Annotated in this window: 53 protein-coding genes (2 of these 53 cut by a window edge); 28 read left to right on the top strand and 25 right to left on the bottom strand. The window is 62.2% G+C overall.

Annotation, left to right across the window (positions count from 1 at the left end):
- Together pip and dtd are read left to right on the top strand one after the other, a co-directional pair.
- Window positions 1–565 carry the 3' portion of a prolyl aminopeptidase gene (gene pip, locus INS93_RS03385; protein WP_160019077.1) on the top strand. Its footprint begins 407 nt before the window's first position, so only the last 565 of its 972 coding nucleotides appear in the window; the start codon falls outside the window, past its left edge; the stop codon is at window positions 563–565.
- The gene (dtd, locus tag INS93_RS03380) at window positions 562–999 is read left to right on the top strand and encodes a D-aminoacyl-tRNA deacylase (protein WP_192980297.1); all 438 of its coding nucleotides are present in this window, start codon (window positions 562–564) and stop codon (window positions 997–999) included. Before pip ends, dtd begins: the two co-directional genes overlap by 4 nt.
- A 159-nt stretch (window positions 1,000–1,158) precedes the next feature.
- Here dtd and INS93_RS03375 read toward each other — a convergent pair whose 3' ends face one another.
- The 9 genes from INS93_RS03375 to ubiE all read right to left on the bottom strand — a co-directional run bounded on the left by INS93_RS03375 (window position 1,159) and on the right by ubiE (window position 7,029).
- Complete coding sequence (locus INS93_RS03375; protein WP_192980296.1) at window positions 1,159–1,869, bottom strand: 16S rRNA (uracil(1498)-N(3))-methyltransferase; 711 nt, start codon at window positions 1,867–1,869, stop codon at window positions 1,159–1,161.
- Entirely contained in the window at window positions 1,866–2,660 is a 795-nt protein-coding gene (tatC, locus tag INS93_RS03370; RefSeq protein ID WP_192980295.1) for a twin-arginine translocase subunit TatC, read from the bottom strand. The genes INS93_RS03375 and tatC overlap by 4 nt, the downstream gene beginning before the upstream one ends.
- Window positions 2,657–3,001: a Sec-independent protein translocase protein TatB gene (tatB, locus tag INS93_RS03365; RefSeq protein ID WP_192980294.1), complete on the bottom strand. Its 345-nt coding sequence runs from the start codon at window positions 2,999–3,001 to the stop codon at window positions 2,657–2,659. Before tatB ends, tatC begins: the two co-directional genes overlap by 4 nt.
- Before the next feature lie 3 nt (window positions 3,002–3,004).
- Window positions 3,005–3,238, bottom strand: coding sequence for a twin-arginine translocase TatA/TatE family subunit (gene tatA, locus INS93_RS03360; protein WP_011920744.1), 234 nt, complete (start codon window positions 3,236–3,238; stop codon window positions 3,005–3,007).
- A gap of 23 nt (window positions 3,239–3,261) precedes the next feature.
- Entirely contained in the window at window positions 3,262–3,597 is a 336-nt protein-coding gene (locus INS93_RS03355) for a phosphoribosyl-ATP diphosphatase (protein WP_003458971.1), read from the bottom strand.
- Window positions 3,590–3,988 (bottom strand): phosphoribosyl-AMP cyclohydrolase, encoded by a 399-nt coding sequence (hisI, locus tag INS93_RS03350; protein ID WP_192980293.1) that lies wholly within the window; start codon window positions 3,986–3,988, stop codon window positions 3,590–3,592. The genes INS93_RS03355 and hisI overlap by 8 nt, the downstream gene beginning before the upstream one ends.
- Window positions 3,989–4,061: 73 nt before the next feature.
- Complete coding sequence (gene ubiB, locus INS93_RS03345; protein WP_192980292.1) at window positions 4,062–5,645, bottom strand: ubiquinone biosynthesis regulatory protein kinase UbiB; 1,584 nt, start codon at window positions 5,643–5,645, stop codon at window positions 4,062–4,064.
- Window positions 5,642–6,259, bottom strand: coding sequence for a ubiquinone biosynthesis accessory factor UbiJ (locus tag INS93_RS03340; RefSeq protein ID WP_192980291.1), 618 nt, complete (start codon window positions 6,257–6,259; stop codon window positions 5,642–5,644). Before INS93_RS03340 ends, ubiB begins: the two co-directional genes overlap by 4 nt.
- Window positions 6,259–7,029: a bifunctional demethylmenaquinone methyltransferase/2-methoxy-6-polyprenyl-1,4-benzoquinol methylase UbiE gene (gene ubiE / locus INS93_RS03335; RefSeq protein WP_192980290.1), complete on the bottom strand. Its 771-nt coding sequence runs from the start codon at window positions 7,027–7,029 to the stop codon at window positions 6,259–6,261. Before ubiE ends, INS93_RS03340 begins: the two co-directional genes overlap by 1 nt.
- A gap of 146 nt (window positions 7,030–7,175) precedes the next feature.
- Here ubiE and INS93_RS03330 point away from each other — a divergent pair, with 146 nt between their 5' ends.
- The 3 genes from INS93_RS03330 to INS93_RS03320 all read left to right on the top strand — a co-directional run bounded on the left by INS93_RS03330 (window position 7,176) and on the right by INS93_RS03320 (window position 8,958).
- Window positions 7,176–7,451, top strand: a complete 276-nt coding sequence (locus INS93_RS03330; protein ID WP_192980289.1) for a polyhydroxyalkanoic acid system family protein — start codon at window positions 7,176–7,178, stop codon at window positions 7,449–7,451.
- A gap of 183 nt (window positions 7,452–7,634) precedes the next feature.
- Window positions 7,635–8,081, top strand: coding sequence for a phasin family protein (locus INS93_RS03325; RefSeq protein ID WP_074676438.1), 447 nt, complete (start codon window positions 7,635–7,637; stop codon window positions 8,079–8,081).
- Window positions 8,082–8,091: 10 nt separating this feature from the next.
- Complete coding sequence (locus INS93_RS03320) at window positions 8,092–8,958, top strand: phasin family protein (protein ID WP_160019086.1); 867 nt, start codon at window positions 8,092–8,094, stop codon at window positions 8,956–8,958.
- A 188-nt stretch (window positions 8,959–9,146) separates the two neighbouring features.
- On the opposite strand, the gene INS93_RS03315 is transcribed toward INS93_RS03320, so the two are convergent.
- The 10 genes from INS93_RS03315 to INS93_RS03270 all read right to left on the bottom strand — a co-directional run bounded on the left by INS93_RS03315 (window position 9,147) and on the right by INS93_RS03270 (window position 22,217).
- The gene (locus tag INS93_RS03315; RefSeq protein ID WP_192980288.1) at window positions 9,147–9,761 is read right to left on the bottom strand and encodes a TetR/AcrR family transcriptional regulator; all 615 of its coding nucleotides are present in this window, start codon (window positions 9,759–9,761) and stop codon (window positions 9,147–9,149) included.
- Window positions 9,762–9,945: 184 nt separating this feature from the next.
- Window positions 9,946–11,628 (bottom strand): class II poly(R)-hydroxyalkanoic acid synthase, encoded by a 1,683-nt coding sequence (gene phaC, locus INS93_RS03310; RefSeq protein ID WP_192980287.1) that lies wholly within the window; start codon window positions 11,626–11,628, stop codon window positions 9,946–9,948.
- A gap of 203 nt (window positions 11,629–11,831) precedes the next feature.
- A complete protein-coding gene (gene phaZ / locus INS93_RS03305) occupies window positions 11,832–12,689 on the bottom strand; it encodes a poly(3-hydroxyalkanoate) depolymerase (RefSeq protein WP_160019091.1) in 858 nt (285 codons plus the stop codon).
- A 141-nt stretch (window positions 12,690–12,830) separates the two neighbouring features.
- Window positions 12,831–14,510, bottom strand: a complete 1,680-nt coding sequence (gene phaC / locus INS93_RS03300) for a class II poly(R)-hydroxyalkanoic acid synthase (protein ID WP_192980286.1) — start codon at window positions 14,508–14,510, stop codon at window positions 12,831–12,833.
- Window positions 14,511–14,806: 296 nt separating this feature from the next.
- Window positions 14,807–15,178, bottom strand: a complete 372-nt coding sequence (locus INS93_RS03295) for a gamma-butyrobetaine hydroxylase-like domain-containing protein (RefSeq protein WP_192980285.1) — start codon at window positions 15,176–15,178, stop codon at window positions 14,807–14,809.
- 82 nt (window positions 15,179–15,260) lie between these two features.
- Window positions 15,261–16,601: an HslU--HslV peptidase ATPase subunit gene (gene hslU / locus INS93_RS03290; RefSeq protein ID WP_017678530.1), complete on the bottom strand. Its 1,341-nt coding sequence runs from the start codon at window positions 16,599–16,601 to the stop codon at window positions 15,261–15,263.
- A 40-nt stretch (window positions 16,602–16,641) separates the two neighbouring features.
- Window positions 16,642–17,172 carry an ATP-dependent protease subunit HslV gene (gene hslV, locus INS93_RS03285; RefSeq protein ID WP_017678531.1) on the bottom strand — a complete coding sequence of 177 codons (531 nt, stop codon included), beginning with the start codon at window positions 17,170–17,172 and terminating at the stop codon, window positions 16,642–16,644.
- A 238-nt stretch (window positions 17,173–17,410) separates the two neighbouring features.
- The gene (locus INS93_RS03280) at window positions 17,411–18,085 is read right to left on the bottom strand and encodes an SPOR domain-containing protein (protein WP_192980284.1); all 675 of its coding nucleotides are present in this window, start codon (window positions 18,083–18,085) and stop codon (window positions 17,411–17,413) included.
- A complete protein-coding gene (gene argS, locus INS93_RS03275) occupies window positions 18,086–19,825 on the bottom strand; it encodes an arginine--tRNA ligase (protein ID WP_192980283.1) in 1,740 nt (579 codons plus the stop codon).
- Between the two features lie 172 nt (window positions 19,826–19,997).
- Window positions 19,998–22,217 carry a primosomal protein N' gene (locus INS93_RS03270; RefSeq protein ID WP_192980282.1) on the bottom strand — a complete coding sequence of 740 codons (2,220 nt, stop codon included), beginning with the start codon at window positions 22,215–22,217 and terminating at the stop codon, window positions 19,998–20,000.
- 158 nt (window positions 22,218–22,375) lie between these two features.
- On the opposite strand from INS93_RS03270, the gene rpmE reads away from it, so the two are divergent.
- The 4 genes from rpmE to INS93_RS03250 all read left to right on the top strand — a co-directional run bounded on the left by rpmE (window position 22,376) and on the right by INS93_RS03250 (window position 26,221).
- Window positions 22,376–22,588, top strand: coding sequence for a 50S ribosomal protein L31 (rpmE, locus tag INS93_RS03265; RefSeq protein ID WP_003459015.1), 213 nt, complete (start codon window positions 22,376–22,378; stop codon window positions 22,586–22,588).
- Window positions 22,589–22,614: 26 nt separating this feature from the next.
- Window positions 22,615–23,415, top strand: coding sequence for a thermonuclease family protein (locus INS93_RS03260; protein WP_192980281.1), 801 nt, complete (start codon window positions 22,615–22,617; stop codon window positions 23,413–23,415).
- Entirely contained in the window at window positions 23,412–24,848 is a 1,437-nt protein-coding gene (locus INS93_RS03255) for a M48 family metalloprotease (protein ID WP_192980280.1), read from the top strand. Before INS93_RS03260 ends, INS93_RS03255 begins: the two co-directional genes overlap by 4 nt.
- 104 nt (window positions 24,849–24,952) lie before the next feature.
- Window positions 24,953–26,221 carry a malic enzyme-like NAD(P)-binding protein gene (locus INS93_RS03250; RefSeq protein WP_160019100.1) on the top strand — a complete coding sequence of 423 codons (1,269 nt, stop codon included), beginning with the start codon at window positions 24,953–24,955 and terminating at the stop codon, window positions 26,219–26,221.
- Between the two features lie 90 nt (window positions 26,222–26,311).
- On the opposite strand, the gene INS93_RS03245 is transcribed toward INS93_RS03250, so the two are convergent.
- Window positions 26,312–28,720 (bottom strand): penicillin-binding protein 1A, encoded by a 2,409-nt coding sequence (locus INS93_RS03245; protein WP_420707272.1) that lies wholly within the window; start codon window positions 28,718–28,720, stop codon window positions 26,312–26,314.
- A 184-nt stretch (window positions 28,721–28,904) separates the two neighbouring features.
- Here INS93_RS03245 and INS93_RS03240 point away from each other — a divergent pair, with 184 nt between their 5' ends.
- From INS93_RS03240 to INS93_RS03195, 10 genes are all read left to right on the top strand, one after another.
- Window positions 28,905–29,969: a pilus assembly protein PilM gene (locus tag INS93_RS03240; RefSeq protein WP_160019102.1), complete on the top strand. Its 1,065-nt coding sequence runs from the start codon at window positions 28,905–28,907 to the stop codon at window positions 29,967–29,969.
- Entirely contained in the window at window positions 29,969–30,544 is a 576-nt protein-coding gene (locus INS93_RS03235; RefSeq protein WP_192980278.1) for a PilN domain-containing protein, read from the top strand. The genes INS93_RS03240 and INS93_RS03235 overlap by 1 nt, the downstream gene beginning before the upstream one ends.
- Window positions 30,541–31,167 carry a type 4a pilus biogenesis protein PilO gene (gene pilO / locus INS93_RS03230; RefSeq protein ID WP_160019104.1) on the top strand — a complete coding sequence of 209 codons (627 nt, stop codon included), beginning with the start codon at window positions 30,541–30,543 and terminating at the stop codon, window positions 31,165–31,167. The genes INS93_RS03235 and pilO overlap by 4 nt, the downstream gene beginning before the upstream one ends.
- Window positions 31,164–31,688, top strand: a complete 525-nt coding sequence (gene pilP / locus INS93_RS03225) for a type 4a pilus biogenesis lipoprotein PilP (RefSeq protein WP_160019105.1) — start codon at window positions 31,164–31,166, stop codon at window positions 31,686–31,688. Before pilO ends, pilP begins: the two co-directional genes overlap by 4 nt.
- A gap of 54 nt (window positions 31,689–31,742) precedes the next feature.
- Complete coding sequence (gene pilQ, locus INS93_RS03220) at window positions 31,743–33,842, top strand: type IV pilus secretin PilQ (protein ID WP_192980277.1); 2,100 nt, start codon at window positions 31,743–31,745, stop codon at window positions 33,840–33,842.
- A gap of 5 nt (window positions 33,843–33,847) precedes the next feature.
- Entirely contained in the window at window positions 33,848–34,366 is a 519-nt protein-coding gene (gene aroK, locus INS93_RS03215; protein ID WP_192980276.1) for a shikimate kinase AroK, read from the top strand.
- A 51-nt stretch (window positions 34,367–34,417) separates the two neighbouring features.
- Window positions 34,418–35,521, top strand: coding sequence for a 3-dehydroquinate synthase (aroB, locus tag INS93_RS03210; RefSeq protein WP_192980275.1), 1,104 nt, complete (start codon window positions 34,418–34,420; stop codon window positions 35,519–35,521).
- 10 nt (window positions 35,522–35,531) lie between these two features.
- Window positions 35,532–37,103 carry an SPOR domain-containing protein gene (locus INS93_RS03205; protein ID WP_192980274.1) on the top strand — a complete coding sequence of 524 codons (1,572 nt, stop codon included), beginning with the start codon at window positions 35,532–35,534 and terminating at the stop codon, window positions 37,101–37,103.
- A gap of 238 nt (window positions 37,104–37,341) precedes the next feature.
- The gene (gltB, locus tag INS93_RS03200; RefSeq protein WP_192980273.1) at window positions 37,342–41,790 is read left to right on the top strand and encodes a glutamate synthase large subunit; all 4,449 of its coding nucleotides are present in this window, start codon (window positions 37,342–37,344) and stop codon (window positions 41,788–41,790) included.
- Window positions 41,791–41,824: 34 nt separating this feature from the next.
- Entirely contained in the window at window positions 41,825–43,243 is a 1,419-nt protein-coding gene (locus INS93_RS03195) for an FAD-dependent oxidoreductase (RefSeq protein ID WP_017678548.1), read from the top strand.
- Here the strand turns inward: INS93_RS03195 and INS93_RS03190 are convergent.
- On the bottom strand, window positions 43,228–45,159 hold the full coding sequence (locus INS93_RS03190) for a sigma 54-interacting transcriptional regulator (protein WP_192980272.1): 1,932 nt from the start codon (window positions 45,157–45,159) through the stop codon (window positions 43,228–43,230). The two genes, INS93_RS03195 and INS93_RS03190, sit on opposite strands and share 16 nt — an antisense overlap.
- A 269-nt stretch (window positions 45,160–45,428) precedes the next feature.
- Between INS93_RS03190 and INS93_RS03185 the strand changes: the two genes are divergently transcribed.
- The 5 genes from INS93_RS03185 to hemE all read left to right on the top strand — a co-directional run bounded on the left by INS93_RS03185 (window position 45,429) and on the right by hemE (window position 50,150).
- Entirely contained in the window at window positions 45,429–46,796 is a 1,368-nt protein-coding gene (locus INS93_RS03185; RefSeq protein WP_192980425.1) for a CmpA/NrtA family ABC transporter substrate-binding protein, read from the top strand.
- Complete coding sequence (gene ntrB / locus INS93_RS03180; RefSeq protein WP_192980271.1) at window positions 46,796–47,632, top strand: nitrate ABC transporter permease; 837 nt, start codon at window positions 46,796–46,798, stop codon at window positions 47,630–47,632. Before INS93_RS03185 ends, ntrB begins: the two co-directional genes overlap by 1 nt.
- Before the next feature lie 4 nt (window positions 47,633–47,636).
- A complete protein-coding gene (locus INS93_RS03175) occupies window positions 47,637–48,545 on the top strand; it encodes an ABC transporter ATP-binding protein (protein WP_192980270.1) in 909 nt (302 codons plus the stop codon).
- The gene (gene cynS / locus INS93_RS03170) at window positions 48,538–48,978 is read left to right on the top strand and encodes a cyanase (protein ID WP_192980269.1); all 441 of its coding nucleotides are present in this window, start codon (window positions 48,538–48,540) and stop codon (window positions 48,976–48,978) included. Before INS93_RS03175 ends, cynS begins: the two co-directional genes overlap by 8 nt.
- A 104-nt stretch (window positions 48,979–49,082) precedes the next feature.
- Entirely contained in the window at window positions 49,083–50,150 is a 1,068-nt protein-coding gene (gene hemE / locus INS93_RS03165; RefSeq protein ID WP_192980268.1) for a uroporphyrinogen decarboxylase, read from the top strand.
- A 100-nt stretch (window positions 50,151–50,250) separates the two neighbouring features.
- Here the strand turns inward: hemE and INS93_RS03160 are convergent, their stop codons facing one another.
- Complete coding sequence (locus INS93_RS03160; RefSeq protein ID WP_319017533.1) at window positions 50,251–50,631, bottom strand: DUF2141 domain-containing protein; 381 nt, start codon at window positions 50,629–50,631, stop codon at window positions 50,251–50,253.
- 137 nt (window positions 50,632–50,768) lie between these two features.
- Here INS93_RS03160 and INS93_RS03155 point away from each other — a divergent pair, with 137 nt between their 5' ends.
- The 4 genes from INS93_RS03155 to INS93_RS03140 are packed head-to-tail and all read left to right on the top strand — an operon-like array spanning window position 50,769 to window position 54,258.
- Window positions 50,769–51,686, top strand: a complete 918-nt coding sequence (locus tag INS93_RS03155) for a dialkylrecorsinol condensing enzyme (RefSeq protein ID WP_192980267.1) — start codon at window positions 50,769–50,771, stop codon at window positions 51,684–51,686.
- A 19-nt stretch (window positions 51,687–51,705) separates the two neighbouring features.
- Window positions 51,706–52,863, top strand: a complete 1,158-nt coding sequence (locus INS93_RS03150; RefSeq protein WP_192980266.1) for a beta-ketoacyl-ACP synthase III — start codon at window positions 51,706–51,708, stop codon at window positions 52,861–52,863.
- Entirely contained in the window at window positions 52,853–53,260 is a 408-nt protein-coding gene (locus INS93_RS03145) for a hypothetical protein (protein WP_160019119.1), read from the top strand. The genes INS93_RS03150 and INS93_RS03145 overlap by 11 nt, the downstream gene beginning before the upstream one ends.
- Window positions 53,257–54,258 (top strand): BtrH N-terminal domain-containing protein, encoded by a 1,002-nt coding sequence (locus tag INS93_RS03140; RefSeq protein ID WP_192980265.1) that lies wholly within the window; start codon window positions 53,257–53,259, stop codon window positions 54,256–54,258. Before INS93_RS03145 ends, INS93_RS03140 begins: the two co-directional genes overlap by 4 nt.
- Window positions 54,259–54,309: 51 nt before the next feature.
- Here INS93_RS03140 and INS93_RS03135 read toward each other — a convergent pair whose 3' ends face one another.
- The 3 genes in view from INS93_RS03135 to INS93_RS03125 are tightly spaced (each overlapping or abutting the next) and all read right to left on the bottom strand, a layout consistent with a single transcriptional unit that may run on beyond the window.
- Window positions 54,310–54,864: a hypothetical protein gene (locus tag INS93_RS03135; protein WP_192980264.1), complete on the bottom strand. Its 555-nt coding sequence runs from the start codon at window positions 54,862–54,864 to the stop codon at window positions 54,310–54,312.
- The gene (locus INS93_RS03130; protein WP_192980263.1) at window positions 54,861–55,970 is read right to left on the bottom strand and encodes a beta-ketoacyl synthase N-terminal-like domain-containing protein; all 1,110 of its coding nucleotides are present in this window, start codon (window positions 55,968–55,970) and stop codon (window positions 54,861–54,863) included. The genes INS93_RS03135 and INS93_RS03130 overlap by 4 nt, the downstream gene beginning before the upstream one ends.
- Window positions 55,967–56,175: the 3' portion of an acyl carrier protein gene (locus tag INS93_RS03125; protein ID WP_074676408.1), read on the bottom strand. The gene runs 58 nt beyond the window's last position; only the last 209 of its 267 coding nucleotides appear in the window; its start codon lies beyond the right edge, outside the window; its stop codon occupies window positions 55,967–55,969. The genes INS93_RS03130 and INS93_RS03125 overlap by 4 nt, the downstream gene beginning before the upstream one ends.

Below are 56,175 nucleotides of genomic sequence, written 5' to 3'. Positions count from 1 at the left end.
CCTGTGTCGGCCGCAGGAGTTCAGCTGGTTCTATCAGGAGGGTGCCAGTCGTCTGTTCCCCGATTACTGGGAGGATTACGTGGCGCCCATCCCGGTCGAGGAGCGTGGCGATCTGATGCGGGCCTTCTACAAACGCCTGACGGGTGCCGACCAGATTGCCCAGATGCATGCAGCCAAGGCCTGGTCGACCTGGGAAGGCCGCACCGCCACCCTGCGTCCCAATACTCAGGTAGTCGATCGTTTCAGCGAGGCACATCGGGCACTGTCCATTGCCCGTATCGAGTGCCACTACTTCGTCAATGACGCTTTCCTCGAACCCAACCAGCTGCTCCGTGACATACCGAAGATCGCTCACTTGCCGGGTATCATCGTACATGGGCGCTACGATGCCATCTGCCCGCTGGATAACGCCTGGGCGCTGCATCAGGCCTGGCCCAACAGCGAGCTGCAGATCATCCGTGACGCCGGCCACTCGGCGGCGGAACCCGGTATTACCGACGCGCTGATCCGCGCAGCCGAACAGATGGCCCGGCGCCTGCTCGACCTGCCGCCGGAGGATGCATGAAGCTGCTGATCCAGCGCGTCAGCGCAGCAAGGGTCGAGGTCGAAGGCGAGGTGGTGGGCAGCATCGATCAGGGCCTGCTGGCACTGGTTGGCATCGAGCCGCAGGATGATCAGACCAGCCTGTCCCGTGCTTTGCACAAGTTGTTGAACTATCGGGTGTTCAGTGACGAAGCGGGCAAGATGAACCGCTCGCTGACGGACGTGCAAGGCGGGCTATTGTTGGTGTCGCAGTTCACCCTGGCAGCCGACACCAAAAGTGGTATGCGCCCCAGCTTCTCCAGCGCCGCGCCACCTGTCCAAGGCGCTGCATTGTTCGATGCTCTGGTCGAAATGGCCAAGGCCCAGCATCCGCAGGTCGCCACCGGACGCTTCGGCGCCAATATGCAGGTGCACCTGGTCAACGATGGGCCGGTTACCTTCCTGTTGGAGGTGTGAGTCATCTGTATGGCGTGCTTGGCGGACTGTTCGCTGGCGCTCCTGAGTCCGCCCTACAGCGCTGAAGCCCCTCCCACGTTGTTGTGGGAGAGGCTTTAGCCGCAACTACCAGTCAGTGCGTAGGGTGGGCAACGCGAAGCTTGTCCACCGCCCAAGGCCTCAGAACAGCCTGGCCAGCAACGCCGGCACTGCCGTCTCCACCCGCAGAATGCGCTCGCCAAGCTGCACCGGTTGCAGGCCTGCGGCTTCGCGCAGCAGCTCGACTTCGTAGGGAATCCAGCCGCCTTCCGGGCCGATGGCCAGGGTCACGGGCTGCCCGACGGCACGCGGGCAGGCCGGGTAATCACCGGGGTGGCCGGTCAGGCCAAGCGTTCCCGCTGCCAGGGCCGGTAGGCGATCCTCGACGAAGGGCTTGAAGCGTTTCTCGATGCTCACCTCGGGCAGCACCGTGTCGCGTGCCTGCTCCAGGCCAAGGATCAGCTGTTCGCGAATGGCCTCGGCCTCGAGAAACGGCGTCTGCCAGAAACTCTTCTCCACGCGATAGCTGTTGACCAGTACCAGGCGCGCCACGCCCATGGCGCTGACCGTCTGCAGCACGCGCTTGAGCATCTTCGGGCGGGGCAGGGCGAGGATCAGGGTCAGCGCGAGCTTGGCCGGTGGCGGTTGCTCGAGACTGACTTGCAGCTCGGCATATTCGGCATCCAGGGCGATCAGTCGGCCGTCGCCCATCAACCCGCCAAGGCGACCGACGCGCAGGCGGTCACCGGTTTCGGCGCGATGCACGTCATGCAGATGTTTCAGGCGCCTGCCACTGAGGTGTACCCGATCGCCGTCGATGAAGTCGGCGTCTTCCAGCAGCAGCAGATTCACGGCAGGGGTGCGGGAGGTTGGTCTTCGGGCTTGGCTTCTTCTTCGCTCTGTTCCTGGTCGCGCTTGCGCTTGACCAGCGCGCCAGCCAGCACGCCGGCTTCGAACAGTAGCCACATCGGCACGGCCAACAGGGTCTGCGAGAACACGTCCGGCGGCGTCAGCACCATGCCGACCACGAAGCAGCCAACTATCACGTAGGGTCGGCTCTTGCGCAGCGTCGCTACGTCGACCAGACCTACCCAGATAACCAGGAAGGTAGCGATAGGGATTTCGAAGGCCACGCCAAAGGCGAAGAACAGCGTCAGGACGAAATCAAGGTACTGGCCGATGTCGGTCATCATCGCCACGCCTTCCGGGGTCACGCTGGCGAAGAAGCCGAACATGATCGGGAACACCACGAAGTAGGCGAAGGCCATACCGGCATAGAACAGGAAAATACTCGAAATCAGCAGCGGCACCGCGATACGCCGCTCATGGGTGTACAGCCCCGGTGCGATGAAGCCCCAGATCTGGTGCAGGATCACCGGCATGCCGAGAAACAACGCACACATCAGGGTCAGCTTGAAGGGCGTCAGGAACGGCGAGGCGACCCCTGTGGCGATCATCGTCGCGCCTTCTGGCAGATAGGCGCGTAACGGCGCAGCGACCAGGGCGTAGATATCCTGAGCGAAGTAGAACAGGCCGGCGAAGATCAGCAGGATGATCACTACACAGCGCAACAGGCGAGTACGCAGCTCGGCCAGGTGCGAGACCAGAGGCATTTCCTGGTCGGCTTGTGGATTATTGCTCATGGCTGGGGATTCTTGTCCTGAACGCTCGGGGCCGTGTCGGCAGTCGATTTGGCGCTGTTCTCAACTGGCGGATCGTCGCTTTTGCCGGTGCCGAGAATGTCCTGCTTCATCGCCTGCATTTCCCGCTCGAGTTCGAGAATCCGCTCGTTATGCAACTGACGGCGAATCTCGTCGGCGCCGATCTCGCGCTCTACCTCGGCCTTGATCGAGTTGAAGCTGCGCTTGATCCGGCCGATCCACAGGCTGGCCGTACGCACGGCACCTGGCAGGCGCTCAGGGCCGAGCACCACCAGGGCCACCAGACCGACCAGCAGCAGTTCGGTAAAACCGATGTCGAACATGGCTTAGTCTTTCTTCGCTGGCTCTTCGACCTTGCGTGCCTGGGCGTCGATGGTCTGGCCCTTGGGCTCTTCGACTGCCGGTTTCTCGGCTTCGCCATTGTCCATCGATTTACGGAAGCCCTTGATCGCGTCGCCCAGGTCCGAGCCCAGGCTCTTCAGGCGCTTGGTGCCGAACAACATGACCACGATGAGCAGGATGATCAGGAGTTGCCAGATGCTGATACCGCCAAAACCCATGATATGTACTCCGTAATGAAGGTTTATTCGGATTGCGGTCGCGCGGCTTTTTCCGCGTGGCCGGAGAGGCCGAAACGGCGATCCAGTTCATCCAGTACAGCCTGGGGATGCTGGCCGAGGGCGGCGAGCATGACCAGGCTATGGAACCACAGGTCGGCGGTTTCGTAGATCAGGTCCTTGCAGTCACCGCTGGCGGCGGCGTCCTTGGCGGCGAGGATGGTTTCCACCGATTCCTCGCCGACCTTTTCCAGAATCTTGTTCAGACCCTTGTGATACAGGCTGGCGACGTAGGAGCTGTCGGCTGCTGCGCCCTTGCGCGATTCCAGCACCTCGGCCAGGCGGCTCAGGGTGTCACTCATGGCTGTGTCCTGCATAGATGGCGTGCGGATCTTTCAGCACCGCGTCGACGGTTTTCCAGCCGCCATTCTCGTATACCCGATAGAAGCAGCTTTCGCGACCGGTGTGGCAAGCGATGCCGCCCAGCTGTTCGACCATCAGCACGATGACATCGGCGTCGCAATCCAGCCGCAGCTCGTGCAGTTTTTGCACATGGCCGGATTCCTCACCCTTGCGCCACAGCTTGCCACGCGAGCGCGACCAGTAGATGGCGCGTTGTTCGAGGGCGGTGAGGGCGAGGGATTCGCGGTTCATCCAGGCCATCATCAGGATGCGGCCGCTCTGGTGGTCCTGGGCGATGGCCGGCACCAGGCCGTCTTCGTTCCAGTGGATTTCATCGAGCCAATCGTTCATCGGTATTCCGTGTCTGTTTCGCCGGGTCGCGGCCCGTGAATTAACCAAGTGTGCCAGTGCCGCAGCCAACTGGCTATCGGCGCAGCACCAGATAGAGTCCGCCGCCGACCATCAGCCAGGCTGGCCAGGTGGCCAGCAGGGGGGCCAGGCCTTGCATGGCCCCGGCGCCGATCAGTGCCGCACCAAGCAGGCGCAGCGTCCAGTGGTCGCGCGGTGCGCTGGTCCGGACCTGTACCGGTTGCTGCAGACGCTCCAGAGTGTCGCGGGCGATCTGTGACAGGTGCGGCACCTGCTCGGCTTGTTGCTGCAGGTTGCGCAGCAGATGTAGCGGACTGATGCGTTCACGCATCCAGCGTTCGAGGAAGGGCTGCGCGGTGCTCCACAGATCCAGATCGGGGTAGAGCTGACGGCCCAGACCTTCGATGTTGAGCAGGGTCTTCTGCAGCAGCACCAGTTGCGGTTGCACTTCCATATTGAAACGTCGGGCGGTCTGGAACAGGCGCAGCAGCAACTGGCCGAAGGAAATGTCCTTCAGCGGCTTCTCGAAGATCGGCTCGCACACGGTGCGGATCGCCGCCTCGAATTCGTTGACCTTGGTGTCGGCCGGGACCCAGCCCGAGTCGATATGCAGCTGCGCGACCTTGCGGTAGTCGCGCTTGAAGAAGGCGATCAGGTTGCGCGCCAGGTAGTCCTGATCCTCATCGGTGAGGCTGCCGATGATGCCGCAGTCGATGGCGATGTACTGCGGGCTCCAGGGCGTGCGAGTGCTGACGAAGATGTTGCCGGGGTGCATGTCGGCGTGGAAGAAGCTGTCGCGGAACACCTGGGTGAAGAAGATCTCCACGCCGCGTTCGGCCAAAAGTTTCATGTCAGTACGCTGGTCGGCCAGGGTCGCCAGGTCGGTCACCGGGATGCCGTAGATGCGCTCCATCACCAGCACCTGGTGGCGGCACAGGTCCCAATACACTTGCGGCACGTAGAGCAGTGGCGAGCCTTCGAAGTTACGCCGCAACTGACTGGCGTTCGCTGCTTCGCGCAGCAGATCGAGTTCATCAAAGATGGTTTTTTCGTAGTCGCTGACCACTTCCACCGGGCGCAGGCGGCGTGCATCGGCCGAGGCTTTCTCGGCGATACGGGCGATCAGGAACAGCCAGGCCAGATCCTGGCGGATGATCGGTTTGAGACCGGGACGCACCACCTTGACCACCACCTGCTCGCCGCTTTTCAGCTGCGCAGCATGCACCTGAGCTACCGAGGCCGAGGCCAGCGGCTGGCTGTCGAAACGGGCGAACAGCTCGCTCACCGGGGCGCCCAGCTGGCGCTCGATCAGGGCGATGGCCTGATCTTCCGGAAAGGGCGGCACCTGATCCTGCAGGCGCGCCAGCTCATCGGCGATATCCGGTGGCAGCAGGTCGCGGCGGGTGGACAGCAGTTGGCCGAACTTGATGAAGATCGGCCCCAGGTCTTCCAGCGCCAGACGCAGACGTGCGCCGCGTGACAGCTCCAGCGGCTTGCGTGGCAGCCAGCGCCAGGGCAGCAGGCAGGACAGCGCGCGCAGCCAGAACGGCAGCGGTAGCTCGAGGAGCATCTCGTCCAGTTGATAGCGGATGACTACGCGCTGGATGCGCAACAGGCGGCGAACGGCAAGCAGCTTCATGCGTCGGACTTATTGGCAGAAGTGAGGCGCTCGATGCGTGCTTCCAGGCGGTCGAGGGCGATTTTGAGTTGATCCAGCTCGGCGAAACGCGCATCGGCTTCGCGCTGGCCCACCAGGGTGCGTGATTCTTCGGCCAGGTAGTCGGCCAGATTCTGCTTGAGGCTGGCGGCGCCGTGACTGGCGAGATTGACCCGGCTGCGCAGGTGACCGGCGAGCAGGGTAGTGGCCACCGGACCGAGCCAGCGGGAGATTTCGTATTCCCAGTCCAGCTCCAGATCCTGCAGGATACCGGCCAGTTGCAGCAGCACCGCGCTGTCACCATCGAGCGACACTTCCGGGCGATGCAGGATGGCGGTTTTCTCGCGGCTCAGGGCCAGGCGCACCAGGCTGGCGGCAGGTGCGGTGAGGGTGCAGTCGGCGGGTGCATGCCACTGTGCGGCGAGTTGCAGACCATCACCACTGGGCAGAATGAACAGCTCCAGTGCCGGGCTCTGGCACTGCACGGCGATGACCTTCCCGGCCAGCGCCTGCAGACGCGGCAACGCCGTGCCGTCGAGGCGCAGGGCGCGGTTGAGGCCCGCCTCGACGCCTGCCAGCAAGCCCGTGATGAGCATTAAGGCTTTATGCCGCGATGCAGGGCGACGATGCCGCCAGTCATGTTGTGGTAGGTGACGCGCTCGAAGCCGGCGTCGACCATCATCGCCTTGAGGGTTTCCTGATCCGGGTGCATGCGGATCGACTCGGCCAGGTAGCGGTAGCTTTCCGAGTCATTGGTGATCAACTTGCCGGCCAGCGGCATGAAGCTGAACGAGTAGGTGTCGTAGACCTTGGCCAGCAGCGGGTTGCCAGGCTTGGAGAACTCCAGCACCAGCAGGCGCCCGCCGGGTTTGAGCACGCGCAGCATCGAGCGCAGGGCGTCTTCCTTGTGGGTGACGTTGCGCAGGCCGAAGGCGATGGTGACCACGTCGAAGTGGTTGTCGGGGAACGGCAGCTTCTCGGCGTCGGCCTGGACGAACTGCACGTTGCCGGCCACGCCCTTGTCCAACAGACGATCACGACCGACCTTGAGCATGGAGTCGTTGATATCGGCCAGCACCACCTGGCCGGTCGGGCCGACGATGCTGGCGAACTTGCGGGTCAGGTCTCCGGTGCCGCCAGCGATGTCCAGCACGCGGTTGCCGGTGCGCACGCCGGACAGCTCGATGGTGAAGCGCTTCCACAGGCGATGCAGGCCACCGGACAGCACGTCGTTCATCAGGTCGTACTTGGCTGCCACCGAGTGGAAGACCTCGGCTACCTTCTCCGCCTTCTGGCTTTCCGGCACATCCTGGAAACCGAAGTGGGTGGTGGGTTCCTGCTCGTGGGCCTTGCGTGGATCGCTCATGTCGCTCTCACCAGGTAAAAAACCTGTCCATTCTAAAGCCGCCTGCTGCCTTTGTCTTGCCTGGGTGCCAGGTGGGTTGGCGGGCTGTTAGAGTGCTGTGACTTCATGCCGCAGTGCTGCGGCGCCTGCCTGATCGAGGAGCTGTCATGTCCCGCATTCGTGTCGAACGATCCCATTCCCTTGGCCGCGAGGCCGCGCGGGAGAAAGCCGAGCGCCTGGCCGAACGCCTGGCCAGCGAGTACGACGTGCGCTATCGCTGGAACGGCGACACCCTGGAGTTCAAGCGCAGCGGTGCTGACGGCAGCATCGCGGTGGGTGAAAACACCGTGCGTGTCGAGCTCAAGCTCGGGCTGCTGCTGTCGCCCATGGGCGGCATGATCCAGCGCGAAATCGAGCAGGTATTGGACAAGTCGCTGGCCTGATCCTGCAGGCGGTGGATGTCGCTTTTTACATCCACCAGGTTGGTGGATCGATGAGGCGTGATCCACCGCGCTGAAGCTTGCAGCCGCTCTTAGTATGCGATTTCTAATTTTTCTCCTTAGGGTGTACCCAAGCCTGCATTCCGTGGGCGTTTCCGCTAACTGTAAAAGCGCGTGAGGTGCACCATGTCGAAAGTTGCCGTGAAGAAAAAAGTAGAAGCTGTTGTCGAAGACAAAGCCGGTCTGTTCGACGACGTGAAGGGCTATGCCCGCAAGATCTACCTCGCTGGCCTGGGCGCTTACGCCAAGGCGGGTAGCGAAGGGGCCGAATACTTCAAGGAGCTGGTCAAGACCGGTGAAGGCGTCGAAAGCAAAGGCAAGAAGCTGGTCGACGAGCAGGTAGAAGCCGCCAACAGCCAGATCGAATCGGTCAAGCAGTCGGTCAACAGCAATGTCACCAGCGTTAAAGGCAAGGTCGAAGTTCAACTCGACAAGATCGAGAAGGCTTTCGATACTCGTGTGGCTTCCGCTCTGAACCGTATCGGCATTCCGTCCAAGCAGGATGTTGAAGCACTCTCTGCTAAGCTGGATGAGCTGAGCGCGTTGCTCGAGCATGTCGCGCGTACCAAATAAGGAGATCAGGATGGCTGTTAAGAAGAAAACCGAGAAACAGACCAGCTCCTGGATCGGCGAGGTCGAGAAATACTCGCGTCAGATCTGGTTGGCAGGCTTGGGCGCTTATTCCAAGGTCAGCAAGGACGGCACCAAGCTGTTCGACACGCTGGTCAAGGACGGCGAGAAGGCTGAAAAGCAGGCCAAGAGCGAAGTCGACAAGCAGGTCGATGCAGTGAAAGCCGGTGTCGGCTCCAAGGTTGGCTCTGCCAGGTCCAAGGTCGATGAGGTCAAGGACAGGGCAATCGGCAAGTGGGGTGAGCTGGAAGAGGCTTTTGACAAGCGTCTGAACAATGCCATCTCGCGTCTGGGGGTACCCAGCCGCAATGAGGTCAAGGCGTTGAATGACAAGGTCGACAGCCTGACCAAGCAGCTGGAGAAAATCACTGGCGTATCGGCCAAGTCGGTCGCCAAGCCTGCTGCCAAAGCTGCGCCCAAACCTGCCGCGAAGGCTGCCGCCAAGCCGGCTGCGAAAGCAGCTGCCAAACCTGCTGCGAAGCCGGCCGCCAAGCCTGCTGCCAAAGCTGCAGCCAAGCCCGCTGCCAAACCGGCTGCCGCGAAACCTGCAGCCGCCAAGCCGGCAGCTAAACCTGCGGCGAAACCGGCAGCCAAGGCCGCAGCGAAACCCACTGCCAAGCCAGCGGCCGCCGCCAAGCCTGCAGCCAAGCCAGCAGCCAAGCCTGCTGCAGCGAAGAAGCCGGCTGCGAAGAAACCGGCAGCACCCAAGGCAGCTGCGCCGAAACCGGCTGCACCGGCTCCGGCTCCGGCCGCCGCTGCAACGCCGGCAGCTGCACCGGCTCCGGCTGCCACCCCGGCAACTCCAGCCACGCCGTCCTGAGTGTCTCAGGATCAAAAACGCCCGGCCTAGTGCCGGGCGTTTGCGTTTCTGCTCACAGGGCGGGCCATGCGCATCAACCGTGGATGCGTCTCGGCTTTGTAGGGCGGGTGTAACCCGCCATTTGCGCTCTGGCGGGTTGCACCCGCCCTACATTCCCAGCGTGTCATTGGCGTGCGCACGGCTGCGCTTCAGGCTTCCAGATAGCGCTGCGCCAAGTGCTCGACGGTGCTGCGTGAGGGCTGGTTCAGGTGTGGCGCCACCAGCATCATGATCTGGTACACCACCAGGCGCACTTCACCTTCCTGGTCGAGGATGCGTTGGTAGTCGAGGGAGAACAGCAGCGTCAGGGTGATCTGCTCGACCAGTTGGCCGAGCGCCTGGGTGCCGCTGTTCACTTGACCGTCGGCCATCAGGCGGGCAAGCAGGGAGGCCAGCGTGCGTTTCAGCGCGTTCAGCCAGTGGCGAATGCCGCGCGCCAGTTTTGGCAGGCGCCCGGCCAGATTGGACAGATCCTGAAAGAGAAAACGGTACTGCGACAGTCGCTCGACGATCAGGTGCAGGAACAGCCAGTAGTCCTCGACATCCAGTCGGGCTTCTGCGGGCGGGTCGAGCAAAGGCGCCATCTCGCTCTGGAAGCGTTCGAACAGCTCCAGTACCAGCGGCTCCTTGCCATGGAAGTGGTAGTAGAGATTGCCCGGGCTGATGTCCAGCTCGTTGGCAATCTCCAGGGTAGAAACATTGGGCTCGCCCTGTTCGTTGAACAACTGCAGGGCGGCTTGCAGAATGCGCTCGCGGGTTTTCATCCTTGGCTTCTTGTTCGATTAGGCGCGAATGGCTGACGATAACCGGCCGGCGTGAAGCCGGCCATCCCTTTAGTAAAAGTTGCGTAGCGACACCTCCTATGCCCTTCTCCCTTGGGAGAAGGTGGCGCGAAGCGCCGGATGAGGGGCGCGCATGCCCACGGGCTTTCTTCGTAGCATGCCCGCTTCAGCGGATATGCACGTAGGTGCCGGGCGCGGCCTCCATCGGCGGATGGTTCTGGTTGCCCAGCGCCATCAGCGTTTCCCGTTGCTCGCCGGAGCGCGCCTGCATCCACTCCAGCCACTGTGGCCACCAACTGCCCTGCTGGTGTGTGGCGTCGTGATACCAGGCGCGTGGGTCGGAGGTAAGCTTGGTGTTCTCGTAATAGTTGGCCTTGGGGTTGCCTGGCGGGTTGAGAATGCTCTGGATATGCCCGCTGTTGGACAGGATGAAACGGCGGTTGCCACCAAGCAGCAGGGTCGAGCGATAGACCGCATCCCAGGGCGTGATGTGATCGTTGATGCCGGCCACGCTGAAGCTGTCGACGTTGACCTTGGCCAGATCCACCGGCGTACCGCAGACCTCCAGCGCACCTGGACGGCTGAGCGGGTTGTGCTTGAAGAAATCGATCAGGTCGCCATGCAGCGCCGCAGGCAGACGGGTGTTGTCGTTGTTCCAGTAGAGGATGTCGAAGGCCGGCGGCTGCTTGCCGAGCAGGTAGTTGTTGACCCAGTAGTTCCAGATCAGGTCGTTGGGGCGCATCCAGGCGAATACCCTGGCCATGTCGCGACCGTCCAGCACGCCTTGCTGGTAGGAACGGCGCTTGGCCGACTCGAGGGTTTCCTCGTCGGCAAAGAGCATCGCCGGGCTGTCGATCTGACTATCGAGCAGGCTGACCATGTAAGTAGCGCTGAAAATCTTGCGTAGTTGGCGGCGTGCCTGCAGGTGGCCTTGCATGGCGGCGATGGTCAGGCCGCCGGCGCAGGCACCGAGCAGATTGACGTCCTTGCTGCCGGTGATGGCGCAGCAGGCATCGACGGCCTCCTCGACGGCTTGCACATAGCTCGACAGGCCCCATTCGCGGTGGCGCGGGTCGGGGTTGCGCCAGCTGATCATGAAGGTCTGCAGGCCGTTCTTCAGCGCGTACTGGACGAAGCTCTTGTCGTTGGACAGGTCGAATATGTAGTACTTGTTGATCTGTGGCGGCACGATCAGCAGTGGGCGCAGGTACTGCTTCTCGCTCATCGGCCTGTACTGGATCAGTTCCAGCAGCTCGTTGCGAAACACCACGGCGCCTGGCGTGCAGGCCAGATTACGACCGACCTCGAAGGCATGTTTGCTGACCTGGCTAGGCAGACCGTCGTTGTTCAGCAGGTCGTCGAGCAGGTGGCGCAACCCCTTGAATGCACTGCTACCTCCGGTGTTGAACAGCTCCTTGAGCGCCTGTGGGTTGAGCGGGCTGTTGGAGGGCGACAGGGCGTCGCTCATCAGCGATGCGAGAAAGCGCGCACGGGCTCGGTCATCGGCCGACAGGTCGCTGTCGTCGATCCACGCAGCCAGTTGTTTCTGCCATGCCAGATAGGCCTGCAGGCTGCGCCGGTAGAAAGGGTTGAGGTGCCAGGTCGGATCAGCGAAACGCGCGTCCTGCGGATTGACCTTGTGCAGGGTGTCGCCGAGCAGCACGCGGCCAAGCTGGCCGCCGAAGGCCAGCAGATGACGTCCGCTGCGCACCGGATTCTTCAGGCCCTGGGCTGCCAGCAGGCGCATGGTGGACAACAGATCGCGACCGCGCACGCCCACCACCGCGCTCTGGGCGTTCATGAAACTGGCAGGTGCCGGCAGTGAAGCCGGGTTCGACTTGTCTCGCATGGGGCAACACTCCATCGTCAAACCGTCTAGAGACTTTCATGGCGCGGACTGCCTGACGCGCACCTTGTACTTGTGCACAGTGTGCAGCAAGCCCTGTACCAGACACGCGGGAACTGCATTCCAGAGCGCCGCGCCGAAAAACATGAGACCTTGAACGGCCCCTTTGTCGAGCACACAGAGCATTGCGCACCATGCTGGTGCGATCAGTGCTGGCGCACGGGCGCGGGTTGCGGGTGCATCACCGCGCGGTGCCGTTCCTCCTCGAGAAACTTCATGATGATCGGCGCCACCGCTTCGGCGCGGGTCACCAGGAACAGGTGGCCGTCGTCGATCACGTGCAATTCGGCGTTGGGAATGCGCCAGGCCAGCAGACGCATGTTGATCAGCGGAATCAGCGGGTCGTCGTCGCCGGCCATCACCAGGGTCGGTTGGCGGATCTTGTGCAGCCAGTGGATGCTGGTCCAGCCGAGGCCGGCGAACAACTGCCAGTAGTAGCCCATCTTGCCGCCCGAGCGCACCTTGCTGGCATGAGCCATGGCAAGCTTGGGATCACGGCGGAAGGCACCGCCGTAGATGTCCGGGGCGATGCGCACGCCATAGGACGGCTGCACATAACGTCGCGGGCTGGCCATGCGCCAGAGCACCTTGGGCTTGCCCGGCACCATCACCGCGCCGGCCGAGGTGGCGGCGAGGATCAGCTTCTTGCAGCGCTCGGGATAATCATGCGCGAACTGTTGCGCCAGGGCGCCGCCCCAGGACACGCCGATGGCATTGACCTGACCGTAGTCGAGGTAATCGAGCATGCGCGCCGCCAGCTTGGCCAGGCCAGGGAAGCGGTAGGGCGTAGCCGGCGTGGAGGAGCCGCCGACACCGGGTACGTCGAAGGCGATGATCTCCAGCTCTGGATCCAGGGCGGCGACGAAGGGCATCACCAGCTCCAGGTTGGCGCCAATGCCGTTGAAGATCAGCAGCGGCACCAACTGGCTGTTGCCTGGCCGCACCGCAGTGCGGATGGTCTGCCCATCGAGATCGATGGTGCGGAATACGAATGGTTGCGGCATAGGCGCAGCCCCTGTGGAGTTGAGCGCTGGAGAGGGCCGTCCGGGCCGCCTCCAGGGTTACCAGGGGTTACCTGGTTCCACGCCGGTCAGACCGTCGTGGCGTGCGGCACTTCCCGGTGCCGCTGCGGTTGAAACTGAAAATCAGCGTTCGTGTACATAGGTGCCCGGAGCGGCTTCGCCGGCCGGGAATTTCTTGTTGCCCAGCGCCCGTGGAGCATTCTTGGTTTCGCCCGAACGCTCGGCCAGCCAGGTTTGCCAGTGCAGCCACCAGGAGTCGGCGTGCTTAGTCGAGCTTTCCTGCCAGGCCTTCGGGTCCAGCGGCATCTCGCTGTTGGTCATGTAGCGCGCCTTGGGGTTGCCCGGCGGGTTGAGAATGCTCTGGATATGGCCGCTGTTGGACAGCACGAACTCGCACTTGCCGCCGAACAGGTGCGCCGACTTGTAGCAGGAATCCCACGGCGTGATGTGGTCGGTGGTGCCGGCGACGACGAAGAAATCACAGGTGACCTGCTTCAGGTCAATCGGTGTGCCGCAGACTTCCAGCGCGCCCGGGCGGGTCAGCGGGTTGGTCTGGAACATGTCGATGAATTCGCCGTGCAGCGCGGCCGGCAGGCGCGTGGTGTCGTTGTTCCAGTAGAGGATGTCAAACACCGGCGGCTCGTTGCCGAGCAGGTAGTTGTTGACCCAGTAGTTCCAGATCAGGTCGTTGGGACGCATCCAGGCGAATACCTTGGCCATGTCGCTGCCTTCCAGCACGCCAGCCTGGTAGGAGCGGCGCTTGGCGGCCTCCAGGGTCTTCTCGTCGGCGAACAGGGCCACCTGGGTATCTAGCTGGGTGTCTAGCACGCTGACCAGCAGGGTCAGGGCGCTGACCTTCTGCTGGCCAAGCGCAGCGTAGTGGCCGAGCAGGGAAGCGGTGGTCAAGCCGCCGGAACAGGCGCCAAGCATGTTGACGTCCTTGCTGCCGGTGATGGCGCAGATCACGTCGATGGCTTCCTTGAGCGCCTCGATGTAGGTGGACAGGCCCCACTCGCGCTGCGCCTTGGTCGGGTTGCGCCAACTGACCACGAAGGTCTGTACCTGGCTGCGCAGGAGGAAGCGCGCCAAGCTCTTGTCTGGCGACAGGTCGAATATGTAGAACTTGTTGATCTGCGGTGGCACCACCAGCAGCGGACGTTCGTGCACGCTCTCGGTGATCGGCTTGTACTGGATCAGCTCCAGCACATCGTTGCGGAACACCACGGCGCCGTCGGTGGTGGCCAGGTTCTTGCCGACCTCGAAGGCCTCCATGTTCACCTGGCTGGGCATGCCGCCGTTGTGCACCATGTCCTTGGCCAGATGCGATAGACCGTCGAGCAGGCTCTTACCGCCGGTTTCGAAAAAGCGTTTGACTGCGGCCGGGTTGGCCATGCTGTTGGATGGGGCCATGGCTTCGGTCATCAGGTTGATGACGAAGTGTCCGCGACTGGCATCCTGCTCGGACAGCGAGCTGTGCTCGATCCAGTCGTGCAGTTCCTTGCGCCAGGCCAGGTAGGTCTGCAGGTAGCGGCGATACAGCGGGTTCTGGCTCCAGGCCGGATCGGTGAAGCGGCGGTCACCGTCTTCGGGCGTGAGCGCGGACTGGCCGAGCATGACGTTCTTCAGTTCAAGGCCGAAATGGGCGACGTGCTTGGCGCTGTGGAAGGGTTGCTTGAGCGCCTGAGAGAGAACCATGCGGGCAGAGGTCAGGAGATCCTTGCCGCGGATACCAATCACCGGGTTGAGTCCCAGGGTGTTTTCCGAGGCCTGGCGTTTCAGGTCTTCGTTATTCTTATCACTCATCTACGACGCTCCATTGTCCTGAGACGAATACCGGCCTGCGAGGGCGCACGGCGACACAGGGCCAGGTACTGCTCGGGTTACCGGGGGCGGATCGAGTCCGCGTATTTCGTTGCACCTGGCACAGCCAAATGCAGGGAACCTGCCAGTTCCTTGGTTACCCGAGTTTGTGAAGTTAAGCAAGCTGCTCGATGGCGCAGGAGTATGCCGCGATAGATTAGAAAACTCGCCCTAACTGTCGTTAACGTGGTCGGTGGGGGATGCGCCGAGCGCTCTGCGGCAAGGGTTTTCCTGTTACCTCAGAGCATCAGACGCACGATCGATTCGCTGGGGTCGCGGGATTTCCCGGCGGCGCTGAGCTGCGCCAGATAGTCGGCCCAGAGCTGGTCATGACGGGTGGCCAGTTCGTGCAGGTATTCCCAGGTGAACAGGCCGCTGTCATGGCCGTCGTCGAAGCACAGTTTCAGTGCATAGTTGCCGGCCGGTTCTATGCGCTCCAGGCCGACGTTGAGCTTGCCGGTCTGCAGAATCGGTTTGCCATGCCCCTGCACCTCGGCCGAGGGCGAATGCACACGCAGGAACTCGGCGCTGAGCTGATAGCTCTGCTCGCCGTAGTGCAGCTCCAGGGTTTTCGATGCCTTGTGCAGTTTGATCGCGCTGGGGATGGGCATGCTCGGCTCCTGAAACGATGTAGCCCGGATGCAATCCGGGACGCTGTGGTGAACGTCCCCGGATTTCATCCGGGCTACGGGCTTACAGAATATAACGCGACAGGTCTTCGTCCTGTGCCAGCTCGCCGAGGTGGCCGTTGACGTAAGCCGCGTCGATACGGATCGGTTCGCCGTTTTGCTGGCCCGCCAGGTCGCCGGCACTGAAGGACACCTCCTCCAGCAGGCGCTCGAGCAGGGTGTGCAGGCGGCGGGCGCCGATGTTTTCGGTCTTCTCGTTGACCTGCCAGGCGATCTCGGCCAGACGCTTGATGCCGTCTTCGGCGAACTCGATGTTCAAACCCTCGGTCTGCAGCAGTGCACTGTACTGCTCGGTGAGCGAGGCATGCGGCTCGCTGAGAATACGCTCGAAATCCTGGGGGCTCAGGGCCTTGAGCTCGACGCGGATCGGCAGACGGCCCTGCAGCTCGGGCACCAGGTCACTGGGCTTGCTCAGGTGGAAGGCGCCCGAGGCGATGAACAGGATGTGGTCGGTCTTGACCATGCCCAGTTTGGTGTTGACCGTGCAGCCTTCGATCAGCGGCAGCAAATCGCGCTGCACGCCCTCGCGGGAAACGTCGGCGCCGCCGGTGTTGCCGCGCTTGGCCACCTTGTCGATCTCGTCGATGAAGACGATGCCATGCTGCTCGACCGCTTCCAACGCGCGGGCCTTGAGTTCTTCCTCGTTGACCAGGCGCGCGGCTTCCTCGTCGCGTACCAGCTTCAGCGCGTCGGCGACCTTGAGCTTGCGGCTCTTCTTCTTGCCCTTGCCCATGCTGGAGAACAGGTTCTGCAACTGGTTGGTCATTTCCTCCATGCCCGGCGGGGTCATGATCTCCACGCCCATGGGCGAGTCGGCCACTTCGATGTCGATTTCCTTGTCGTTCAACTGACCTTCACGCAGGCGCTTGCGGAACAGCTGACGGGTGTTGGAGTCCTCGCTGCGCACCGGCTCGTCACCGAAGCCCTGGCGCGCTGGTGGCAGCAGGGCGTCGAGGATGCGTTCCTCGGCCGCATCTTCGGCGCGATGGCGGACCTTGGTGATTTCCTGCTCACGGAGCATTTTCACCGCTGCATCGGCCAGGTCGCGGATGATCGATTCGACATCGCGGCCGACATAGCCGACCTCGGTGAACTTGGTGGCTTCCACTTTCAGGAACGGCGCATTGGCCAGCTTGGCCAGACGACGGGCGATCTCGGTCTTGCCGACGCCGGTCGGGCCGATCATCAGGATGTTCTTCGGCGTGACTTCCTGGCGCAGTTCGGCCGGCAGCTGCATGCGCCGCCAGCGGTTGCGCAGGGCGATGGCCACGGCGCGCTTGGCGTCGTCCTGGCCGATGATGTGGCGGTTGAGTTCGTGGACGATCTCGCGGGGCGTCATGGACATGGAATTTGGCTCGCTATCGAATCTGTATGAAGAACGGACGTCACTCGGGGGCGTCCAGTTCCTCTATTGTCTGGTGATGATTGGTGAAGACGCAGATGTCGCCGGCGATGCCGAGTGCAGTCTGCGCTATCTCGAGGGCGGACAGGTCAGTCTTCATCAGCAGGGCGCGCGCGGCGGCCTGGGCGAAGTTGCCGCCGGAACCCATGGCGATCAGGCCTTCCTCGGGTTCGACGACGTCGCCGTTGCCGGTGATGATCAGCGAGGCGTCTTTGTTGGCCACTGCCAGCATGGCTTCCAGGCGGCTCAGGCTGCGGTCGGTACGCCAGTCCTTGGCCAGTTCGACGGCGGCGCGGACCAGATGGCCCTGGTGTTTTTCCAGTTGGCCTTCGAAGCGTTCGAACAGGGTGAAGGCATCGGCGGTGGCACCGGCGAAACCAGCCAGCACCTGGCCGTGGTAGAGGCGGCGCACCTTCTTGGCGTTGCCCTTCATGACGGTGTTGCCGAGGGAAACCTGGCCGTCGCCAGCCATCACGACCTTGCCGTGGCGGCGCACTGAAACGATGGTGGTCAAGGGTGAATCTCCACGCTGCGGGGCGAACTTGCCCGGATGGAAACTCAGATGGGGTGCCCTCCGCGGCTTTTCAACCGGCGACGGGTTTAACAGGCTGTTGAAAAACTACCTGCGTTGTCTGGCCGTCGTTAAAAACAGCCTCAAAATGCTCATTTACAACGCGTAAACTGCGCTTTTTCGGCTATTTTTGCCTCGGCCAGCCTGCCTCGCCTACGTTTTTCAACGGCCTGTCAGGCGATCAGCGGACCTGGCGCTGCTGTAACAGCAGGTTGCTGAAGCCGCCGGCTGCCAGGGTCTTCTGCGCGCTGGCCAGTTGCTCGCGGCTGGCGAAGGGGCCGACCAGTACGCGGTGCCAGGTTTCCTCGCGCACCTTGCCGGTTTCCACCCGTACGTTCTGGCCGAGCAGGATGATCTGCGCGCGCAGGCCGTCCGCGTCATCGCGTTTGCGGAACGAGCCGGCCTGCAGGAAGAACTGCGTGGTGACCGGCGCGTTGGCCAGCACGGGTGGCGGGGGCGGCGGCACCTGACCGTTGAGCGCGGCCTCGGCGCGGGCAGTGTCAATCTTCGCGGCCTCTTCCGGGGTGACCGGCTTTTGCTCAGGCACGGGTGGTGGCGTTTCTTCCAGGGCCTGCGGCAGGATCACTTCCGACTCCGGCAGCAGGGTGTAGAAATCGTACTTGGGCCTGGATGGCTCGGGTTGCGTCGGCTTCGGCTCGGGCTTGGTGCTGCGCACCTGTTCGCCCTTGTCGCGCTTGATCTCGTCACGGCCCGGTTCGAGGCTGAACAGGAACATGAAGAAACCGCCGACCACCAGACCGCAAGCCAGCCAGATCCAGCCCGGTACGGGCTTCTTCGCCGGGGCCTGATAGCGACTGGCGCCGCGTTTCGGCGCCGGCTTCTTGCGCGCTGCCATTTACATCCGCTCCAGAGTTTCCAGGCCGAGCAGCTCCAGGCCTTGCTTGAGCGTGCGACCGGTCAGGGCAGCCAGGCGCAGACGGCTGTCACGGGTGGCTTCGTCCTCGGCACTCAGGATCGGGCAGTTTTCGTAGAAGCTGGAGAACAGGCCGGCGAGGTCATACAGGTAGGCACAAAGGATGTGCGGCGTGCCCTTGTCGGCGACGTTGCCAAGCAGCTCGTTGAATTGTGCCACCTTGGCGGCCAGGGCTTGCTCCTGATCGGCAACCAGGGTGATTTGCCCGCCAATCTCGTCCACGCCCTTGCCCAGCTTGCGGAACACACCGGCCACGCGGGTGTAGGCGTACAGCAGATAGGGTGCGGTATTGCCTTCGAAGCTCAGCATCAGGTCGAAGTTGAAGCTGTAGTCGCTGGTGCGGTGCTTGGACAGGTCGGCGTATTTCACCGAGGCGATGCCCACTACGCGGGCGATTCTGCGCAGCTCGTCTTCGGCCAGGTCCGGGTTCTTGTCCTTGACCAGGCTGTAGGCGCGCTGTTCGGCTTCGTCGAGCAGGTGCACCAGCTTCACGGTGCCGCCGTCGCGGGTCTTGAACGGGCGGCCGTCCGGGCCGTTCATGGTGCCGAAGCCCATGTGCTCCATTTCCATGTTGGCAGGTACGAAACCGGCCAGGCGTGCGCAGGCGAAGACCATCTGGAAGTGCAAGGCCTGGCGCTGGTCGACGAAGTACAGCACGCGGTCGGCCTTGAGCGTGCCAGCGCGGTAGCGGGTCGCAGCGAGGTCCGTGGTGGCGTACAGGTAGCCGCCGCCGGCCTTCTGCACGATCAGCGGCAGCGGGTTGCCTTCGGCATTCTTGAACTCGTCCATGAATACGCACTGCGCGCCGTTGTCCTCGGTCAGCAGGCCCTTGGCGGTGAGGTCGGCGACTACCTGTGGCAGGTCGTCGTTGTAGGCACTCTCGCCCTTGACGTCGGCCATGCTCAGCTTGACGCCGAGACGGTCATACAGCGCCTGGCAGTGCGACAGGGAGATGTCGTTGAAACGGTGCCAAAGGCGCAGGCACTCGGCGTCGCCGGCCTGCAGCTGCACCACCAGCTCGCGGGCGCGGTCGGCGAACTCAGGGGATTCGTCGAAGCGCTTCTTGGCGGCGCGGTAGAAACCTTCCAGGTCGGCCAGCTCGCTTTCGGCGGCGGTCGGGTTTTCCTGCATGTAGGCCAGCAGCATGCCGAACTGGGTGCCCCAGTCACCGACGTGGTTCTGGCGGATCACCGTGTCGCCGAGGAACTCCAGTACGCGCGCCACGCTGTCGCCGATGATGGTCGAGCGCAGGTGGCCGACGTGCATTTCCTTGGCCAGGTTGGGCGCCGACAGGTCGACCACCACGCGCTGTGCCGGGCCGTTCTTGCGTACGCCGAGCCTGGCATCGGCCAGTGCGGCTTCCAGGCGCTGGGCCAGGGCATCACTGTTCTGGAAAAAGTTGAGAAAACCGGGGCCGGCGATTTCCACCTTGGTGATCTGCTCATCGGCCGGCAGGGCTGCGATGAGTTTTTCGGCCAGGTCGCGCGGCTTCATGCCGGCGGGTTTGGCCAGCATCATGGCGATGTTGCTGGCGAAGTCACCGTGGCTCTTGTCCTTGGTGTTCTCCACCTGGATGGCCGGCGTCAGGCCGGCAGGCAGCACGCCTTCGGCGGTCAGGCGGTCGAGGGCTTGCTGGATCAGGTGGCGAATGCTGTCTTTCATGTTCGGCTCGGGTTGCCTTGGGGCTTTGGTCGAAAACTGCGCATTATAAGAGCAGCTACAAGCTGCAAGCCATAACTTGTAGGGTGCGCCATGCGCACCAAGGGTTGCCTGGTTGCGAATCGAGAAGCGGATGCGCACGGCGCACCCTACGGTTCGGCGAAGCGGTGGTGCGTCAAAACAGGTCGATCGGGTCGACGTCCAGCGACCAGCGCACCGCGCGGCCGCTGGGCATTTGCTCCAACGCATGCAGCCAGTGGTTGAGCAGGCGGTGCAAAGGTGCACGGGCATTGCCCTGCAGCAGCAGTTGCGCACGGAAGCGCCCAGCGCGGCGCTCCATCGGTGCGGGGACCGGGCCGAGCAGTTCGATGCCGGTCAAGCCCAGCTCTCCCAGTAAATGCTCGGCCTCGCTGCAGGCTTCATCAAGAAAACTTTCCGCCTGGCCAGGCTTGTGCGCTTCGGCGCGAAGCAGCGCCAGGTGGCAGAACGGCGGCAGGCCGGCGCTGCGACGTTCGCTCAGTGCCTGTTCGGCGAAGGCGAAGTAGCCTTGTTCGGTCAGTTGTACCAGCAGCGGATGGTCGGCCAGGTGGCTCTGGATGATTACCTTGCCTGGTTCCTCCGCGCGACCAGCGCGACCAGCGACCTGCACGATCAGTTGCGCCATGCGCTCGCTGGCGCGGAAGTCGGCTGAGAACAGGCCGCCGTCGGCATCGAGAATCGACACCAGCGTCACCCGTGGGAAGTGGTGGCCCTTGGCAAGCATCTGGGTGCCCACCAGGATGCACGGCTCGCCCTTGTTGATTGTGGCGAACAGGCGATCCATCGCGCCCTTGCGCGAGGTGCTGTCACGGTCGATGCGCAGCACCGGGTAGTCGGGGAACAGCACCGCCAGGCGCTCTTCGGCGCGCTCGGTGCCGGCGCCGACCGGGCGCAAGTCGACGTGCTGGCATTTCGGGCAGTTGCTCGGTTGCTTTTCGACATGGCCGCAGTGATGACAGCGCAGTTCCTGGTAGCGCTGGTGCACGGTCATACGCGCATCGCAACGCGGGCACTCGGACAGCCAGCCGCAGTCGTGGCAGAGCAGGGTCGGGGCGAAGCCGCGGCGGTTGAGAAACACCAGCACCTGCTGTCCGGCCGCCAGAGTCTGGGCGATGGCCTGCTGCATTGGCCCGGAGATGCCCGAGTCCAGTGGCCGGCTCTTCACGTCCAGGCGCAGGAAGCGTGGCTGGCTGGCGCCGCCGGCGCGCTGAGTCAGCTTGAGCAGGGCGTAGCGGCCGCTGTGGGCGTTGTGCAGGCTTTCCAGCGAGGGCGTCGCCGAACCGAGCACGATAGGCACGTTTTCCTGGCGGGCGCGTACCAGAGCCAGGTCGCGTGCGTGGTAGCGCAGGCCTTCCTGCTGTTTATAAGAGGCGTCGTGTTCTTCGTCGACGATGATCAGTCCTGGGTTCTTCATCGGCGTGAACAGCGCCGAGCGCGTACCGATGATGATGTCGGCCTCGCCATCGCGAGCGGCCAGCCAGGCGTCCAGGCGCTCGCGATCATTCACCGCCGAATGCAGCAAGGCGATGCGTGCGTTGAAACGGCGGGAAAAACGGTCGAAGGTCTGCGGGCCGAGGTTGATCTCCGGGATCAGTACCAGCGCCTGCTTGCCGGCCTCCAGGCACTGGTGGATCAGTTGCAGATAGACCTCGGTCTTGCCGCTGCCGGTGACGCCGGCGAGCAGAAAGGCATTGAACTGATCCCAGTTCGACGCCACGGCATTCACTGCTGCGCGCTGCTCGGCGTTGAGCGGCAATTCCGGTTGTGCCAGCCAGTGCGCCGGCTTGGCATGAGGTTGGGTGCGGCGCACCTCGACCCGCACCAGTCCCTTCTCATGCAGTAACTGCAGGCTGTCGCGGTTGAGTTGCAGTTGGCTGAGCAGGCTGTGGGCCACGCCGTGTGGATGTTGCGCCAGCGCCTTGAGTGCGTCGCGCTGGCGTGGGGCGCGGGCCAGGCGTGGGTCGTCGACGCTGGCGTCTTTATTGACCAGCCAGTAGCGCTCCTGGCGGGTTTCGGCCGGCTCGCCCTGACGTAGCAATACCGGCAGGGCCCAGCTCAGGGTGTCGCCAAGGCTGTGCTGATAGTACTGCGCAGTCCACAGGCACAGCTTGAACAGCGACGCTGGCAGCGGTGGGCGGGCGTCGAGCAGTTCCAGGGCGGGCTTGAGTTTGTCGGTGGGGACGTCGCTCTGATTGTCGACCTCCACCAGCACGCCGATCATCTCGCGCCGGCCGAAAGGCACGCGCAGGCGTACGCCGGGCTGCAAGGCGCTGCGCGACACGCCAGCGGGGGCGAGGTAGTCGAACAGGCGGCGCAGCGGCGAGGGCAGGGCGAGGCGCAGGATCAGGTTGGGCAAGCCAGAAGCTCCATTGACAGGCCGGCGATCTTAACACGCGACGACCGGCGCCTTGCGTGGCTTGCATCGGCTTGCGCGTCTGGTAAGATGCGCGGCCTATTTCTGTGCGGTGCCTGACATTGGTCGGGTGGCGGCACGACTACCCTGAGGAAAGCACGATGAAAGCCGATATCCATCCGAACTATGTCGAAATCGACGCTACCTGCTCCTGCGGTAACGTGATCAAGACCCGCTCCACCCTGGGCAAGAACCTGAGCCTCGACGTTTGCTCCGAGTGCCACCCGTTCTACACCGGTAAGCAGAAAGTGCTGGACACCGGCGGCCGTATCGATCGCTTCAAGCAGCGCTTCGGCGTATTCGGCGCCAAGTAAGCGACCGAACGATTACGGAACGTGCCATGCACCTGTCCGTGAATCTGAAAAAGGCGTCCCTGGTGGGCGCCTTTTTCGTTTCTCTGCTTGGCGCCGATCTGGCCCAGGCCTTCTGCCCGCAGCGCGCCGATCTGGCGCAGGTCGCGGTGCGCCAGGTAGTCGATGGTGACACGGTGCGCCTGGCCGACGGGCGCAGCATCCGCCTGATCGGCATCAACGCGCCTGAACTGGGGCGCAAGGGACGCAGCGACGAGCCTTATGCGGTGCAGGCCAAGCGCCGCTTGCAGGCGCTGGTCGATGCCAGCGATGGTCGGGTCGGTCTGCTCTACGGCGCGCAGCGCAAGGATCGCTACGGGCGTACCCTGGCCCATCTCTACGACCGCCAGGGGCGTAATCTCGAAGCGCAACTCTTGGGCGAAGGCCTCGGCTTCATGGTGGCGGTGGCGCCCAATACGGCGCTGGTGACTTGCCAGGCGAAAGCCGAGCGCGTGGCGCGCAGCCAGCGGCTTGGCTTGTGGCGTGATGAGCAGGTTAAGACGGCTGGTCAGCTACGCAGTGGCGGCTTCGCCCTGCTCGGTGGGCGGGTTACTGGCGTGCAGCGCAATCGCGGCGGCCTCTGGCTCGATCTCGATGGTGGGCGGGTGTTGCGCGTTGCACCAGAACTGCTTGGTGAGTTCGACATGCGCGCCTTGCAGAAACTCAAGGGGCGGCGAGTGGAGGCGCGTGGCTGGGTCATCGATCGCCAGAGTCGCGGCGGCTTGAAATCCGGGCAGGCACGCTGGATGCTGCCGCTTACCCATTCGGCGATGCTGGAGGTGTTGCCATGATGCGTGCATTGACGCTGTGTCTGTTCTGCAGCTGGTTGGCGGGTTGTGCGGTCAATCCCGCTACTGGCCGCACCGATTTCGTGATGATGAGCGAACGCCAGGAGCTGGATCTTGGTGCGCGCTACAACCAGGAAATCCTCAAGCAATACCCGCGTTACGAAGATGCCAAACTGCAGGCCTATATCCAGCGCGTGGGTGAGCGTGTGGCGCGCAGCAGCCATCGTAATCAGCTCAACTACGTCTTCACTCTGGTGGACAGTCCGGACGTCAACGCCTTCGCCCTGCCGGGGGGCTACATCTATATCCATCGTGGGCTGCTCGCCTACCTCAACTCCGAGGCGGAGCTGGCGGCCGTGCTGGGCCATGAGGTCGGTCACGTGACCGCGCGCCATAGCGTGCGCCAGCAAAGTCAGTCCACGGCCTGGGGCTTGCTCGGTCAGGCTGCGGCCATCGGTACCGGTGTCGGAGCGGTGGGGGATCTGACCAGCGCCATGGGCAATGCCTTCGTGCGCGGCTACGGGCGCGACATGGAGCTGGAGGCCGATGGCCTGGGCGCGCAATACCTGGCGCGTGGTGGCTACGATCCGCAGGCGATGATCGAAGTGGTCAAGGTGCTCAAGGGGCAGGAGGACTTCGCTCGCGAGCAGGCTGCCAAGCGGGGCGAGGCACCTGCAGCGGGTGGGTACCACGGCTTGTTCGACACGCACCCGGACAATGATCGACGTCTGCAGGAAGTCATTGGCCCTGCGCGTGCATTGGTGGGCGGCAATCAGGAAGTGGGGCGCGACAATTTCCTGCAGATGCTCGACGGCCTGGTGTTCGGCGATTCGGCTGCCAGCGGAATTCGCCGTGGGCGCAATTTCTATCACGGCGAGCTGGACTTCGCCCTGACCTACCCGCAGGGCTGGCAACTGGTCAATCGCCCGGATGTGTTGATCGGCCACACCCCGGATGAGCAAGCCTTTATCGCCATGACCCTGGAGGCGGTGGAAAAAGGTCTTTCGCCTGCCGAGTTCCTGCGCAAGCGCGTCGGCAGTCAGCGTCTGGTGGCGGGCGAGGAGTTGCGTCTTGGTGCGCTGCAGGGCTATACGGCGGTGTTGCAGGGCCAATCGGCGCGGCGCGTTGCGGTGATCTATCGGGGCGACAATGCCTACCTGTTCGTGGCGGCGGTGAAAGGGCGTGCGTCGCTGGAAACCGAGGACCAACGTTTCCTCGATGTCATCCGCAGTTACCGGCCGCTCAAGGCGGCTGAGCGCAAGCTGGCCGAGCCAGTGCGCTTGCGTCTGGTGCGGGTCAAGACGGGGCAGGGCATCTCTGCTTTGGCCAAGGATTCGCCGCTGGCGGTTGATGGCGAGGCGCAGCTGAGGCTGCTTAACGGGCTCTATCCGAGTGGTGAGCCGCGCCCCGGCCAGTGGCTGAAAACGCTGCGCTAGCGCGGCGCCTCAATCGCGACCGAACGGTCTTGTGCAGGTGTATACAACTTGCGTATCCTCGGCCGCCTGCCCGTTCAACAGCCAACAAAAGCGGAAATGCCACTATGTCAGATCTAAAAACTGCCGCTCTCGAATATCACGCCCAGCCCCGCCCCGGTAAGCTGAGCGTCGAGTTGACCAAAGCCACTGCTACTGCCCGCGACCTGTCGCTGGCCTACAGCCCGGGTGTCGCTGAGCCGGTTCGCGAAATCGCTCGTGATGCCGAGCTGGCCTACCGTTACACCGGTAAAGGCAACCTGGTAGCCGTTATTTCCGATGGCACCGCCATCCTCGGCCTGGGTAACCTCGGTCCGCTGGCCTCCAAGCCGGTCATGGAAGGTAAAGGCGTGCTGTTCAAGCGTTTCGCTGGTATCGATGTGTTCGATATCGAAGTCGATTCGGAAAGCCCGCAGGCCTTCATCGACACCGTAAAACGCATCTCCATTACCTTCGGCGGCATCAACTTGGAAGATATCAAGGCCCCCGAATGTTTCGAGATCGAGCGCGCGCTGATCGAGCAGTGCGACATCCCGGTATTCCACGATGACCAGCATGGCACCGCGATCGTCACAGCTGCCGGCATGCTCAACGCCCTGGAAATCGCCGGCAAAACCCTTGAAGAGGCGAAGATCGTCTGCCTGGGTGCCGGTGCTGCCGCTATCTCCTGCATGAAGTTGCTGGTGAGCATGGGCGCCAAGGTCGAGAACATCTTCATGATCGACCGCAAGGGCGTGGTGCACGCTGGTCGCGATGATCTGAACCAGTACAAGGCGGTGTTCGCTCATGAAACCGATCGTCGCACCCTGTCCGATGCGCTCGACGGCGCGGATGTGTTCGTCGGCCTGTCTGGCGCCAACCTGCTGAGCCCGGAAGATCTCAAGCGCATGGCGGCCAACCCGATCGTCTTCGCCTGCTCCAATCCTGACCCGGAAATCAAGCCGGAGCTGGCACACGAGACGCGCAACGACGTGATCATGGCCACCGGTCGTTCCGACTACCCGAACCAGGTCAACAACGTTCTGGGTTTCCCCTTCATCTTCCGCGGTGCTCTGGACGTACGCGCCACCCGCATCAACGAAGAGATGAAGATCGCCGCAGCGCTGGCACTGCGCGACCTGGCCAAGCTGCCGGTACCGCAGGACGTCTGTGACGCCTACGGTGGTATCGCGCTGTCGTTCGGTCGTGAGTACATCATTCCGAAGCCGATGGATCAGCGTCTGATCACCGTGGTTTGCGATGCCGTGGCCAAGGCTGCCATCGAATCCGGTGTGGCGACCCTGCCCTATCCGAAGCACTATCCGCTGAAATCGGTGGATGAAGTATTCAACGGCTGATCAGCCGAGTAGTAAAAAACCCGCCTCGGCGGGTTTTTTATTGCCTGTGATTCGGCTCAAGGCAGCGCTTGCCGTCGCCTGAGCCTCGTCCTAGAACAAGTCGATCGGTGCCATCTCGTCGGCCGGCAGCGGGCTGCCAGGTACGCCCATGCCAGGTTCGAACTCGCTCATCGGGGGTGGCGAGTCTTCGCTTTTGAACAATTCGAAGTAGGCGTCCGGGGTGCCAGGTGCTGCAGCGCGGCCACTGATCGGGTCGACGCGCAGCGTCAGCAGACCCTTGGGTTCCTTGGGCGGATGGTTGGGGTGATCCTTGAGTACCGCGCCCATGTAGTTCATCCAGATCGGCAGCGCGACAGTGCCGCCGTACTCATGGCGGCCCAGGCTCTCGGGCTGGTCGAAGCCTGCCCAGACGGTGGTCACATAGTCGGCGTTGTAGCCAGAGAACCAGCTGTCCTTGGACTCATTGGTAGTGCCGGTCTTGCCGGCCAGGTCATTGCGGCCAAGGGCGAGAGCGCGTCGGCCGGTACCGCGCTTGATCACGTCCTGCAGCATGCTGGTCATGATGTAGGCGGTGCGTTCGTCGATGATCTGCTCGGCGACCTTGGGTTCTTCCAGCGGCAACTCGTCGGTTGCGTTGACGGTGAGACTGGCGTTCTCCTCGGCCGGCGCGCTGCCTGGCACGCGTGCCGGGTTGGCACGGAACAGCGGTTTGCCGTCGCGATCGTCGATGCGTTCGATCAGGTAGGGCTCGACCTTGTAACCGCCATTGGCGAAGGTGGCCCAGCCCTCTGCAATTTCCATGGGTGTCAGGCTGGCGGTGCCGAGTGCCAGCGACAGGTTGCGCGGCAGATCTTGTGGGTCGAAGCCGAAGCGCTCGATGTAACGAAGGCTGCGGTCGATACCCATGTCCTGCAGCAGGCGGATGGAAACCAGGTTGCGCGACTTGTACAGCGCTTCACGCATCCGAATCGGGCCGAGGAAGGTGTTGTTGTCGTTCTTCGGGCGCCATTTCTGCGACAGGTAATCGTCGGAGAGGATGATTGGTGCATCGTTGACCAGCGTTGCTGCGGTGTAGCCGCTATCCAGTGCCGCGCTATAGATGAAGGGCTTGAAGCTCGAGCCCGGCTGGCGCTTGGCCTGCACTGCGCGGTTGTAGTTGCTCTGGTCGAATGAGAAGCCGCCGACCAGCGACTGAATGGCGCCGCTGTATGGGTCGAGGGAAACCAGCGCGCTCTGCGCCGCTGGAACCTGAGTGAAACGCAGGCTGCCATCTTCCTGGCGCTGTACGCGAACGATATCGCCGACCTGGGCGACATCGCCAGGTTGCTGTGGTCGCGGCCCCAGGCTGTTGGTATTGAGGAATGGGCGAGCCCATTTCATGCTGTCCCACGAGACAGCTTGTTCTTCACCGTTACGGGTCAATACCAGGATGCCGCTTTTCTCGACCTGGGTAACCACCGCTGGTTCCAGGCCGCCGATGCTGCGGTACTTGCCCAGCTCGGCCTGCCAGGTTTCGCGGGTCATGCCCGGCAAGCGACTCTCAGGGCCACGGTAGCCGTGACGTTGGTCGTAGGCGATCAGTCCGTCACGTAGCGCGGTATTGGCCGCTTCCTGTAGATGGCTGGGTACGGTGGTGGTGACGTTGAAGCCTTCGGTATAAGCCTCGCTGCCATAGCGTCCGACCATTTCCGCACGCGCCATCTCGGCTATGTAGGGAGCGCTCAGTTCCGGAGTCGGAACGTGATAGCGGGCGTCGACCTCTTCGGCCAGTGCTTGCTCGTAGCTGGCCTGGTCGATGCGGCCGAGGCGGTAAAGACGGCCGAGAATCCAGTCGCGGCGCTCCTTGGCCCGTGTCGGGTTGACCAGCGGGTTGTAGCGCGATGGTGCTTTCGGCAGGCCGGCAATCATCGCCATCTGCGCCAGGTTGAGTTCGCGGATCGATTTACCGTAGTACACCTGTGCGGCAGCTTCGATGCCATAGGCGCGGTGGCCGAGGTAGATCTTGTTGACGTAGAGCTCGAGGATTTCGTCCTTGCTCAGCTCGCGCTCGATCTGCAGCGCCAGGAGAATTTCGGTAGCCTTGCGTGAGAAGCTGCGCTCACTGGTGAGGAAGAAATTCTTCGCCACCTGCATGGTGATGGTGCTGCCACCGCTCTGAATCTGGCCGCTTTTCAATAATTGCGTGGCAGCGCGCATCAGGCTGGTCACATCGACGCCATAATGATTGGCGAAATTATCGTCTTCAGCAGCCAGCAGGGCGCTGATGAATGCCTTGGGGATCTCGTCGAAGCGAATGGGCGAACGGCGCATCTCGCCGAACTCGGCGATCAGCTTGGCGTCGCTGCTGTAGACGCGCAGAGGAATCTGCAGCTGTACCTGACGCAGCGATTCGACGGACGGAAGGGTCGGGCTAAGATAAAGAAACGCGCCGCTGAAACTGAGCAACAGCCCACAAAAAACGGCAACGCAAGACCACCAGATGAACTTCAGCAGGCGTATCAAAATGTTCGGAATTCCAAGTAAAAGAATGAGTTAAGCAGGAGTCGAGGCAAAAAGGGAAAAGCTGATCACATTATAAGCGTTTTTTTTCCCGGGGAGCCATTTGCGCTTCTGTCAAGACTGATATTTAATGTGGAAAAACATAAATAGTCCGTAAGTCGCGGATGCCAATAGGAAAACGGTCGTGCTAGGGCTCTTCACTAAGAAAGCGAATACGCTGCTGGGGATTGATATCAGCTCGACTTCGGTCAAGCTCCTCGAACTGAGTCGCTCGGGAAGCCGCTACAAGGTAGAGGCTTATTCAGTCGAGCCGCTTCCACCTAACGCAGTGGTAGAGAAGAACATCGCCGAGCTGGAGGGGGTCGGTCAGGCGCTCTCTCGCGTGTTGGCCAAGGCCAAGAGCGGCGTCAAGACGGCTGCAGTTGCTGTGGCGGGTTCGGCTGTTATCACCAAGACCATCGAAATGGAAGCCGGTCTTTCCGAGGACGACTTGGAAAACCAGCTGAAGATCGAGGCTGATCAATACATTCCCTACCCGCTGGAAGAAGTCGCCATCGATTTCGAAGTGCAGGGGCCGGCGCCGCGTAACCCCGATCGGGTCGAGGTGCTGCTGGCTGCATGCCGCAAGGAGAACGTGGAGGTCCGCGAGGCGGCTCTGGCGCTCGCTGGGCTTACCGCGAAAGTGGTCGACGTCGAGGCGTATGCCCTCGAGCGCGCCTACGGACTACTGGAGGCGCAGTTGGGTGGCGGCCACGATGAGCTGACCGTCGCGGTGGTGGATATTGGCGCGACGATGACCACGCTCAGTGTTCTGCACAATGGCCGCACCATCTACACCCGCGAGCAGCTTTTCGGCGGCAAGCAGCTGACCGAGGAAATCCAGCGTCGCTACGGGCTGTCGGTCGAGGAAGCTGGTCTTGCCAAGAAGCAAGGCGGTCTTCCAGATGACTACGACAGTGAGGTTTTGCAGCCGTTCAAAGAAGCTGTCGTTCAGCAGGTTTCGCGTTCGCTGCAGTTCTTCTTCGCCGCCGGGCAGTTCAATGATGTCGACTACATCCTCCTGGCTGGCGGCACCGCGTCCATTCCTGATCTCGATCGGCTGATCCAGCAAAAGATCGGTACGCAGACGCTAGTGGCCAATCCCTTTGCCGATATGGCGCTGAGCAGCAAGGTCAACGCCGGTGCATTGGCCAGTGATGCGCCGGCACTGATGATTGCCTGTGGTCTGGCGATGAGGAGTTTCGACTGATGGCGCGGATTAACCTACTTCCCTGGCGTGAACAGCTGCGTGAGGAACGCAAGCAGCGGTTTTTGGTTACGCTGGTTGGTGTGCTCGTCGTGGCTGCTGGCGTTGTTTTTCTGGGCGACCAATTGCTCAACGGGGCAATTGATCAGCAGAATGCCCGCAATGAATTTGTAAGAAAGGAAATTGCAGTACTTGATGCCCGTATCAAGGAAATCAGTGAGTTGAAGACTCGCCGTCAGCAGCTGCTGGAACGGATGAAGATTATTCAGGACTTGCAGGGGAATCGCCCTGTTATTGGACGCGTCTTCGACCAACTGGTGCGAACTTTGCCGGATGGCGTTTATTTTTCCAGTGTGAAGATGGTTGGGAAGAAGATCGATATTCTGGGCGCGGCGGAGTCTAACAACCGAGTTTCCAACCTGATGCGTAACTTGGACGCTTCTGAATGGTTGAACGCGCCTAACCTAACTCAGGTCAAGGCTACAACAGCGGGGGCACTGGATCAGGCCAATGTTTTCCAACTGAGCGTGCAGCAGACTCAGCCTGCAGCAGAAGCAGTCGAGGGTAATCAAAAATGAGTCTGGCCGAATCCATCGATAGTCTGCGCAAATTCGATCTGAATGATCTTGATGTTAATAACGTAGGTTCTTGGCCTGGTGCCGTGAAGGGGGTGGTTTTTGCCTTGTTCTTCGTGGCTGTGCTTGGTGCGGGCTATTACTTCCATCTGAGTGATCTGCGTGCCGATCTGGATCGTGTTACATCGGAAGAGGAAAGCCTGAAGCAGCAGTTCTCTATCAAGGCATCTCAGGCGGCGAACCTTGAGGCCTATAAGGAGCAGATGAAGGAAATGGAGGTTCGCTTCGGTGCATTGTTGAGCCAGCTGCCCAGCGATACCGAGGTTCCTGGTTTGCTGGAAGACATCACGCGTACCGGGCTTGGCAGCGGGTTGGAGTTTGAGGAAATCAAGCTGCTTCCGGAGGTCACGCAGCAGTTCTATATCGAACTGCCGATCCAGATGGCGGTAGTGGGTGGTTACCATGACCTGGCTACGTTTGTCAGTGGCGTGGCGAGTCTCCCTCGTATTGTGACGTTGCATGACTTTGAAATTAAGCCAGTTGAAAAAGACTCTGCATCATCTACTTTGCGGATGAATATCCTTGCCAAGACTTATCGTTATAATGATAAGGGGCTGGAAAAATGAAGACATTTAAGTTGCTTTTCTTGGCCTGTTTGTCCAGTGGCTTGATTGGTTGTGGTGGTGGTGACTTCTCTGATCTCCAGGTATTTATGGACGAGGTTCGCTCCAGGCCAAAGGGCGATATCGAACCCTTACCTAAAGTCCCTCCTTATGAAGCCTTTATTTACGGGGCAGCTGCTTTGCGGAGTCCTTTTCAGCCTCCGGTCAAAGTTGACACCGTCAGTCGTGTCAAGGGTGCTCCGGAAGTTCGCCCTGACGAGAGTAGGGTCAAGCAATTTCTGGAAGGCTTCAATATTGAGGCGTTCGAAATGGTAGGGACGCTTTCGAACGATAGCGGCTTTTTCGCACTTGTCGGTGGCGCTGGTGGGGTTCACCGGGTCAAGGTCGGTGACTATTTAGGGCGAAACCATGGGCGTGTGGTGTCCGTGGACGAGGCCAAGATCGACGTAATAGAAATAGTGCCGGATGGTGATCAGGGTTGGCTTGAAAGGCCGCGAAGCCTAACGCTCAAAGAGCGCTCTTAACAGGCGGGAACAAATATGAAAAATAATTTTCAGTCTGCACAACGGAAGTATGTAATGAACAGCTCGTTCTCGCGATTCGGTCTTTCTGTTGCGGCCCTTTTAATGTCTCCGGCCCTGCTCGCGGCAAGCTTGAACAGCTTGGATGTCGCCGCTCTACCGGGAGACCGAGTTGAGTTGAAATTGACCTTCGATGAGCCTATTCCAGCGCCTCGAGGCTATACCATCGAGCAACCTGCGCGTATTGCCCTCGACTTGCCGGGCGTGTCCAATAATCTGGGCAGCAAGAACCGTGAAATAGGGACGGGCAACGCGCGTAGCTTGACTGTAGTTGAGGCCAAGGATCGCACTCGACTTATCGTCAATCTGACCAATCTGGCGCCATATACAACTCGCGTTGACGGCAATGCCCTGTTCGTAATTGTCGGGGATGGTCCGCTATCTTCTGCGGCGAGCGTAAGCTCTGCGTCGGTTGCAAGTCCTGCTCCTGTTGCGTCTGCGCCCACTGCTCGTGCTGTCGCAGGTGTTCGCTCGGTCAGTGATATCGACTTCCAGCGCGGCGAGCAGGGCGAGGGTAATATCGTGATTTCCCTGTCCGACCCCAAGATCAGCCCAGATGTTCAGGAGCAGGGCGGGAAGATTCGTATTGATTTTCCCAAGACTCAATTACCGGAGTCGCTGCGCGTGCGGTTGGATGTAAAGGATTTCGCCACGCCCGTACAATTCGTCAATGCCAGCGCTTCAGCTGATCGCGCGAGTATCGTTGTGGAGCCAACGGGCCTCTATGATTATCTGGTGTTTCAGGCGGACAACAAACTGACGATCAGCGTCAAGCCTCTTACTGAAGAAGATGCAGTTCGCCGTAAGGCGGATCGCTTCACCTACACAGGTGAAAAGCTTTCTCTGAATTTCCAGGACATCGATGTGCGTTCGGTGCTGCAGTTGATCGCCGATTTCACGGATCTGAACCTGGTCGCAAGTGACACGGTTCGCGGCAACATCACCTTGCGTCTGCAGAACGTGCCTTGGGATCAGGCCCTGGATCTGGTGCTCAAGACCAAGGGGCTCGATCAGCGCAAGGTCGGTAACGTGCTGATGGTTGCTCCGGCGGATGAGATTGCTGCTCGTGAACAGCAGGAGTTGGCCGTACAGAAGCAAGTGGCCGAGCTTGCGCCGCTGCGCAAGGACATCATTCAGTTGAACTATGCCAAGGCATCCGACATTGCCAAGCTCTACGAAGAGGGTTCTTCCGGCACGCTGAAGGATGATATGCGGGGCTCGGTGATTTTTGATGACCGCACCAACAGTCTCATCGTAACCCTGACTCAGGAGCGTATCGACGAATTGCGCCGCATCGTCACTCAGCTGGATATTCCGGTTCGCCAAGTAATGATCGAAGCTCGTATCGTCGAAGCGAATGTCGATTATGACAAGTCGCTTGGTGTTCGCTGGGGTGGGAACATCGGTTCTGGTAATTGGAATGCCTGGGGTAAGAATGGCAATCTCGAACTGGGCGAAGAGACCGATGGTGTTCAGCAGATCGATGTTCCGTTTAACACGCCCTTCGTTGATATGGGGGTGAACGGAAGCACCTCGGGCATAGGTATTGGCTTTATTACGAACAATACCGTCTTGGATCTGCAGTTGAGTGCGATGGAGAAGTCTGGTTCTGGTGAGGTTGTTTCTCAGCCGAAGGTCGTAACCTCCGACAAGGAAACCGCGAAGATCCTCAAGGGTACCGAAGTGCCCTATCAGGAGGCGAGTTCCAGCGGTGCGACCAGTACCTCCTTCAAAGAGGCGGCACTTTCGCTTGAGGTGACGCCGCAAATCACGCCCGACAATCGCGTTCTCATGGAGGTGAAGGTCACCAAGGATGCTCCTGACTTCTCTGTGGCATCTTCAACGGGTGGCATCCCTGCCATCAGCAAGAACGAAGTCAATGCCAAGGTTCTTGTGGCTGATGGTGAAACGATCGTCATTGGTGGTGTCTATTCCAACACCCAGTCCAAGTCAGTGGACAAGGTACCTTTCCTGGGGGATCTCCCTTTTATCGGGCGGGTGTTCAAGCGTGATCTGGTTCAGGACAGAAAGGCGGAATTGCTTGTATTCCTCACTCCGCGCATCATGAACAACCAAGCCATTGCCGTGAACCGATGACCTAAGTGCGGAATGTAATCCTCGTGGGCCCGATGGGAGCTGGAAAGAGCACCATCGGGCGTTTGCTTGCAAAAGAACTGCGTTTGTCTTTCAAGGACTCCGACAAGGAGATCGAGCAGCGTACCGGTGCCGATATACCCTGGATTTTCGATGTCGAGGGTGAGCAGGGCTTTCGTGAGCGGGAGCGGGCGGTGATCGCCGAGCTTTCGATGCAGGACGGTCTTGTGCTGGCGACTGGCGGCGGAGCGGTCATGCGTCCGGAGAATCGCCAAGCGCTGCATGCTGGTGGCCGAGTCGTCTACCTGCATACTTCGGTGGAGCAGCAGATCGATCGCACGTCACGTGATCGCAATCGTCCGTTATTACGCACGGCCAATCCGGCTCAGGTACTCAGGGATCTGATGGCCATGCGTGATCCTCTGTATCGAGAGGTCGCTGATATCATCATCGAGACGGACGAGCGGCCGCCGCGCATGGTGGTTCAGGAAATTCTCGCGCGTCTGGAAGCCTTGTCGCCCCGTTAAAGCGCGGGGCGAACTGCGCTATCCTAGTGGCCTTTTTATTCTGGGGGCCTCATGCAGACTCTTCGCGTCGATCTCGCCGAACGCAGCTATCCCATTTATATCGGTCAGGGGCTGCTGTCCCGCCCTGAACTGCTCGCGCAGCACATAGCAGGGCGGCAGGTGGCGATCGTGACCAACGACACCGTCGCGCCGCTGTATCTGCAAACGCTGCAGCAGGCTCTCGAAGGCTACAGCGTCACCTCTGTAGTGCTGCCTGACGGTGAGGCGTTCAAGAACTGGGAAACCTTGCAACTGATCTTCGATGGTCTGCTGAGTGCTCGACATGATCGCCGCACCACTGTCGTGGCGCTTGGTGGGGGCGTGATTGGTGATATGGCGGGCTTTGCAGCGGCCTGTTACCAGCGTGGTGTCGATTTCATCCAGGTCCCGACGACCCTGCTTTCTCAAGTCGATTCGTCGGTGGGCGGCAAGACTGGCATCAATCATCCGCTGGGCAAGAACATGGTGGGCGCCTTCTACCAGCCCAAGGCCGTTCTGATCGATACGAGCAGCCTGAATACCTTGCCCGCTCGTGAATTGTCGGCTGGCCTTGCCGAGGTCATCAAGTATGGCCTGATCTGCGATGAGCCTTTCCTGTCATGGCTGGAGCAGAATATGCCGGCCTTGCGTGTGCTCGATCAGCGGGCGCTTACCGAGGCCATCGAGCGATCCTGTGCGGCCAAGGCGCGTGTCGTCGGTGCGGATGAGCGTGAGTCAGGAGTGCGTGCCACTCTCAATCTCGGCCACACTTTTGGGCACGCCATCGAGACCGAGCAGGGTTATGGCGTTTGGCTGCATGGCGAAGCCGTTGCCGCTGGAACGGTGATGGCGTTGGAGATGTCCCATCGTCTGGGCTGGCTATCGGCGGCGGACCGAGACCGAGGTGTGCGCCTGTTGCAGGCTGCCGGACTGCCAGTGGTACCGCCGCGGGATATGACGCCTGAGCAGTTCCTCGAGCATATGGCGGTGGACAAGAAAGTGCTCGATGGTCAGCTGCGTCTCGTGTTGCTCAAGCGTTTGGGTGAGGCTGTAGTGACCGCCGACTACCCGCGTGAAATTCTCGACGCCACGCTGCGTAGCGATTACGCAGCGCTGGCTCAGTCGTCCAACTCTTGAAGAGTGATCCATGACCAGTTTGCATGCTGACGAAGCTTTCCTGGCGCATTACCAGTTCAGTCACGACCCCTTTGCGCCAAGAGTGCCTGGCTTCAAGTTCTTCCCGGCACAGAGAAAGCCGGTGCTGGGGCAATTGCATCATCTTGCGCGTTATAGCCAGCTGTTGCTGGCAGTGGTTGGTCCTGAAGGTAGTGGTAAGACTCTGCTGCGTCAGGCATTGGTCGCCAGCACCAACAAGCAGGCAGTGCAGAGCATTGTCGTTGCGCAGGGGGTCACCGGTAGCGAGGCGCTGCTGCGTCAGGTCGCTCAGGGGTTGTCCATTGCTCAGGCCGATGTGCGTTCGATTCTGGCGCAGGTTGGGCAGTTGGCGTTGACCGGGCAGGAGGTTTATCTGTTGGTCGACGACGCCGATCAACTGGATGACGCGGCACTGAAGGGCGTCCTGGCGCTTGCGGCGGGTAATGCCGAGGGGCGTCCGCATATCTTTCTGTTTGCCGAGCAGGATCTGTTGGCGCGCTTGGAAGCGTTGGCAGGTGGCGAGGAGTGTTATCACGCGATCGAGCTTCAGCCGTACGCTGAAGAGGAAACGCGCGACTACCTGGCTCAGAGGCTCGATGGCGCCGGCCAGAGTATTGATCTGTTGACCGAAGAGCAGATCGAGGACATTCATGTTCGTGCTCAGGGGTGGCCTGGGGCAATCAATCAGGAGGCGCGCGAGCTGCTGGTCGAGCAGATGCTCGCGCAGCGCTCGGCTGGTCGTGGTGCGGGCGGCGGTTTTGCCCTGCCGAAAAAGCATCTGTTGGCGCTGGCCGTCGTATTGGTCGGCGTTGCTGCTGCCTGGTTCATGCAGGGGCGCGAGTCTGCCGCGCCGGCGCCGGTGGCTAGCAATACGTCGCTACCTTTGCAGTCTTCCGCGCCAGCTGTGGAAGCTGAAGAGCCGGTGCAAGCGCCTGCTGCGGAAAGTCGCGCGCCAGCTATCGAGTTCGCGGGTGCCAGTCAGCCGCTGCCGTTGCCACTGGTGGGCGAGTCGCAGGCCGTTATTCGCCAGCCGTTGGCTGAGGCAGCAGGCGAAGAGTTGGATAACTTCGAGCCGCCTGTTTCGCCTGAGCCCTCGACAGTTACGCCGCCGTCAGCGCCAATCACTGCGGCACCGGCACCGGCACCGGCACCGGCACCGGCACCGGCACCGGCACCGGCACCGGCCAAGCAGCCTGAACCCGTTACCCCGAAACCACCAGCGCCAGCGCCGGTCCCTGCTCCCAAGCCTGCGCCCGTTCAGGCTGCGCTTTCGGGTGGAGCGACGAGTGGCTGGTACGCGCAGCAGCCGGCGTCCCGCTATGCCTTGCAGGTGGTCGGGTCGCGTTCGGAGGCCAATATTCAGGCGCTGGTGCGTGAGGGTGGCAGCGAATACCGTTACTTCAAGAAGATCCACCAGGGGCAGCCGCTGTATGTGCTGACCTATGGTAGTTTCTCCAGTCGCGACGCCGCTCAGGCCGCCGTGAAAACCCTGCCTGCCAAGCTGCAGGCCGGTAAGCCCTGGCCTCGCACCCTGGGCAGCATCCAGCAGGAAATGAGCCGCTAAGCGCTCTGTCTCAAGATGACTGCTTGGTCGTTAGCACGACCTTGCAGTCTTATCCTTCGTTTTTGCGACATAAATATTCACCCCCTCGTCACGAAAATTTGTGACGCCATGGGTGGATATGTACAATGACCTCCCTTTTGCCTATGCAAAGCTGGCCCGTGCCCGCTTTTCGGGTTTAAGTAATTGAATTAGAAAGTAATTTGCCTGAGGTCTAGGCAGCCTGGTGAGAGTTTCCCCTATGAAAGCAGGTTTGTACCGTCCTGATGAGTTCAAGGATAACTGCGGCTTCGGCTTGATCGCCCACATGCAAGGTGAGCCTAGTCATCACCTGCTCAATACCGCTATTGAGGCCCTCACCTGCATGACTCACCGCGGCGGTATCAACGCCGACGGCAAGACCGGTGATGGCTGTGGCCTGCTGATCCAGAAGCCCGATCAATTCCTGCGCGCCATCGCCCAGGAGCAATTCGGCGTCGAACTGCCTGCGCAATATGCCGTGGGCATGGTGTTCTTCAATCAGGATTCGGCCAAGGCCGAGGCTGCGCGCGAGAACATGAACCGCGAAATTCAGGCAGCCGGCCTGCAGTTGGTGGGCTGGCGCAAGGTGCCGATCGACACCAGCGTCCTCGGTAGGCTGGCGCTGGAGCGTCTGCCGCAGATCGAGCAGGTGTTCATCGGCGGCGAAGGTCTGTCCGACCAGGAATTTGCCATCAAGCTGTTCAGCGCCCGCCGTCGTTCCTCGGTGGCCAACGCCGACGACAGCGATCACTACATCTGCAGCTTCTCGCACAAGACCATCATCTACAAAGGCCTGATGATGCCGGCGGACCTGCAGCAGTTCTACCCGGATCTGGGTGACGAGCGCCTGCAGACCGCTATTGCGGTTTTCCACCAGCGCTTCTCCACCAATACCCTGCCGAAGTGGCCGCTGGCGCAGCCGTTCCGTTATCTCGCGCACAACGGCGAGATCAACACCATCACCGGCAACCGCAACTGGGCGCAGGCCCGTCGTACCAAGTTCGCCAACGAGCTGATCCCTGATCTCGACGAGCTGGGCCCGCTGGTCAACCGTGTCGGTTCCGACTCCTCGAGCATGGACAACATGCTCGAGCTGATGGTCACCGGCGGCATCGACCTGTTCCGTGGCCTGCGCATGATCATTCCGCCGGCCTGGCAGAACGTCGAGACCATGGACGCCGACCTGCGTGCGTTCTACGAATACAACTCCATGCACATGGAGCCCTGGGATGGCCCGGCCGGCGTGGTGCTGACCGATGGTCGCCATGCCGTGTGCCTGCTCGACCGTAACGGTCTGCGCCCGGCGCGTTGGGTTACCACCAAGAACGGCTACATCACCCTGGCGTCGGAAATCGGCGTGTGGGATTACCAGCCCGAGGACGTCATCGCCAAGGGCCGTGTCGGTCCGGGGCAGATCCTCGCCGTCGATACCGAAACCGGCCAAGTGCTGGACACCGAGTCCATCGACAGCCGCCTGAAGTCGCGCCACCCTTACAAATTGTGGCTGCGCAAGCATGCCCAGCGCATCAAGGCAACGCTGGAAGACCGCGACCACGGTTCGGCCTTCTACGACCCGGATCAGCTCAAGCAATACATGAAGATGTTCCAGGTCACCTTCGAGGAGCGTGACCAGGTGCTGCGCCCGCTCGGCGAGCAGGGTCAGGAGGCCGTCGGCTCCATGGGTGACGACACGCCGATGGCGGTGCTCAGCCAGCGCGTGCGTTCGCCTTACGATTACTTCCGCCAGCAGTTCGCGCAGGTCACCAACCCGCCGATCGACCCGCTGCGCGAAGCGATCGTCATGTCCCTGGAAATCTGCCTGGGCGCCGAACGCAACATCTTCAGCGAGTCGCCGGAGCACGCTACCCGCGTGATCCTCAGCAGCCCGGTGATTTCGCCAGCCAAGTGGCGTGCGCTGATGAACCTGGATCGCCCGGGCTTCGATCGTCATGTCATCGACATGAACTACGACGAGTCGCTGGGTCTGGAAGCGGCCGTGCGCAACATGGCAGACCAGGCCGAGGAAGCCGTGCGTGCCGGCAAGGTACTGCTGGTGCTGAGCGACCGTCACATCGCTCCGGGCAAGCTGCCGGCGCATGCCGCGCTGGTCACCGGCGCCGTGCACCACCGCTTGACCGAGAAAGGCCTGCGTTGCGACTGCAACATCCTGGTGGAAACCGCCACCGCGCGTGACCCGCACCACTACGCCGTGCTGCTGGGTTTCGGCGCCTCGGCGGTCTATCCGTTCCTGGCTTACGAAGTGCTGGGAGACCTGATCCGCACCGGCGAAGTGCTGGGCGATCTGTATGAAGTGTTCAAGTACTACCGCAAGGGCATCTCCAAGGGCCTGCTGAAGATCCTGTCGAAGATGGGCATCTCCACGGTCGCGTCCTACCGCGGTGCGCAACTGTTCGAGGCGGTCGGCCTGGCCGATGAGGTCACCGAACTGTGCTTCCGTGGCGTGGCCAGCCGCATCCAGGGCGCGCGTTTCGTCGACATCGAAAGCGAGCAGAAGCTGCTGTCCCTGGAAGCCTGGAACAACCGCAAGTCGATCCAGCAGGGCGGCCTGCTCAAGTTCGTCTACGGCGGCGAATACCACGCCTACAACCCGGACGTGGTGCGCACGCTGCAGGAGGCCGTGCAGCAGGGCAACTACGAGAAGTACAAGGAATACTCGAAGCTGGTCGACACCCGCCCGGTGTCGATGATCCGCGACCTGCTCAAGGTCAAGGAATCCGACGCGCCGATTTCCCTGGACGAAGTCGAGCCGCTGCAGTCGATCTTCAAGCGCTTCGACGCTGCCGGTATCTCCCTTGGCGCGCTGTCGCCGGAGGCGCATGAAGCGCTGGCCGAGGCGATGAACCGCCTGGGTGGCCGCTCCAACTCCGGTGAGGGCGGTGAAGACCCGGCCCGCTACGGCACCATCAAGAGCTCGAAGATCAAGCAGGTGGCCACCGGCCGCTTTGGCGTGACCCCGGAATACCTGGTCAACGCCGAAGTGCTGCAGATCAAGGTGGCCCAGGGCGCCAAGCCCGGCGAGGGCGGCCAGTTGCCGGGCGGCAAGGTCAACGGCCTGATCGCCAAGCTGCGCTATGCAGTGCCGGGCGTGACCCTGATCTCGCCGCCGCCGCACCACGACATCTACTCGATCGAAGACCTGGCGCAGCTGATCTATGACCTCAAGCAGGTCAACCCCAAGGCGCTGGTGTCGGTCAAGCTGGTGGCGGAAGCCGGTGTCGGCACCATCGCCGCCGGTGTGGCCAAGGCCTATGCCGACCTGATCACCATCTCTGGTTACGACGGTGGTACTGGCGCTTCGCCGCTGACCTCCATCCGCTATGCCGGTGCGCCGTGGGAACTCGGCCTGGCCGAAACCCACCAGACTCTGCGCGGCAACGACCTGCGCGGCAAGGTGCGGGTACAGACCGACGGTGGCCTGAAAACCGGCCTGGACGTGATCAAGGCAGCCATCCTCGGCGCCGAGAGCTTCGGCTTCGGTACCGCGCCGATGGTGGCCCTGGGCTGCAAGTACCTGCGCATCTGCCACCTGAACAACTGCGCTACCGGCGTGGCCACGCAGAACGACAAGCTGCGCAAGGATCACTTCATCGGCACCGTCGAGATGGTGATGAACTTCTTCACCTACGTCGCCGAGGAAACCCGCGAGTGGCTGGCCAAGCTGGGCGTGCGCAGCCTGGAAGAGCTGATCGGGCGTACCGATCTGCTTGAGATGCTGCCGGGCGAAACCGCCAAGCAGGGCAACCTGGATCTGTCGCCGCTGCTGGCCAGCGCGCATATCCCGGCTGACAAGCCGCAGTTCTGCCAGGTGCCGAAGAACCCGCCGTTCGACGAAGGCCTGCTGGCCGAGAAGATGGTGGAAATGGCCAAGGACGCCATCGCCGGCAAAACCGGTGGTGAGTTCGAGCTGAACATCGGCAACTGCGACCGCTCCATCGGTGCGCGTATCTCCGGTGAGATCGCGCGTGTGCATGGCAACCAGGGCATGAACGGCGCCCCGATCACCTTCCGCTTCAAGGGCACTGCCGGTCAGAGCTTCGGCGTGTGGAACGCCGGTGGTCTGCATCTGCGCCTGGAAGGCGACGCCAACGACTACGTCGGCAAAGGCATGACCGCAGGCAAGATCGTCATCACGCCGCCTGCCGGCAGCCCGTTCGCCACCGAGGACAGCGCCATCATCGGCAACACCTGCCTGTATGGCGCCACTGGCGGCAAGCTGTTCGCTACCGGTACTGCGGGCGAGCGTTTCGCCGTGCGTAACTCCGGCGCCCATGCCGTGGTGGAAGGCACCGGTGACCACTGCTGCGAGTACATGACCGGCGGTTTCGTCTGCGTACTGGGCAAGACCGGCTATAACTTCGGCTCGGGCATGACCGGCGGCTTCGCCTACGTGCTCGACATGGACAACGGCTTCTACGACCGCGTCAACCACGAACTGGTGGAAATCCAGCGCATCAACAACGAAGCGATGGAGGCCTACCGCAGCCACCTCGAAAGCGTGCTCGCCGAGTACGTCGAGGAAACCGGCAGCGAGTGGGGTCAGAACCTGCTGGAAAACCTGGACGATTACCTGCGCAAGTTCTGGCTGGTGAAACCGAAAGCGGCCAGCCTGAAGTCTCTGCTGTCCAGCACCCGTGCCAACCCGCAATAAGAATGCGCCTGAAGTGGTTTGATGAGGTAATGCAATGACTGAACGTCTGAATAACGACTTCCAGTTCATCGAAGTCGGGCGCAAAGACCCGAAGAAGAAACTGCTGCGTCAGCGCAAGAAGGAGTTCGTCGAGATCTACGACAACTTCAAGCCGGCGCAAGCTGCAGACCAGGCGCATCGCTGCCTGGGTTGCGGCAACCCCTATTGCGAGTGGAAGTGCCCGGTGCACAACTTCATTCCCAACTGGCTGAAGCTGGTGTCCGAGGGCAACATCCTCGCCGCTGCCGAACTGAGTCACCAGACCAACACCCTGCCGGAAGTCTGCGGCCGCGTGTGCCCGCAGGATCGCCTCTGCGAAGGTGCCTGCACCCTCAATGACGGCTTCGGCGCGGTGACCATCGGTTCGGTGGAGAAGTACATCACTGACACGGCGTTCGCCATGGGCTGGCGCCCGGACATGTCCAAGGTCAAGCCGACCGGCAAGCGTGTCGCGGTGATCGGAGCCGGCCCGGCCGGCCTGGGCTGTGCCGACGTGCTGGTGCGCAACGGTGTGACTCCGGTGGTGTTCGACAAGAACCCGGAAATCGGTGGCCTGCTGACCTTCGGCATTCCCGAGTTCAAGCTGGAAAAGACCGTGCTCAGCCGCCGTCGTGAAGTCTTCACCGGCATGGGCATCGAGTTCCGCCTGAACACCGAGATCGGCAAGGACGTAACCATGCAGCAGCTGCTGGATGAGTACGATGCCGTGTTCATGGGCATGGGCACCTACACCTACATGAAGGGTGGCTTCCCGGGCGAGGACCTGCCGGGCGTCTATGACGCGCTGGACTTCCTCATCGCCAACGTCAACCGCAACCTCGGTTTCGAGAAGTCGCCGGAAGACTTCATCGACATGAAGGGCAAGCGCGTCGTGGTACTGGGTGGTGGCGACACCGCGATGGACTGCAATCGCACCTCGATCCGTCAGGGCGCCAAGGCCGTGACCTGCGCCTACCGTCGTGACGAAGAGAACATGCCGGGCTCGCGCAAGGAAGTGAAGAACGCCAAGGAAGAGGGCGTGAAGTTCCTCTTCAATCGGCAGCCCATCGCCATCGTTGGCGAAGACAAGGTGGAAGGCATCAAAGTGGTCGAGACTCGTCTCGGTGAGCCTGATGCCCGTGGCCGTCGCAGCCCCGAGCCGATCCCGGGTTCCGAGGAGATCATCCCGGCCGAAGCCGTGCTGATCGCTTTCGGCTTCCGCCCGAGCCCGGCGCCCTGGTTCGAGCAGTTCGAGATCCAGACCGACAGCCAGGGCCGCGTCGTGGCGCCCGAGCAGTCGCAGTTCAAGCACCAGACCAGCAACCCGAAGATCTTCGCCGGTGGCGACATGGTGCGTGGTTCCGACCTGGTGGTGACGGCGATCTTCGAGGGCCGCAACGCCGCCGAAGGTATCCTCGACTACCTCGGCGTCTGATTCGTCTCGTACCTGCGCGGCTGCGACCTACCCGGTCGGTAGTCGCGCGGGTCGATGGCGAAGCTCTCCAGGCGTGAGCGCAGGGTCGTTGGCTTGAGCTCCAGCAACCGCGCCGCGCCGTCCTTTCCCGATATTCTGCCTGCGCAGGCTGTCAGCGCCGCGATCAGGTTTTCGCGCATCTGCCGGCGTTGCTCGCCCTGGGTAAAAATCCGCATTTCCTGTTCGATGGGCGGCTGCGACGGCGCATCGTTGCCGTTGTCGTTGGGCAAATCCAGGCGCAGCCGAGTGCCGGGCGAAATGATCACGGCGCGCTCGATCAGGTTCTCCAGCTCACGAATGTTGCCCGGCCAGGAATAGGCCTGCAGGCGTTGGATGTCGGCCAGGCGCAGGCTCGGCTCAGGGCGGTTGAGCTGGCGACAGGCGCGACTGAGAAAGTGCTGGGCCAGGGGCGGAATGTCTTCCGGGCGCTGGCGCAGTGGCGCCGACTCGATGGGGAAGACGTTGAGGCGAAAGTACAGGTCTTCACGGAAGCGGCCGGCGCGTACTTCCTGGCGCAGGTCGCGGTTGGTGGCGGCGATCACGCGTACATCCACCTGGCGGGTACGGTTGTCGCCGACCCGTTCCAGCTGCTGTTCCTGCAGCACGCGTAACAACTTGCTCTGCAGCTCCAGGGGAATTTCGCCGACCTCGTCGAGAAACAGCGTGCCGCCGTCGGCCAGTTCGAAGCGCCCGACGCGGTCGTTCAGCGCGCCGGTGAAGGCGCCGCGGATATGGCCGAAGAATTCGCTCTCGAACAGTTCGCGCGGTACCGCCGCGCAGTTCACCCGGATCAGTGGGCGACGACTGCGACCGCTGTTGTCGTGAATGGCGCGCGCGATCAGCTCCTTGCCGGTGCCTGACTCGCCGGTGATCAGTACGTTGGCGCCGGTGGGGGCGACCAGCTCGATCTGGTGGATTACCTGCTGCATGGCGGCGCTGCGCCCGACCAGGTCATGCTGGGCGTACTCGCCACGAATTTCCTCCTGCAGGTAGGCATTCTCCAGCTCCAGGCGTTGCTTGAGTTGCTGCACCTCGCTCAGTGCCTGGCGCAGCCGGCGCTCGGTTTCCAGGCGCTCGCTGATGTCGCGAAACACCACCACGGCGCCGACCAGTTCGCCGTCATCGCGCAGCGGTGTGCTGGTGTAATCCACCGGGATCGGCTTGCCGTCCTTGTTCCAGAACACCTCGTCGGCCACCTGATGCACTTCGCCGTCGTTGAAGGCGGCGTAGATCGGGCAGGTGTGGCCGTCGTAGGTGCTGCCGTCGGGATGGTGGTGGTGAATCAGGTCGTGAATGTTGTGGCCGATCAAGTCGTCGGCACGCCAGCCGAGAATACGCTCGGCCGCCGGGTTGACGAAGGTGGTCTCGCCATTACGGTTGACGCCGTAGATGCCCTCGCCAGCGGCGCCGAGGATCAGCTGATTCTGCCGCTCGAACTGGCGGAAGATGCGTTCCACGCCCTGCCATTCGAGCAGCCCCTGACGTTGATAGCGCTCGGCTTCAGCGAGCCCGCGCAGGGCGTCGAGGCGGCGGCGCTGTTGGATCAGCAGGCCGAGCAGGGTGGTGCCATCATGCTCCAGTCGGCTGCCATCGATTTCCACCTCCAGGCGCTCGCCGTCGCGACGCAGCAGTCCGAGGCCGTCGCGCCAGGCATTGCCGCGCACCTGCACTTCCTCGGTGAAGGTGACCAGTGCTCCAAGGTCATGCGCCCAGAGACGGCTGGCGCGCAGTGTGAGCAGCTCTTCCTGCGGCCAGCCGAGCAGGGCGCAGCAGGCTGGATTGGCATGCAGGATACGGTCGTGGGTCGGATCGATTACCAGGCTGGCGCTCTGCATGCGCTGTAGCAGCAATTGGCTGGCGGCATTTGGTTCGGGCATCTCGGGCCTCGCGGGATTGAGCTTTTGTCTTGTTATCCAAAGGCCGTGCCATTTGACGAAATATCGCTTCTAACGCTGACGAAATATCGTTAATGACGATATTTCGTTTTTAAGTTTTAGATTTAAAGTCTTTATTTTTCAATTGCTTACTGTGTTTTTATGAGCTGGTACAGCTCCTGCAATAGCTGACATGAACCGGTCAGCAATGGCCCAGCCCAGTCAGCGCCCGCCTCACCAATCTGGGGCAGGCCATCGCAGGAGTGATCATGATGAGCGTCAACAGCCTGGACGATCCATTCAGCCCCGACAGCGAGCTTTCCCATGCCGCCGGGTGTGCTTGCCAGCGTTGCACGCCGAGTGCCGCTGCGCTGCCCGATAGCAGCGAAGCCATGCTCGATCGCGCGGTGGAGAACGCCATCGTGCGCGGTGTGTTCGGCCACAACGATTTCTCCCGGCGCAGTTTCATGGGGATGATCGGGGGCGGTGTCGCGGCGGCGATTCTGGGCAGCATGATCCCGCTGGACGCGGTCAAGGCGGCGGTCAAGGACAGCCTTGGCCCGCTGGAAAAGACCAAGCTGAAGATCGGCTTCGTGCCCATCACCTGCGCCACGCCGATCATCATGGCCGAGCCGATGGGCTTCTACGCCAAGTACGGCCTGGAGGTGGAAACGGTGAAGACCGCCGGCTGGGCGGTGGCGCGCGACAAGTCGCTGGCCGGCGAATACGACGCCTCGCACATGCTCTCGCCGATGCCGCTGGCCATCAGCCTGGGGCTGGGGTCGACGCAGTCGCCCTTCGTCATGCCGGCGCTGGAAAACGTCAACGGCCAGGCCATCGTGCTAGGCATGCAGCACCAGGACAAACGCGATCCGAAGCTGTGGAAAGGCATGCGCTTCGGTGTGCCGTTCGAATACTCGATGCACAACTTCCTCCTGCGTTATTACGTCGCCGAGCACGGCCTGGACCCGGATCGCGACATACAGATTCGCGTGGTGCCGCCACCGGAGATGGTCGCCAACTTGCGCGCCGGCAACCTCGATGGCTTCCTCTCGCCGGACCCGTTCAACCAGCGCGCGGTGTGGGAGAAGGTCGGTTTCATCCACCTGCTGACCAAGGAGCTGTGGCCGGGCCATCCGTGCTGCGCCTTCGCCTGCAGCCAGCGCTTCGCCAGTGAGAACCCCAATACCTATGGCGCGCTGCTGCATGCGCTGATCGATGCCACGCAGTACTCCTCCAAGGCCGAGAACCGCAAGGCGGTGGCCGAGGCGATCTCCACTCGCAACTACCTCAACCAGCCGGTACCGGTGGTGCAGCAGGTTCTCAGCGGGCGTTATGCCGATGGCCTGGGCAACATTCATGACGAGCCGCAGCGCATCGACTTCGATCCGTTCCCCTGGCAGTCGATGGCGGTGTGGATCCTCACCCAGATGAAGCGTTGGGGCTATCTGCAGGGGGATGTCGACTACCGCAATATTGCCGAGCGGGTGTTCCTCGCGGCTGACGCCGGCAAGGTGATGAAAGAGCTCGGCCTGCCGGTACCGGCCGATGCCTACAAATCCTTCAGTGTGATGGGCAAACCCTTCGATCCGGCCGATCCGGACGGTTACCTGGCCAGCTTCGCCATGCGGAGGTCGTGATGAAAGCGTCCATTTCCCTGCGCGCGGCGATCCTCTCCGCGCTGCTGTTGGTGCTGCTACTCGCCATCTGGGAGGTGCTCTGCCGAGTGCCCGCCAGCGCGGCAGTCAGTGCCGATGACGAATACGCCCTGCTCATGGGCGAAGCCGAGCAGGAGGCCCGTGTGCCACCGCCTTCGGTGGTGCTGGCGCATGCCTACGCCGAGCTGAGCCAGCCCTTCTATGACAACGGGCCGAACGACAAGGGCATCGGCATCCAGCTCGCGCATTCGCTGTATCGGGTGCTGACCGGTTATCTGCTGGCGGCGATGGTGGCGATCCCGGTCGGCTTCGTCATCGGCATGTCGCCACTGATGTACCGCGCGCTCAACCCCTTCATCCAGATTCTGCGACCGATTTCGCCGCTGGCCTGGATGCCGCTGGCGCTGTTCGTGATCAAGGATTCGCAGACTTCGGCGATCTTCGTGATCTTCATCTGCTCGGTATGGCCGATGCTGCTCAACACCGCGTTCGGCGTCGCTGGCGTGCGCCGCGACTGGATCAACGTCGCCCGCACCCATGAGCTGAGCCCGCTGCGCACGGCGTTCAGCGTGATCCTGCCTGCGGCCATGCCGACCATCCTCACCGGTATGCGCATCTCGGTCGGTATCGCCTGGCTGGTGATCATCGCCGCCGAGATGCTCGTTGGTGGCACCGGCATTGGCTACTACGTGTGGAACGAGTGGAACAACCTCAACCTGGCCAGCGTGATCTTCTCGATTCTGATGATCGGCGTGGTCGGCATGCTGCTCGACCTTCTGCTGGGCAGCGTCGCCCGTCTCGTCAGCTATCAGGAGTGATGTCATGTCCCGCTATTTTCTCGATGCGCGCCGCCTGGCCAAGCGTTTCCCGCAACCCGGCAGCGAGCCGCTGACAGTCTTCGAAGACGTCAGCTTCGGTCTCGACCAGGGCGAATTCGTCTGCATCATCGGTCACTCCGGTTGTGGTAAATCGACCATCCTCAATGCCCTGGCCGGGCTCGACAGCTTCAGCGAAGGCACGCTGGAAATGGCCGGCAAGGAAGTCGCCGGGCCCAGCCTCGAACGCGGCGTGGTGTTCCAGAACTACAGCCTGCTGCCCTGGCTCAGTGCGCTGGAGAACGTCGAGTTCGGCGTGCGTGCGCGTTTCCCGCAGTGGTCGAAGGAGCAGCGCCGCGCGCATAGCCGCAAGTACCTGGAAATGGTCGGCCTGGGCGGCTCCGAGGCGCGCAAGCCGGCGCAGCTGTCTGGCGGCATGCGTCAGCGCGTGAGCATTGCCCGCGCCTTCGCCACTCAGCCCCAGTTGCTGTTGCTCGATGAGCCCTTTGGCGCACTGGACGCCCTGACCCGCGGGGTGATCCAGGACGAACTGATCAAGATCTGGAGCGCCACCAAGCAGACGGTGTTCATGATCACCCATGACGTTGATGAGGCGATCCTGCTTTCGGACCGCATCCTGCTGATGACCAACGGCCCGCAGGCGCGCATCGCCGAGTCGGTGCGCATCGACCTGCCCCGGCCGCGCCAGCGCGACCAGGTGATTCACCACCCGGCGTACTACCGCATCCGTAACCACCTCGTGGACTTTCTGGTGAACCGCTCGCACGAGCTGCGCGGCCGCACCGTGGCCGACGAGCAAGGCTTCCCACCCGATATCAACCCCGCCCTGGACGAGCCGGCAGCGGCCGCCAGGGTCGTACCTCTGACCCCCGTGAAGGAGTTTCACCATGGATAAGCAACAGATGCGCACCACCATCATCGACGCGAAGGCGCGCCTGGGCCTGGACTGGGCCGCGCTTGGCCAGGGCATCGGCATGTCGCCGGTGTGGACGACCTCCGCCTGTCTGGGCATGAACAGCATGGCCAAGGCGCAGGCCGATGCCCTGTGCGAGATGCTCGAGTTGCCGGCGGAAGTCTCCACCGCGCTGCAGGCGTTCCCGCACAAACACTGGGACAAGGCCATCCCCACCGACCCGCTGATCTACCGCTTCTACGAGATGATCAACGTCTACGGTGAGACCATCAAGGAGCTGATCCACGAAGAATTCGGCGACGGCATCATGAGCGCCATCGACTTCAGCATGGACATTTCCCGCGTCGCCGACCCCAAGGGTGACCGTGTACAGATCGTGCTCAACGGCAAGTTTCTGCCCTATCGCAGCTGGTGAATCGTCGCGGCATATCGTCGCGATGGACAAAAGGCACGGCACCCGCCGTGCCTTTTGTTTTGCGCTCTGCGAAAATGCCCGCACTTTTTTCGTCGGATGCCGCCATGACCGCCCTGAAGAACGACCGTTTCCTGCGTGCCCTGCTCAAGCAACCCGTGGATGTCACGCCGATCTGGATGATGCGCCAGGCCGGCCGCTATCTGCCGGAATACCGCGCGACCCGGGCCAAGGCCGGCGACTTCGTGAGCCTGATGAAGAACCCGGAGCTGGCCTGCGAGGTCACCATCCAGCCGCTGGATCGCTACCCGCAACTGGATGCGGCGATCCTATTCTCCGACATCCTCACCATTCCCGATGCCATGGGTCAGGGTCTGTACTTCGAGACCGGCGAAGGCCCGCGCTTCAAGAAAGTGGTCAGCAACCTGGCCGATATCGAGGCGCTGTCGGTGCCCGACCCGGAGAAAGATCTGGGCTATGTGATGGACGCCGTACGCACCATCCGCCGTGAACTCAATGGCCGTGTGCCGCTGATCGGCTTCTCCGGCAGTCCGTGGACGCTGGCCACCTACATGGTCGAAGGCGGTTCGTCGAAGGATTTTCGCAAGACCAAGGCGATGCTCTACGACAACCCGCAAGCCTTGCATGCGTTGCTCGACAAGCTGGCGCAGTCAGTCACCGCTTATCTGAACGGCCAGATCCTGGCCGGTGCACAGGCGGTGCAGATCTTCGACTCCTGGGGCGGCGCGCTGTCGGCGGCGGCCTATCAGGAGTTCTCCCTGGCCTACATGAAGAAGATCGTCGACGGCCTGATTCGCGAGCATGATGGCCGCCGTGTACCGGTGATCCTGTTCACCAAGGGCGGTGGCCTGTGGCTCGAATCCCTGGCAGACACCGGCGCAGAAGCGCTGGGTCTGGACTGGACCTGCGACATCGGCAGCGCTCGCGCCCGTGTCGGTGCCAAGGTCGCCCTGCAAGGCAACATGGACCCGGCGGTGCTCTATGCCAAGCCGGCGGCGATTCGTGCCGAGGTGGCGCGCATCCTGGCCGCCTACGGTGCTGGCAGTGGCCATGTGTTCAACCTCGGCCATGGCATCACCCCGGAAGTCGACCCGGCCCACGCGGGCGCCTTTTTCGAGGCCGTGCACGAGCTGTCCGCGCAGTATCACCGGTAAGGCGTCTCCACGACGCCAAGACCCATTCCCCATCACTCCCGCGAAGGCGGGAGCGTCGGTGCTGCGTGCTATCTGGATGCCAACCGAAGCAGAATGACGGTTATTTCAGCGGCCGTCCTGGCGCTTCCCTTGGCGCCACGCGTTCCGTTTTCTTGCGCGGATGAATCAGGCGCACGCCGATTATGCTGTCCGTATCGCCATGCTCGAACAGGCTTTCGCTGGGTGTGGGTTTGCCGCCGAAAAGCGCAGGATTTCCGGAAAAACCCACCGGCTCCAGCGGGATGCCACGGGGGCTGAGATCCAGTTGGCCGTTACCGTTGCTGTCCTGGAACACCTGCACGGCATAGCGACCGGGGGGGAGATCATCCAGGCGCAGCGGTGCCTCCGTACCCTGAAGTTCGCGCAGGCTGGGCTGCCAGTCCTGCTGGTCTGCTGGCACCAGCGCCAGGTACAGGTTTGCCTGATCCTGTAAGTCTTCCACCTCGATCAGCAGGTCGCCCGCCTGGAGCGACTGGCAAACGAGTAGCGGAACCAATAGGCAAAGTTGGCACAGGCGGGTTACGGTTTGAAGAATTCTCTGTGGCATAATTTGCACATTTTGCAGGGAATGCGCCGCGAATGCGTCATGTTTTAGTCGTCCACTTTTCTCAGACTGGCCAATTAGACCGCTTGGCGCAATCGGTCTGTGCGCCCCTGCGCGAGTGTGACGGCATCCAGGTGGATTGCCTGGCGCTGCAACCGGCCGAACCTTTCCCCTTTCCCTGGCCGTTTCTCGGCTTCTTTCGCATCTTCCCGGAAACCGTGCTGATGAAGCCGCAGCCGTTGCTGCCGCTCGCCGTGGACGCCAACAAGCGCTACGACCTGGTGATTCTGGCCTATCAGGTGTGGTTCCTCTCGCCTTCGCTGCCGTGCACCAGTTTTCTCGCCTCGCCCGAGGCTGCCCGCCTGCTGAAGGACACGCCAGTGGTGACCCTGATTGGTTGCCGCAACATGTGGCTCATGGCGCAAGAGAAGGTCAAGGCACGCCTGCAGACGTTGGGTGCGAAGTTGGTGGATAACGTGGTGCTGACCGACGCCTGCGGTACGGCCGCCAGCTTCCTGGCTACGCCGCTGTGGATGTTCACCGGCCGGCAGAAGCCCTACAGCTGGGTGCCGCGTGCCGGTATCGACGAGCGGGAATTGGCGGCGGCCAGCCGCTTCGGCGACGCTATGGCCCGTCGGCTGCTTGCTGACGAACTACCCATCGAGACACCGATGCTTGCTGGCCTGGGCGCGGTGAAAGTGGATGAAAAGCTGATCGCCAGCGAAAAGGTCGGCAATCGCAGTTTCACCTTGTGGAGTCGTCTGCTGTCGGCGCTAGGCCCGCAGCAGAGCCGCCGACGCGGCGCCGGGCTGGTGCTGTACATCGTGTTCCTGATTTGCCTGATTCTGACCGTGGTGCCGATCACGGCGGTGTTGAAAAAGTTGCTGGCTCCGTTGTTCAAGGCGCGTATCCAGCGAGAGAAGGCCTACTTTGCCGGCCCGTCCGGCGAGTGATGTGACCTGAGGTATTGCAGTGGCTCATCCCGTATTCATCAATCGCATCAGCGCCTGCCTGCCGCACGATCCTGTGGGCAACGAGCAGATGGAGACGCGCCTCGGTATGGTCGGTGGCAAGCCATCGCGCGCGCGCAAACTGGTGCTGCGCCGCAATGGTATTGAGCAGCGTCACTACGTGATCGACCCGAATACCGGCGAGCCGAGCATGAGCAACGCACAGCTCAGCGCCGAAGCCATTCGCGGTTTACAAGGTGGCGGCTTCGAACTGAACCAGCTCGACTGCCTGGTGGCCAGCACCTCGTCGCCGGATCAGGTGATGCCGGGGCACGCCGTGATGGTGCATGGCGAGTTGGGCAACCCGTCTTGCGAGGTGGTGACCACGGCAGGTATCTGCCTGTGTGGGATGACGGCGCTGAAATACGCCTGGATGAGCGTGGCCAGTGGCGAGAGCCGCACGGCCGTGGCCTGTGGTTCGGAGGTCGCCTCGACCCTGATGCAGGCGCGCAACTTCAACGCCGAGTATGAAAGCCGCGTCGACGAGCTGGAAAAGCATCCGGAGATCGCTTTCGAGAAGGATTTCCTGCGCTGGATGCTTTCCGATGGTGCTGGCGCCGTGCTGTTGCAGGATCGCCCGAATCCGAGCGGTCTGAGCCTGCGCATCGACTGGTTGGATATCTACTCCTTCGCCGATCAGATGCCGCCCTGCATGTACGCCGGTGCAGATATGCAGGACGACACCCTGCGTGGCTGGAGCCGTTACGACGCCGACGAGCGCGCGAAGCAGTCGGTGATGGCGATCAAGCAGAACGTCAAACTGCTCAACGAGAACATCGTCAAATACACCGTGATCGAGGCGCTGCGCCGGATCATGGCGCGCCGCGAGTTGCGCGTGGCGGATATCGACTGGTTCCTGCCGCACTACTCCTCGGAGTTCTTCCGCGAGCCGCTGGCCGTGGGCCTGGCCAATGTCGACCTGCCGATTCCGATGGAGCGCTGGTTCACCAACCTGACCAGCAAGGGCAACACCGGCGCGGCGTCGATCTTCATCATCCTCGAAGAGCTGTTCAATGGCGGTCGCTTGCGCAGCGGCCAGCGGTTGCTCTGCTACGTGCCCGAGAGCGGGCGTTTCTCCAGTGCGTTCATGCACCTGACGGTGGTCGGCGATGAAGCTTGATGAGGTTCCCCAGGATCACAGCTCCACCTATGGCGGCCACAGCAAGCTGGTTTACGCAGTGGATGCCAGCGGTCATTACCAGGGGACCCAGAGCGATGGCTGGGAGCCGGAGGCCTATAGCACATTGCTCGCCGTCGCCGAGCTCGAGGCCCAGGAGGCCGAGGCCAGAGAGGCTTGGCAGCGCGGCGAGCTGTCACCGCTGAAATGCCTGATGTACCGCTACCGCATGGATGAAGCGGCCCTGTCGCAAATCACCGGCCTGTGGCAATGGCGCGTGCGCCGGCATTTCCGTCCAGACATCTATCGCCGCTTGAGCACTTCGCTGCTGGCGCGCTACGCCGAGGCCTTTGGCCTGACCGTCGACGAGTTGCGTCGCTACCAGAGAGAGTTGCCATGACTGCGTTCGAACACCGCCAGAGCGCCCACTGCGAAAGTGGCGTCATGGCCAGTCTGCTGACCCACGCAGGCCTGCCCATGAGCGAGCCGATGGCTTTCGGCCTGGCCTCGGGTCTGGCCTTCGCCTACCTGCCGATCGTCAAGCTCGGTGGTATGCCGTTGATTGCCTATCGCATGCCGCCGCGCCACCTGATCAAAACCCTGAGCAAACGCCTTGGCGTGCGCCTGACCAGCCGCACGTTTTCCAACCCCGAGCAGGGCCGCGTTGCGCTGGATGCGGCGCTCGACAGCGGTCGCCTGGCTGGCCTGCAGAGCTCGGTGTTCTGGCTGCCGTATTTCCCACCGGAGATGCGCTTTCATTTCAACGCGCACAACCTGCTGGCCTATGGGCGCGAGGGTGACGAGTACCTGCTCAGCGATCCGGTATTCGAGGAGCCGGTGCGCTGCGCCAGCGCCGATCTGCAGAAGGCGCGCTTCGCCAAGGGCGCGCTGGCGGCCAAGGGGCTGATGTACTACCTCGACGACGTGTCGCCGGACCAGGATTGGGAGCGCCTGATCCGCCAGAGCGTGCTGTCCTCCTCGCGCATCCTCGACGGCATGCCGCTGCCGTGGATCGGTATTCGCGGCATCCAGCACCTGGCCAAATGCGTCGAGTCGCTCGACCCGGCGCAGGTCAAGTACAACCGCCTGTACCTCACTCATATCGTGCGCATGCAGGAAGAGATCGGCACTGGCGGTGCAGGCTTTCGTTTCATGTACGCCAGTTTCCTGCAGGAGGCCGGCGAGAAAATCGGCGATACCAGCTTGCAGGAGGCATCGTCCCGGCTCACGGCGGTGGGCGATGACTGGCGCCAGTTTGCCTCGGCCTGTGTACGGGCCAGCCGCAGCAAGGGCGAGGCGCCGGACTTCAGGCCGATCGCCGAGATGCTTCGAGGCATCGCCGGGCAGGAGCGGGTGTTGATGAAAGAGCTGGGTGCCTGGGCCAAACGCAAGGGCTGATTGCTTTCTGAGAGGCTGGTTGTGGTGGGCTGAAGCGGATCACCAATGCCGTCAACAAGCCTGCAGCTGCAGCACTTCGATGTCTGCCGTCAGCTCGGCAAAATCCTGTGCGTTCGTTGGCGCCTCGATCAACACCGCCTGCGCCTGAAAATCGCCATTCTCGTCGATCACCACCAGCAGCGCCTGGGTGATTACGCCATCGGAAAGATCCAGGGCAGCCAGTGCCTGCAGCTGTTTCCATACATTCGTCCCGGCTCCGATAAACAGGTTTGGCCCCTCCAGCCCCAATTGAGCGGCGACGTGGAAGCCGGCAGCGTTGCTGACGCTGTTGACGAACTCAAAGGGCTTGGGCTGGCGCTGGTGGACGCACACGGCATCGAGCAGTGCGCCCATGGTGGCGCGTGCCGGGTGGCGCGAGGCCAGATAGAGACCGCAGTCGCTACGTACCCGCGCCTTGAGTGGCGCGCTGCATAGCAGTGCCTGCAGGATCATGCGGTCGATGCGCCGTGGCGGGGTAGCCAGCCACTGGCTCAGCGCGGCCTTGAGATCCTTGTCGGAGCAGCGCGCCTCTCCGCGAACTCTGCACGCGGCGATGACCGGCTTCATGCCTGGTCTCCCGTGCAGCGCTGCAATATCAGGCTGGCATTGTTACCACCGAAACCGAAGAAGTTGGCCAGCAGCAGGCTGTCTGCCGCGATGCTGGTCGGCTGGGCAATGAGTGGCAGCAGCGCCTCCGCCGCATAGTCCACGCCTGGCAGGCTGGCTAGATTTTCCACCAGCAGCAGGGTTTCGCTGAGGCCGCAGGCGCCCAGGGTATGGCCGAGCCAGGGTTTGAGCACACACAGCGGTGGCAGCGCATCGCCGAACAGCAGGCGCACACCATTGCTCTCGGCGCGGTCATTGGCGCCGGTGGCGGTGCCGTGCAGTTTCACCAAACCGATCTGTCCGATGTCGACACCGGCACTGCGCAGGGCTTCACGCATTACCCAGTCGATATGGCTGCCGTCTTCGCGGGTGGTGGTCAGGTTGCTGGTGTCGCAGGCGCTGAAACCGCCGAGCAGCTTCGCCAGTGGCGCGTCGCCGGGCTCCTTTGCCAGCAGCGTGGCGGCATAGGCTTCGCCGAGAATCAGGCCGTCGCGTTCCGGGTGAAAGGGCCGGTAGACGCCACTTGGGCTGATCAGCTCGAGTGCACCGAAGCCTTGTTGGGCAATGGCGCTGGGCGTCTCGAAGGCCAGTACCAGCACGCGTTCGTAGAGGCCGGACGCGAGCATTCGCGCTCCATACAGCAGGCCATTGGCAGCGCTGGTGCAGGCGGTGTTGAGGGTGAAGGCGTCGGCGAAGCCCCACCGCTGGCGAAGGTCTTCGGCCAGCCGGTCGAGCGGGGTCGAATGCTCCGGGTGAAAACCGCCTTCTGCGGCGATCAATTGTTCGAGGTCGTCGATATCCAGGCTGGTGCTGGCGATGATCAGCAGGCAGTCATCCAGCCCCCCCGGCTGTTCGCCCAGGGTTTCGCCGAGCAGTCGGTCACAGCGCTGCAGGCGGGTTTCAGCGCAGCCGCCGACTGCCAGATAGGGGCGCGGCTGCTGCAGCTCATGCAGCAGAAACGAGCCGGACACAGGCCGCTGGCCGCCTTGAAGGGCCGCGCCAGCGGCGCGCAGGTCGGCGCCAAGGGCGCTGTGCAGGGCGCCGCGCTGGAGGTAGATGGGCGTCACTTTTTCTGCCTGATGAAGGCCGCGATGCTGGCGATGCTGTTGAGAATGCGCCGTCCGTCCTTGGCTCCTTCGATGCGTACGCCATAGTGCTGCTGCAGCGCCAGGGACACCTGCAGGGCATCGAGGCTATCCATGGCGATGCGGCTTTGCTGACCGAACAGCGGCTCGTCATCGGCGATGCTCTGCCAGTCGATGTCGTCTTCCT

Origin of the sequence: Pseudomonas sp. EggHat1, from assembly GCF_014892995.1 — a bacterium.
Lineage (GTDB): Bacteria > Pseudomonadota > Gammaproteobacteria > Pseudomonadales > Pseudomonadaceae > Aquipseudomonas > Aquipseudomonas chaetocerotis.
The sequence above is the reverse complement of the archived record's forward strand: the minus strand, read 5'-3'. Positions and strand labels throughout refer to the sequence as shown.

Excerpts from the sequence above, each read along its gene's own strand:
- dtd (WP_192980297.1), top strand. The coding sequence starts at position 562 with ATGAAGCTGCTGATCCAGCGCGTCAGCGCAGCAAGGGTCGAGGTCGAA.
- tatC (WP_192980295.1), bottom strand. The coding sequence starts at position 2,660 with ATGAGCAATAATCCACAAGCCGACCAGGAAATGCCTCTGGTCTCGCAC.
- tatB (WP_192980294.1), bottom strand. The coding sequence starts at position 3,001 with ATGTTCGACATCGGTTTTACCGAACTGCTGCTGGTCGGTCTGGTGGCC.
- tatA (WP_011920744.1), bottom strand. The coding sequence starts at position 3,238 with ATGGGTTTTGGCGGTATCAGCATCTGGCAACTCCTGATCATCCTGCTC.
- INS93_RS03355 (WP_003458971.1), bottom strand. The coding sequence starts at position 3,597 with ATGAGTGACACCCTGAGCCGCCTGGCCGAGGTGCTGGAATCGCGCAAG.
- hisI (WP_192980293.1), bottom strand. The coding sequence starts at position 3,988 with ATGAACGATTGGCTCGATGAAATCCACTGGAACGAAGACGGCCTGGTG.
- ubiB (WP_192980292.1), bottom strand. The coding sequence starts at position 5,645 with ATGAAGCTGCTTGCCGTTCGCCGCCTGTTGCGCATCCAGCGCGTAGTC.
- INS93_RS03340 (WP_192980291.1), bottom strand. The coding sequence starts at position 6,259 with ATGCTCATCACGGGCTTGCTGGCAGGCGTCGAGGCGGGCCTCAACCGC.
- ubiE (WP_192980290.1), bottom strand. The coding sequence starts at position 7,029 with ATGAGCGATCCACGCAAGGCCCACGAGCAGGAACCCACCACCCACTTC.
- INS93_RS03330 (WP_192980289.1), top strand. The coding sequence starts at position 7,176 with ATGTCCCGCATTCGTGTCGAACGATCCCATTCCCTTGGCCGCGAGGCC.
- INS93_RS03325 (WP_074676438.1), top strand. The coding sequence starts at position 7,635 with ATGTCGAAAGTTGCCGTGAAGAAAAAAGTAGAAGCTGTTGTCGAAGAC.
- INS93_RS03320 (WP_160019086.1), top strand. The coding sequence starts at position 8,092 with ATGGCTGTTAAGAAGAAAACCGAGAAACAGACCAGCTCCTGGATCGGC.
- INS93_RS03315 (WP_192980288.1), bottom strand. The coding sequence starts at position 9,761 with ATGAAAACCCGCGAGCGCATTCTGCAAGCCGCCCTGCAGTTGTTCAAC.
- phaC (WP_192980287.1), bottom strand. The coding sequence starts at position 11,628 with ATGCGAGACAAGTCGAACCCGGCTTCACTGCCGGCACCTGCCAGTTTC.
- phaZ (WP_160019091.1), bottom strand. The coding sequence starts at position 12,689 with ATGCCGCAACCATTCGTATTCCGCACCATCGATCTCGATGGGCAGACC.
- phaC (WP_192980286.1), bottom strand. The coding sequence starts at position 14,510 with ATGAGTGATAAGAATAACGAAGACCTGAAACGCCAGGCCTCGGAAAAC.
- INS93_RS03295 (WP_192980285.1), bottom strand. The coding sequence starts at position 15,178 with ATGCCCATCCCCAGCGCGATCAAACTGCACAAGGCATCGAAAACCCTG.
- hslU (WP_017678530.1), bottom strand. The coding sequence starts at position 16,601 with ATGTCCATGACGCCCCGCGAGATCGTCCACGAACTCAACCGCCACATC.
- INS93_RS03280 (WP_192980284.1), bottom strand. The coding sequence starts at position 18,085 with ATGGCAGCGCGCAAGAAGCCGGCGCCGAAACGCGGCGCCAGTCGCTAT.
- argS (WP_192980283.1), bottom strand. The coding sequence starts at position 19,825 with ATGAAAGACAGCATTCGCCACCTGATCCAGCAAGCCCTCGACCGCCTG.
- rpmE (WP_003459015.1), top strand. The coding sequence starts at position 22,376 with ATGAAAGCCGATATCCATCCGAACTATGTCGAAATCGACGCTACCTGC.
- INS93_RS03260 (WP_192980281.1), top strand. The coding sequence starts at position 22,615 with ATGCACCTGTCCGTGAATCTGAAAAAGGCGTCCCTGGTGGGCGCCTTT.
- INS93_RS03255 (WP_192980280.1), top strand. The coding sequence starts at position 23,412 with ATGATGCGTGCATTGACGCTGTGTCTGTTCTGCAGCTGGTTGGCGGGT.
- INS93_RS03250 (WP_160019100.1), top strand. The coding sequence starts at position 24,953 with ATGTCAGATCTAAAAACTGCCGCTCTCGAATATCACGCCCAGCCCCGC.
- INS93_RS03235 (WP_192980278.1), top strand. The coding sequence starts at position 29,969 with ATGGCGCGGATTAACCTACTTCCCTGGCGTGAACAGCTGCGTGAGGAA.
- pilO (WP_160019104.1), top strand. The coding sequence starts at position 30,541 with ATGAGTCTGGCCGAATCCATCGATAGTCTGCGCAAATTCGATCTGAAT.
- pilP (WP_160019105.1), top strand. The coding sequence starts at position 31,164 with ATGAAGACATTTAAGTTGCTTTTCTTGGCCTGTTTGTCCAGTGGCTTG.
- pilQ (WP_192980277.1), top strand. The coding sequence starts at position 31,743 with ATGAACAGCTCGTTCTCGCGATTCGGTCTTTCTGTTGCGGCCCTTTTA.
- aroB (WP_192980275.1), top strand. The coding sequence starts at position 34,418 with ATGCAGACTCTTCGCGTCGATCTCGCCGAACGCAGCTATCCCATTTAT.
- INS93_RS03205 (WP_192980274.1), top strand. The coding sequence starts at position 35,532 with ATGACCAGTTTGCATGCTGACGAAGCTTTCCTGGCGCATTACCAGTTC.
- gltB (WP_192980273.1), top strand. The coding sequence starts at position 37,342 with ATGAAAGCAGGTTTGTACCGTCCTGATGAGTTCAAGGATAACTGCGGC.
- INS93_RS03195 (WP_017678548.1), top strand. The coding sequence starts at position 41,825 with ATGACTGAACGTCTGAATAACGACTTCCAGTTCATCGAAGTCGGGCGC.
- INS93_RS03190 (WP_192980272.1), bottom strand. The coding sequence starts at position 45,159 with ATGCCCGAACCAAATGCCGCCAGCCAATTGCTGCTACAGCGCATGCAG.
- INS93_RS03185 (WP_192980425.1), top strand. The coding sequence starts at position 45,429 with ATGAGCGTCAACAGCCTGGACGATCCATTCAGCCCCGACAGCGAGCTT.
- ntrB (WP_192980271.1), top strand. The coding sequence starts at position 46,796 with ATGAAAGCGTCCATTTCCCTGCGCGCGGCGATCCTCTCCGCGCTGCTG.
- INS93_RS03175 (WP_192980270.1), top strand. The coding sequence starts at position 47,637 with ATGTCCCGCTATTTTCTCGATGCGCGCCGCCTGGCCAAGCGTTTCCCG.
- cynS (WP_192980269.1), top strand. The coding sequence starts at position 48,538 with ATGGATAAGCAACAGATGCGCACCACCATCATCGACGCGAAGGCGCGC.
- hemE (WP_192980268.1), top strand. The coding sequence starts at position 49,083 with ATGACCGCCCTGAAGAACGACCGTTTCCTGCGTGCCCTGCTCAAGCAA.
- INS93_RS03155 (WP_192980267.1), top strand. The coding sequence starts at position 50,769 with ATGCGTCATGTTTTAGTCGTCCACTTTTCTCAGACTGGCCAATTAGAC.
- INS93_RS03145 (WP_160019119.1), top strand. The coding sequence starts at position 52,853 with ATGAAGCTTGATGAGGTTCCCCAGGATCACAGCTCCACCTATGGCGGC.
- INS93_RS03140 (WP_192980265.1), top strand. The coding sequence starts at position 53,257 with ATGACTGCGTTCGAACACCGCCAGAGCGCCCACTGCGAAAGTGGCGTC.
- INS93_RS03135 (WP_192980264.1), bottom strand. The coding sequence starts at position 54,864 with ATGAAGCCGGTCATCGCCGCGTGCAGAGTTCGCGGAGAGGCGCGCTGC.